Here is a 57,671-nt window from a genome sequence, read left to right as displayed (position 1 = left end):
TTCTGAATTATGTAAGTTAAAGTACATATGACGATCTTTGAAACTAAGAAGGTATTCATTCACAAGTTCAGTAAACCGTTGGGGCGTAATAATTCCACTTGTTTCAAGATCCTCTATTTTCTTCTTGAAATAATCAGGATGATCCCAACCTATTTTCTCATCATAACCCGCATAATCCTGATGCATAATAGAAACAACTTCAGCAAATATATTTGAGTACTTCAATTGACGTCCCCCTTCGAATCTCTATATTACTAACCCCCAATCAGTTGATATGGTTGGAGGTTGTTTTGAATATGTGTTGTAGGTATTCCTTATCCGACTTAATATAACTTAATATCTTTTCGGCACATTCTGCTGGAGGAAAGTATTCGCGAGATGTTTGAAATGTCCTGCCAGTCCGTTCAATGAGCTGCCGATTGGTGAGTTCTCCTTCCTGTGTAGATCTCTCCCCCTCATAGAAAGAAATCAATACAGCAAAAAGACACTGATATTCTATCCATCAGTGTCTCTTTCGTTTATAGCAGTTTAATTAGTTCTTCTAACTCATCAACCAGTACTTTTGCTAATTCAAAATTAGTATCTTTTAAAGCCAATTCTATTTTCATTTCAATTGATTTTTTCTTTTGTTCCATTTCTAGATAGTCTTTATTAAAATGACTCGTATAAATCATCTGTCTAAATTCTTGCATACTCATTTTACTAATCGTCTTATCTTCAATGATTAGAACGTAGTCCATCCCGTTTACAACAGAATAGAAATCATGAGAAATCATAAGGATCGCACCTTTGTAGTCTTGGATGGCTTTCTCTAGTGCGATTTGTGTATAGGTGTCTAAAAGACTTGTCGGTTCATCAAGAAGCAGTACGTTTGCTTTACTGGCAGAAACCTTGGCTAACTGAAGCATGTTTTTCTCTCCACCAGATAAAGACCCTATCTTTTGATCAAGGATTTCTCCTTCAAAGCCATAGTTTGCAATATACGATCTAATCTCATCATAAGTGCTAAACCCAGCATCGATGAACTCATCTAGTATGGTATTCGAATCCGTTAGCATCTCGCCTTGAACCTGAGATAAATAAGCTGCGGTAACATCCGCATTTATTTCAATTGAATCATGACGATTCTTAAAGATTTCTCGAAGTAACGTCGTTTTCCCGGTACCGTTTGGACCGATAATGGCTACTTTATCTGTAGATTTAATCTCAAAGCTAACATTGTCTAACAGCAGCTCATCAAAGGCAACACGATAATTACTGACATTTATAACCGTAGTGTCTTCCATCTCATAATCCGTATCAAAACGAATATTCGGCTGCTTAATATCAACAAAGGGTGCTTTAATTCTACGAGCTTCCAATCTCTCTTGGAACCGGACCCTCGCTTTTAACGCTCTCCCTCTAGATGCTTCTGAATTAATAGTGGCGATCGCTCTAAGATTATCAATGATGTTATCGTATCTATTAATTTCTTCTTGTTCAGCAACTGCGATTTCTTGCAGTTCTATTTTTGTTTGAAGTAATGAGAAATTGTACTCAATATATCGACCATCAAACTCCTGGATCTCCATGTCTTCAAGGTGAATGATTTTATTGAAACAATGATTTAATAGATATCGGTTGTGTGTTACAACAAGCAACATGCCCTTATGGGAATTAATCAAATTTTTAAGCGCATTTAGGTTTTCAAAATCTAAAAATACATCGGGTTCGTCCATTATCATTAAATCTGGACTACTCAGCATTTCCTTCATCACTTGAATTAGTTTGAATTCCCCACCGCTTATGTCAGACACCTTAAGGTCTTTTAGCTTCATCAGGTTTGCTAGATTTAAATTCTTATTAATATTGCTTTCAAAATTATCCCCGTCCATTGAATCAAATGCGTCTAAGGCCGCTTGATACTTTTCAAGTAACGGTTCAATATCTAGTGATGTTTCCATTTCCGTACATATAGAAGCTATTTCATTTTGTATTTTAATAAATTCTTCTCCTATATATTCAAAAACGGTGGTTTCTTTCGATTGGTCTACTTGTGAGAACTGACTTACATACCCAATGCTGCATGTGGGATCTATCTCTAGCTTGCCCTCGAACAAATGTCGTTCCGGATCCATCAGTATATCGATCAGCGTACTTTTTCCACTGCCGCTGGTTCCTATAAATGCACAATGTTGTGCCTCTTCAAGCGTAAATGAGATGTTTTTATACAGTTCTTTCTGGGGGAATGAGAAGGATAAGTTATCAACTTTTATCATCATGTACCTTTCTTTACAACGAAAATGGTGTCTATTATTAATTGTTTTGCCAAACACAGACTTTTAGAGTAACACTGTTTACTACCAAGTACAATTCATTTTTAACGCTTACCGATGCTATGAAACGCTCTGTCATTATCATGAGTCATACTACTTATGATGGCTTCAAGTATTTTTATACCTGTAGAATCTACCATCGCTCCTTGAGAAGGCTCTTTTTTAGTAATCCATTTCTTTAGTTGAGACAAATAATAATCAATAAGAGAATTCGAGAAAAATGAATAATTGGATAGCAATACAACTCCTGTACGATGTTCCTTACTGAAAGCTAGATAGCTATTAAAACCAGCGGTAGCCCCGTTATGCCACAGGATTCGCTGATCTAGTATTTTATCCTCAGCCCAGCCAAAATAAAGGTTTGAATTTCCAATCGATATAGGGAGATGACTCTTTTGTAGTGTAGAGGCTACCGGATTGTTCTCATTTAGATTGGCTTGAACAAATAAACAGAGATCGCTAACCGATGACTTAATCCCCCCAGCTCCCTCATGTATAGAGAGATCATCCCAATGAGGGACTCTTTTCCCACTTGAAGCATGTCCATTCAAAAACCTGCCATTTTGTTCTGAATCAAGAATAACGGCTGTCTTATTCATCTTTAATGGACTTGTTATGTATTTTTTTAACAGTTCGTCATACGTATGACCTGACACCTTACATAGAATGTTTCCAAGTATAGCCGCACCGATATTGGAATATCCAAAAGAACCGATGTGATCAGTGAAGTCTGCAGTAGATAAAAAAGCAGTTAAATCTTCCTCGGTATACGTTGAATAAGGATTTGATCTGTTTTTAGATAAAATGTGGTTTGTTGCTAACACAGGTAATCCTGAGGTATGAGTAGCAAGGTTTTTCAAAGTAATCTTATTTAAATAATCGTTATTGGCATTTGGCACGTACTTACCAACGATGTCATCCGAGGAAAGAAATTTTTCCCGTTCCAATTCTAATAAGAGTATCGATGTAAAAACTTTAGTAATGGAGGCGATTTCAAACAACCTATGTTCAGGGGGGATCGTATTTTTCTTTTTATTATTACAAAACGAGTAGTATTCAACATCTTCCTCCCTAATCATTCCGATAACAAGTTGTAAATGTTTCTTATCTTTCGTGTAATCTGAAACTAAACTATGTATATTCTTCATTGTAAAAGTACTCCTTTTCGATTTATGAGGCTTTCATTACTCGAATGTCGAAACCTGTGTTATTAAGACGGTTTTGAGCAGATACATGATGTATTCGTTCCCCTGTCCTATCCTTCCTGTCTGCTAGCTTAGTTTAACGAACGTAATCGATTAGAAACGTGCCACCGGTAATGGGAGATACAATAAAAAAAAGCCGCTAGGATAGCGACTTAAGATTTTTCCCTTTATTTTAATTTCCTTTTGAATTCATTTGGATAACCATTATTTCATCCTTATTTGCAGTCGTCTGAGTGTCTGTATTCACATTCATAGCGGCAACCTCTTCTATACCCGCAGGAATGAGTACAGGAGTAATCGTAGACAGACCAGCTTCTGAGATGTAATCCATATCGAATTCAAGCAGTAATTGTCCTTCTTTTATTGGATCACCCGTCTGAACATGAGTTGTAAACCCCGATCCTTTAAGTGAAACCGTATCAATCCCTACATGAATCAAGAGCTGTACACCACTCTCATGCTCTAATATTAGTGCATGTTTACTTTTATTCATCAGATGTGCAACAACGCCGTCAAAAGGAGCATATACTTTACCTTCCGCAGGCTCAATGGCATATCCCTCTCCCATATGTTTCTCAGCAAAAGCTGGATCTGGGACAGATTCAAGCGGTATCGTCTTCCCAGTAATAGGGGATGGGATTCTTAGAGTGTGTCCATCTTCTTTTTTCTGAGCATTTTTTTCTGATCTAATCGGTGCATTTGATGTATTTGATACATTTGATGCAGTAACACTACTAGCCTTTGTTGCTTTATGAACCTGTTCTTTGCTTTGCACACCTTCCGAGATTGCCTCGATCTTCTCATCTTTGTAACCGAACAGATAGGTTAGTATGAAAGCAATAGCCATCGCAACAACGTTACATAAAATGTACATAAACAGCTGATTGTTTAAATAAAGCAAAGTTCCGGGAATTACGGTGATCGCCATTCCTGTTCCTGCTAAACCGAATAGGGATGCCATAAAACCGCCTACGGCTCCGCCAATCAGTGCCATAACAAATGGCTTCATATATCGTAAATTCACACCAAAAATGGCGGGTTCCGATATGCCTAGAAAAGAGGAGAACGATGAAGGAAGTGCGAGTGCTTTTAGCTTCGCATTCTTTGTTTTTAATCCGACTGCAAGACATGCCGCGCCTTGAGCAGCCATAGAACAAGTAACAATCGCGTTAAATGGATTCGAACCGGTCTTCTCCAGTAGCTGGATTTCTAAAAAATTGAATATATGATGCACACCGGTTACTACGATGATCTGATTGAAGAAACCGATAATGAGTCCTGATATTCCTAAAGGAAGATCTAATAAGAACATGGTTCCGTGCAAGACCCAATCTTCGACCGTATGGAACACAGGTCCAATCGCGAACAATCCAAGCGTGATGATGACAAGCAGTGTAATAAACGGGGTTACAATGAGATCAATGGATTCGGGTACCCGTTTTCGTAAGAATTTCTCGAATTTAGCTCCAAGAAAACCTACAAAAAATGCAGGAAGAACAGATCCTTGATATCCCACGATCGGAATGAATCCAAACATGTAAAGCGCCTCTTCAGATCCATTAGCAACATTGTAGGCATTCGGAAGAGCCGGATTTACTAGCATCAGACCAAGTACGATCCCAAGTACCGGACTTCCGCCAAATACACGGAACGCAGACCAGGCTACAAGGGCGGGTAAAAAGGCAAATGCGGTATCTGTCAGTATCTCAGTAAAAAGCAAGAAATTTGGAGAGATATCAGCAGCCGTTATTCCAAACAGCGCCAGAACTTGCTCTTGAGTAAGCAGCCCGCGTAAACCCATGAATAAACCGGTTGCAACGAGTACAGGAATAATCGGGACGAAAACATCGCCAAATGTTCTTATGGCTCTTTGAAATACGTTTCCTTCTTTCTTCCCTTGCTTCTTCACTTCTTGTTTCGTCGTACCTTTAATTCCAAGCTGTTCAACCTCATCGAAGATCCGATTAACGGTACCGGTTCCAAAAATGATTTGAAATTGTCCTGCGTTAAAGAATGCTCCTTTTACCTTATCGATATTTTCCACACGTGCTTGATCGATAAGCTCCTTATCGTGGACCATTATACGCAGACGGGTAGCACAATGGGCAAATGAAGCAATATTCTCTTTGCCGCCAGTGGCCTCAATCACCTGTTTCGCTATTTCACGATTCTCAGACATGTAACACCGCTCCTTTTTTACTGGATGACTATAAACCTTTCACTTCAGCTCCTTGCTGTTAACCAATATGATCGCTATCAAATGAACCTTGCATAGAACATATCACCAAATCAACAGATCAACAGATCCAAGATGTAATCTCTTAACGTTAAATCCTCCAAAGCGATGCTTCCAGTGAAACGACTCCTCCGCTTGAGAAAAAGCGAATTTCCGTACTGTCCTCGCTAGGAAAAATTCGACTTGTGAAAACTTCCTCTCCATCGTTAACAAAGACTTCAACAGAGGAGGTATCTACAAACAGTTGGAATTTGATCTTGTCTGCTTCTAATCGGCAGCGCCGTACATTTCCGTAGGCTGACTCGATAGGCTCACCGGACATAGAGCGATCCAGTATCACTTTCTTGTGCAGATGATCATAACACAAGACTGTTTTTTCATTTTTTCCCGCTCGGAACTCAACGCCAAACTGCTGTGCATTCTCATTCGTAAATTCACAGATGAGTTCATAAGTAGTGCCAGTAAAATTCGGGAATGTTTTGGTTTCATCTCTAAGTAAGTCCTTAATCTCTGACTGTTCTTTGCGCAGCTGTTCTAATTCGCGGACCGGACACTGAATGATTTTGTCTTCTTTAAGGGTCAATTCCCTTGGCAGAGTTAAGCAATTTGCCCAGCCCTGATTGTCTGTTGGGTAATTTGATTCGGGAATTCCCATCCATCCAACTAAAATCCGGCGGCCATCTGGCGCTTTGGTTGTCTGCTGTGCGTAAAAGTCAAATCCTCGGTCCAGTTCTTGAAAGGGACCATGGTCGAATAGTCTAGTTGACACATCAAGTTTCTCTCCAATGAGGTAACCTGATTGATAAATATTGTTGAAAGCATCTTCCTTAGGACTAAGACCTTGAGGTGAAAATAAGAATATGCCCTGATCGTCCATTTCAAAATAATCCGGACACTCCCACATATACCCGAAATGATCTAATTTAGTAACCATCTCTCCTTCAAATGTCCATTCGATTAAATCAGGAGAACGATAGATTACTGCGCATCCCGTCATGTTTGTTCGCTGTGCACCGATTACACAATAATATGAACCCTCACTCCCCCATACCTTGGGGTCTCTGAAATGCTCGGTGTACCCATCTGGTACCGAATTAATGACAGGACTACTTCTTTTGATAATATTCCCCTCTGTATCCATTACAGCTAAATTTTGATACGGATGTCTTACCCAATTCTCATCACGAGAGTTCCCAGTGTACATAAGATAAAGCTTGTCATCTTTTACAATACCGCTGCCGGAATAAGCACCATGGGAATCGTAGGGTCCTCCAGGTTCTATTCCTATACCAACATTCTCCCAGTGGGCCAAATCCCTCGATTTTGTATGATACCAATATTTCATCCCATGATAGGTTCCGAGAGGAAACCATTGATAGAATAAGTGATACTCTCCCTGATAGAAGGTAAAACCATTGGGATCATTAAGAAGACCCGTAGGCGGCTGAATATGAAATAACTGCCTCCATGGTGAATTCTTAACAAGAGCAGTAAGGCTCTTTAGTTCTCCGGGATAAGCTTGTTCAAGCTTTCTGTACTTTTCTTCTCTTGTTATTTCCATCTTATAAATCTCCACCTAATGATTTGAATAAGTTCTAGTGGAACCGGTTCCAAAACAGATTATAAAAAAGGGAGTGGAACCGGTTCCGAAAGATTTAAAAAATAAGTTTCATAATTCGTTCTTGAGAAAGAAAAAATCATGAAACCGCTTTTTTAGAATTATAAAGCAGAAAATTATTGTTTGTCAACGCTCTCTCGATCAAGTAATACAAAATCCATCATCGTAACATCCTCAATTTCTTCCTCTCGCACCAGTCTTACAATATTGTGGGCAGCGCGCTTTCCTGCCTCTTTATATTGAAATTGTACTGTAGTTAAGGCCGGATGAACAATCTCAGTGACATCATAACCTCCAAATCCTGTGACGGATAAATCCCGAGGGATATCGATCTGTCTTACACTCGCAGCTTTCATAACACCAAGGGCAATGTTATCCGTAGCACAAACAATAATAGAAGGATCATATTCCTCTAAAATATGAGCCGCGGTCACCATAGCTTCCGTCATTTTAAATCCTGTTTCATAATACTGCACATAACAAGAACTATCTTCCAAGCTTTTTTTAAATCCTTCTTTTCTCCGGACGCCAACGGAAATATCTTTTTCGGTCACCCCTAAATATGCAATTCGGCGGTGTCCTTTTTCAAGAATATGACGTCCGATCATATAACCTGCCTTATAATCATCATGTATCAAGCTGTGCAGATCAGGATGCTGCTGGCCAACAAGCAGTACGGGAACCCCGCACTCTTTTATCGCTGTCAGATGTTCATCCTTCACCTCGGCTGCAAGCAAAATGATTCCGGAAACCTTCTGCCTTGCAAAATTATAGATTGCCTCGATTTCTCTCTCAAAATCCTGACTCGTATTGGAGATTAACATATGATAGTTAACGTTTCGCAATTCTTCATCGATGCCTATTAACGTTTGTGAGGAGGCAAAGGAGTCCAATCTTGGCACTACCGTTCCAATAATATTTGTTTTTCTGGCCTTCAAGCTTTGTGCAAAGGTATTCGGAACATAATGATGCTCCTTAATAACATGTTCGATTTTTCTGCGCGTATTTTCGCTCACTGACCCCCCGTTCAAATAACGTGATACTGTACTCTTCGCTACGCCAGCAATCGAGGCTATATCTGAAATGGTTTTGTTCATTCATTATCCCTTCTTTTACCTATGAATCTGCTATGAATACATAGAAATGATGATAACAGTATACTTGCTTTTTCTAAGGTATGCGATCCCTTGCTATCTCCACAGCTGAAAATAAGTAACCGTTCAGTTAGCTTCCAAAGAAGCATACCCTACATTTACTTTAAAACCTAAAATATAGTAATATACCGATATCATGTTAGTTAAGGGGTGAACACTATACTAAAAAGTAAATCCCTGATCCTTTTTATATTTGGTTGTTTTGTCCTAATCATGGGAGGTTGCAGCTTTATGTCTGATTCACACGAAGATACTCAAGCTGTTACCAAAGCTATGGAAGCAGGAAAAACATACTTTAAAGAAAAATATGATCTCAACGTAGAATTTACACATCACAAGTTTAATCCCCCTGATCTCGGGACGGACGTAGGGCTTTATGGACATTTGACAGACGATACGAATACAGAAGTGTTTATCCTTATGAACTATGAGACTCTTGAAGTCCTCACTGCGGGAGTTCCTAAAGAATTAATTGAAAAGCAGGAAAGTTGAGGAGCCTGTTTCTGGGCTCTTTTTCTTATATTCCTCCAAAAAAATCGAGAAATTAGTCACCCTATTTTCTGTAATTGAATGTGACTCAATTGATAGGTTGAATGCTACCTTGTTTCATTTGTTTATGTAGTACACCTGTCATTAAAAACCACTGGGTCCCCCAAAGGGAACGGACTTTTCGTTGTTATGCGGATAGACTGTTCTATTTTTCCCTTCTTTTTTAGCTGCATAGAGCAAGGAATCCACTTCCCTGAAAAACTGTGATTTGTCCATACCATGAACGTACCCAGAGAGCCCGATGCTGACCGTGACCCGGCGATTTTCCATTTCGAGGTGATTGAGCAGGCAGATCGATTCCCGAGCACGTTCACAGATCTCGAAGGCTTGCTCTAACGTTTTTTCAGGAAAGATAATGGCGAATTCTTCTCCCCCATAGCGAGCGATAATCTCATCCGAAGTTAGCGACTGCTGCAGAATGCCGGCTACTCTCTTCAAGATGATATCTCCGACCGCATGCCCGTATGTATCATTGATAGATTTAAAATTATCAATATCGATCACCGCCATTTGGAGAGGCACTCTGTTCGTGTCGCAATGTTCTATCAAATGATCCAGATATTCTTGAAAGGTCCTGTGGTTATATAGATCTGTCAATGCGTCAGTTTTAGATAACCGTTCCATAATGGTGTTATTAATTAGTAAGTCACGTTCCGAGCGCGAAGTCCTAACCAGTCTTTCCAGCAAGTCATTACCTCTGTGAAGTAATTGGATCAGGATTAAATATTCCCCAGTCAGTATATAAAACAGGGCGAACCGTTCAAATATTGTCATATGAGTCCAAATTAATGGAAACAAGATATATAAAATTGCGAGCTCAGCGATAACCATCAAAAAAGCGAATGTTAAGTATTTTTTAGTAAAGTGAAAGGCTGCGACTAACATGGGAATCATCATGACATATTGTATGCCAATCACTCTCATATTGCCGTAAATCAGAACTGCACCAATCAGGGTACCCGTTAAGATGGTAAGTATGGGGAAAGATTTCCTATAGTACCTCTCCATTAGTTCATTCACTGTGACAAGAGTGACTTGCACGCTGGTAGGAATCAACATTTTATAAATTAAGTAATGCTGCACGCTTTCTGGTTCAAGTTTCATTTTAATAATAAGGGCAACAATCTCAGCTACTAAGGAAATCAAGACCACAATCCAATAGCCGTTTAGAATCTTTCTCTGCCATTTTCCTACATCATCAAACAGTCCTTGTTCATTTATCAACGAGTTCCCATCCAATCATCTGTGTTCTCAACATCAAATATACCATTCTTTCCTAGGTATGGTGGTTACTTTAATAGAGTTTCTTATATAACTCATATTAAAATCCTTTTTTTAAGTGCGAGTTAGAAGATGAGAATGTTGTTATAAAAGTTTGTTACTTAAATGGGGTTACTTACTTGTTGTACGTTATATACCTCTCTGTAAAGCACATCTTTCACCTGTTCAAACTGGGATGCTGTTAATTTCTCTGGATAGCTCATAATGCGCAAAGGTAATCCGGGTATTTCTTCCCGCAGAGGCGGTTGAACATATTTATACTCACCTAAGCGAAATCCAAGACGTTCATAGAATCGAACTCTTCTTCTTTGTAAGTCACTCTTAGGGTCCTCGACTTCCAAGACGATTGGAAAAGTAGACTGCCGCATAAATCGGTTCATTAATTGTTTCCCTATTCCTCCTCCCCGAATCGATGGAGAAACAGCAATATTTTCTACGTATCTAAAATCTGCAAACTCCCATCCTGCAAGAAATGCAATAACTTCGCCTTGCTTATTCTCTTCTGTAAGAAGTTGATAACGTGGATCGGACAGTAATTTTCTTTGATTTTTATAATCGCGATACTCACTCTCAGGAAAAGATGCTTTCATTAGGTCAAATACTTGATCGAATTTCTCTTGTTGTGTCAAAACATTTCACTCCAGCTACATGGTGTATTATGATATATCAAACTTGCATAAATCACACTACACCCTGGTATAATACGAAGGTCAAGATTTATGAGCGAGAAATGTAGAGAGGTAGAAGTAAATTGAAAGAGTATTATAAGATCAACGAAATATCAAAGTTATACGGAATAGGTGCCGATTCTTTACGATATTATGAAAAGATAGGTGTGTTGGTCCCTCGCCGTGACACGAACGGATATAGACTTTATGGACTTAAAGACATATACAAGTTAAACATGATTCGGGATCTCCGCCAATTGGATTTTACTATGCAGCAAATAAAAGATTATTTAGACCATCAAAGTATCGAAAACACTCTCAATATACTACATAAAGAAAAAGATCTAGTTAGTGAACAGTTACGTAGCCTTCAGACAAAACAAAGGATGATTCAGGAAAGAATACATGTACTAACTACAGCGATGCAAATGACAACTGGTGAATTCACGATCAAGTCATTTCCCGAACGACATTGTTTACATCTGAATACCCGTATTACGCGGGATGAAGAAATGGATTTTGCTATTAAAAAGCTGCACAAAAAGCATGAAAGCAAAATTCGTGATTTCGGTAATCAACTCTTTGGAGCATCTGTATCGATTGAAGACCTATATAAGGGTGAGAAAGATGTATTTAACGCTGTCTTTTTTATTCTTGAGTCTGATGAACCAGAATATGATTTTGTTCTTCCTGCCGGCGAATACCTCTCGCTGTACTACCGAGGAGATTATCGTCAGAGCTCAGATCGAATACTCGATGTTCTAAATTTTGCAAAAGAAAAAGGGTACCTGATATCAGGTGACCCTTTTGAAATATATGAAATTGATAATAGAGATACAATGAATAGAGAAGAATTTTTAACAGAAATTCAGGTAAGAATTTTGATGTAAAAGTCTCGATCTCAGGTGTGATTTAGGACAATGTCTTAAGCGCTTCAGCAGTGAAAGGAACTAAATCATCTAGTCGTCCTTCTCGAATTTTAGTCGCCCACTCAGGATCTACTAACAAGGCTCTACCGATTGCAACAAGATCAAATTCATCATTTTCCAATTTCTGAATTAAACCTTCGATGCCTACGTTACTAGCACCTTTACCTTCTTTGAATAGTGAAATAAAATCACCATCTAAGCCAATCGAGCCAACAGTAATCGTTGGTTTTCCCGTAATTTGTTTAACCCAACCTGCAAGGTTCAAATCGGATCCTTCGAATTCAGGCTCCCAGAATCGGCGAGTAGAGCAATGGAAAATATCCACCCCTGCTTCAACTAGCGGTGTGAGGAATTGTTTTAACTCGTCAGGCGTCTTAGCTAGTTTAGCGGTGAAGTCCGATTCCTTCCACTGCGAAATACGCAGTATAATCGTAAAATCAGGGCCTACTGCATCACGGCAAGCTTTCACAACTTCTTCAGCAAAACGCGTGCGCGAAACCAGGCTGCCGCCATAGCGATCAGTGCGTTCATTCGTTTTCTCCCAGAAGAACTGGTCAACCAAATAGCCATGTGCCCCATGGATTTCGATGCCGTCAAACCCTATGCGTTTTGCATTAGAAGCTGCCTCAGCAAAAGCATTCACGATCTCAACCACTTCAGATTCAGTATAATCGTTAACGTTTTTTCTAGCGCCCATGTGCCAGATTTGAGGAATGATTTTTCCGCCTGCTTCATGCACTTCCGAAACTACGTTTGCCCAGCCCTCTAATGCTTCCTCACCATAAATGAAAGGAATATTTTCTTGATAAGATGAATCCGCATGATCCACAATCGTACCTTCTGTCACAATTAGACCAACGTTATTCTCTGCTCTTCGGCGGTAATATGCAGCTACTTCTGGCCCAGGGATCCCATTAGGAGATAGATTTCGCGTCATTGGTGCCATCACGATCCGATTAGCTAGTGTAAGATTTCCTAAAGTATATGGACGGAATAAAGGTTCTACAGATTCAGAATAAGACATTTCATTGACCTCCGATTGAATATAGTTACTAGTAATGCTATGTAAAAAGATGAGATAGATGAATGCAACCACTTATCTTTCTATTTATATACATGCACATGCATATAATTTAAAGGATTAGCTATGGTTTGTCAAGGAAGGGCAAAACAACTTTCACTATAAAATGGTTATAAACCTGTCATGAAAAGAAAACAAAAAAGAGCCGACTTCCGGGTTGGAAATCGGCCTCTTGAACTTTAAAGTGTGACGATGATTGGACCATTTTTAGTAAGGATAATCGTATGTTCAATTTGAGCTACATAGCTTCTTTCTGTAGCAAAGGTCCATCCATCATCTTTTTGATATACTTCTTCTTCTAAGGTTGAGATAAATGGTTCAAATGCGATAACCATCCCTTCTTTTAATAGCTCATCATCCGTCGTATCGTTGTAATTATATATATGGTCAGGTGCTTCATGGATCGCACGCCCTACCCCATGTCCTGTAAGGTTTTTGACGACCGTTAAATCATGCTGTTTTGCGGTTAGAAATACTGCTTTTCCAATTCCGCTCTTTTTGGAGCCAGGTTTTGCTTTTTTCAGACCTGCTTCAAATGCTTTTTTGGCAACCTCACATATTTTAGTCAGCACTTCATCCCCTTCGCCAACTACAAATGAGATGCCTGTATCTGCGAAATAACCGTTCTTTGAGCCGGATACATCTACATTTACGATATCCCCTTCACGAATAACCCGATCTCCCGGAATTCCATGTGCCACCTCTTTATTGACACTAATGCAAGTATAGCCAGGGAAATCATATTCACTTTTTGGAGCTGAAACTGCGCCTTCTTTCTCAAAAAGCTCTCCGGCTATATCGTCAAGTTCTTTTGTTGTAACGCCGGGAACTGTTCTTTTTACCAATTCATCTCGAATGGAAGCCACAATTCTGCCAATTTCTTTTAAACCTTGAAAGTCTTCTTCTGTTTTTGCAATCATTTCGTGTACTCACTTTCCTTTATCATCGATTAAACCTATATTAAGGATTAGATTATCATATCCAAAGGAGCGAATCTTAGCAACTTTTTATCTATTACCAATTGGATTCTAGTATAATCATGTACAGGCGGCCAACTATTCCCACTGGCTGACGTTCAGCAGAGTAAATACATAATGAATAATAAATCAAATCAGAGGAGGAATTTCGGACCATGAAACATGTGCAGGACACAACAACACTTTATAATGGAGTTAAAATGCCTTGGCTGGGTTTGGGTGTATTTAAGGTTAAGGATGGAGAAGAAGTTGTTGAAGCCGTCAAAACGGCCATTCAGGCAGGTTATCGCAGTATCGACACAGCGAAAGCATATAACAACGAAACAGGTGTAGCTCAAGGTATTCGTGAATCCGGAATTGCCCGCGAGGATCTGTTCATTACTACCAAAGTGTGGAATGGGGACCAAGGTTACGAATCCACGCTGGCAGCTTTTGAAGCAAGCATGGAACGACTGGACCTCGAATATCTAGATCTTTATCTGATTCACTGGCCTGTCAAAGGCAAGTACAAGGATACATGGAGAGCACTGGAAAAACTCCATAAGGAAGGACGCATTCGCGCCATTGGGGTGAGTAACTTCCAAATCCACCATCTAGAAAACCTGATGACAGACAGCACGATTAAACCTGCGGTTAATCAGGTAGAACTACATCCTTTCCTAACCCAAACGGAGCTTCGGGAATATTGCAGCAAACATCAGATCCAGATTGAAGCCTGGTCACCACTGGGTCAGGGACATTTGCTTGAGCACCCGCTTCTTCAGGACATCGCTGCTAAGTATAGCAAATCGCCAGCACAGGTTATTCTGCGTTGGGATCTGCAAAATGGTATAGTGACCATACCTAAATCCGTTACACCACAGCGTATTCGCGAAAATGCGGACCTTTTTGATTTTGAGCTTACCGCGGAAGATATCGAGCGTATTAATCAACTCAACGAGAATAAGCGTTTTGGTTCTGATCCGGACAACTTTAACTTTTAGTCAATCATACCCAAATAATAATCAAGCTAAAATACATCATAAAAATCCCGGTCCGGATGCACACGCATCTGATCGGGATTTTGCATGTTCATTATGCGTATAATACCAGCAGCGATTGCCCCAAGTGGTATCCATAAGCAGCATGAGCATTTTCTTCATTTTCCTGAGTTTTCCCCGTTACCGCTCAATTCCAATTCAACCGGACTACTTATGTCCCCCTTCTGCTCCGAAACCTGTAATTTGATTATCTCATCTCGGTTAGAGATGGCAGGTAAACTCACTTCATAAGCCTTCAATTGGATACAATACCTTCTCCACGATCAAATGAAATATCATATGGATATATTCCTCGTTAAAAATAACCTTTCTAGCTATAAATAGATTGGTCTGTCTAAAATGATAGCAATACCTACTGAAAAGTGAATTCTCGCTCATCATACCAATACGTTATGGTATAGGATTGAGTTTCTTTACCATGTAAGATTAATATTTTGTTGTTGTTAGTTTTACTGGTCAGAGTCATAAAGTAAGCATCCCTTCCCGTATACTCTCTATATGTACTTCAATTTCATAAAGAAACAGTAGAATAGTTTCATCTACGGCAGATTCGATAACAACAAATTAAGCTTCATGACCATTTACTCACGTAATCACTGACTTCAGCTCTAAATAACTTCCAATTTACTCCTTACTATTTCTTTTCAAACAGACGTAGCAGAAAGGATGGGATTTCTTGATTGAATTCAGGGGTGTACAAAAGCATTATGGCCATTTTCATGTTCTCAAAGATATTCATCTTCACATTGAAGAAGGAGAGGTTGTTGTCATTATCGGCCCTTCCGGCTCTGGCAAAAGCACATTGCTCCGCTGCATCAATCGTTTGGAGACAATTACCGAAGGTGAACTTGTCGTCAGTGGTATCCCTTTACATCAGAAAAAGGTGGACATCAACCTCTTCCGCCGTGACATCGGCATGGTATTTCAACACTTCAATCTCTATCCTCACAAAAAAGTCATCGATAACATAACCCTTGCACCCATGAAGGTGCGTAAACAGTCCAAAGAGCAGGCAGTCTCCACGGCGATGAAATATTTGAGCCGGGTAGGCATTGCCGATAAGGCAGACAGTTACCCCTCCCAGTTGTCCGGCGGACAACAGCAACGTGTAGCCATAGCAAGAGGTCTTGCTATGGAGCCGAAAATCATGCTTTTTGATGAACCCACCTCTGCACTGGATCCTGAAATGATTGGGGAAGTTCTGGATGTTATGCGTTCTCTTGCCCACAATGGGATGACGATGGTTGTTGTAACCCATGAGATGGGATTTGCTCGCGAGGTCGCAGACCGAGTTATCTTTATGGATGAAGGCCGAATTGTAGAAGAAGCCTCAGCTAATGAATTTTTCGACAACCCAAGAGAAGAACGGGCTAGGCAATTCTTAAGTCGTCTGATTCACCACTGAGAATAATCCATTCTGAAAGGGGTTTTTACCAAATGAAAAATGTATTGAAGTGGCCGTCATTTATGTTTGTTTTAATCCTATCCCTTGTATTGTCCGGTTGCAGCACGAGCGGTGGCTCTGATGGAAGTACCGAAGCCAAAGGCACAATTGAACAAATAAAAGAGAGAGGCAAGCTTATAGCCGGCGTTAAATACGATACCAAATTATTCGGTTTGAAAGACCCCGCAAGCGGCGAAGTCGAAGGATTCGATATTGATATTGCCAAAGCACTCGCCAAACAAATTCTTGGAGACGAAACGAAGGTGGAATTGAAGGAAGTAACGTCCAAAACGCGAATTCCCATGCTGCAAAATGGCGACATTGATCTCATCATTGCTACGATGACGATTACGGATGAACGCAAGGAACAAGTGGATTTTAGCGATGTTTATTTTGAAGCAGGCCAGTCTTTGCTTGTAAAAAATGACAGCACGATTACGGGCCTTGAGAGTCTCAGCGGTGTGAAGGTACTTGCTGTCAAAGGTTCAACTTCTGCGCAAAACATTCGCGAAAAAGCCCCGAGTGCTGAAGTGCTCGAATACGACAATTATCAGGATGCCTTCACTGCTCTCAAAGCAGGTAAAGGCGAAGCTCTAACGACAGATAACATCATCCTGATCGGTATGCAGCAGACGGATAACAACTACAAGCTGGTTGGCGGCAATTTTACGAGTGAACCTTACGGCATAGCAATTCGTAAAGGCGATACTGCCTTTGTCAAAGAAGTGAACAGCCTGCTTAAAAACATGAAGGACAGCGGCGAGTATGATACATTGCATGAGAAATGGCTGGGCACAAAGCCCGAGTAACCCCGATTAATGATGGTTAAAACGGTGACTTCTCCTGCATGATGCATGCATGGACAGGACGTTAGTCACCGTTTCTACCTCTCTAGAACGGAGGCTTCGCTAACATGGGCAAATTGGACTTCAGTGTATTAATTAAACACTCGGATCGATTCCTGGAAGGGTTTCTGAATACCATTCAGGTAAGCATCATGGCCTTGATTGGCAGCTTTATTCTTGGCGCCATCATAGCCATCTTTCGGATATCCCCCGTTAAACCGCTCAACTGGATCGGAACGGCTTTTGTGGAGTTTATCCGTAACATCCCTTTGCTGCTCGTCGTGTTTTTCTTCTATCTTGGGTTACCGACCCTCGGCATTTCACTGGATGGATTTATCTCGGGTACACTTGGTCTGACCATCTATACGGCTGCTTTTATTGCCGAAGCAATCCGGGCGGGTATTCAGACGATCCCTCGGGGACAGTTAGAGGCCGCGAGATCTTCTGGTCTGTCCTATGTACAGGCTATGAACCAGATCGTTTTGCCGCAAGCGATCAAGATTGTATTGCCCTCCATTGGCAACCAATTTATTAATCTGGTCAAAAACTCCTCCATCCTAGCGGTCGTAGCTGGCATGGATCTGATGTATTTTGCCGATCTGATCAACTCAGATACGTTCCTGCCGCTGAGCGTTTACACCATTGTTGCCCTTTTCTACCTGGTGCTCACCTTGCCCCTCAGCTTCCTAGTTCACTATATGGAACGACGATTTGGTCAAAGTGATGCTGATGCCAGCCGTGCCAAAGTCAATCCGAAAAAGAACAATAAAGCGGGTCAGGTCACCATGTGAAACAGACCATCAGCCTTAACCTATTCCCGCTTACAGAAGGAGGCCGAAGATTATGGACTTTAGCGGGGCATACGCATGGCCGAACCTCCGTTTCTTGCTGCAAGGATTCCTGATCACCCTGCAAGTGGCAGGCCTATCCATTGTGTTCAGCTTTGTACTCGGTACCGTGCTCGGCACCGTTCGATATACCCGTATTCCGGTCCTGTCACAAATTGTGGCAGTGCTCGTGGATATCATCCGGAATCTGCCGCTGCTGCTGATCATTTTCTTTATTCATATTGTGCTGCCCCAGCTTGGGATTAAAATGCCCATTTTCTGGTCCACGGTTGTTGGACTGAGTCTCTTTGAAGGCGCCATGATCGCTGAGATTGTCCGCAGCGGACTTAAATCTGTCGAACGTGGTCAGGTGGAAGCTGCTCGTTCTTCTGGACTGAGTTATATGCAGACACTCATCGGTATCATCATGCCCCAGGCTCTACGGCGCATGTCGCCTCCAATGGTGAGCCAGTTTATTTCCTTGTTAAAGGATACTTCACTCGCGATTATCATCTCCCTGCCCGAGCTGATGCACAATGTGCAGATTCTCGGGGGTCAGAGCTTTGACTATGTCATTCCTGCCCTGCTGCTCGCAGCCGTACTATACTTCGTCATTAACTACACGCTGTCCATCGTGGCACGGCGGCTTGAAGCACGAATGACTTAATACAGCCCAAAGAAGACTCCAGCTCCACTTCTACAGTGGCTTTGGAGTCTTCTTTGGATTTTATTTTGATTAACTATAGTGTCCCAATCGTTACAGCTATTTTATGAAAAACGATGGATTGAAAAAGGAGAAATATCTTGTTCCGTCTTACCTGATATAATCAATTCACTTAAAATTTGTCCAACAACACTGCTAAATTTAAAGCCATGACCAGAGAAGCCGGATGCAATCGCAATATTTGAATAGTTGGGATGTAAATCGATAATGAAATCTTCATCAGGTGTCACTGTATACATGCAGGTTTTACCATACTTTAATTGTTGTGTAGAAGGCATGTAGTGTTTTAAAAATTGTTTTAAATCTGTCGCGTCTTTCTCTAACTCATCAAATTCTGGGATGGCTTCATCTGGATTCATTGTTTCTCCTCCATCATGGCGGCCTACTTTTAATCCGGCTCCATCAATGTTTGGAAAACCATAATACATTCCTTCAGATGTCTCAAATGAGAAAGCCGGATATTTTTGATTATTATATATATCTTCCTTGTCATCAAACCATGCAAATGTTTTTCTAACTGGATTTAGAGGGAGATCTAGGCCCAGCATGGAAAGAAGATTTCCTGACCAAGCACCAGCTGAAACCACTAATGCATCAGCACTAAAAGTATGATCATCCGTTTTAATGGTAACTCTTTCATCATGTATTAATATTTCTTTCACTTTACTATTCGTTATGATGTCAGCTCCGTTTTGCTCTGCAAGTTCTCGATATGCTTCAATGCATTCCTCGCATTTCAGCACTCCTGATGTTGGTTCAAAGCATCCAATATAATTGTCAGGTAAAGTAAAACCTGGCCAGCGTTCATTTACTTCAATTGAATCTAGAATCTCCAGTTTCAATGAATAAGTTTTAGAACTCGAGATGATATTTTGAATAAAATCCGATTTTTCGTAACCTGCGTTTAGAACACCGGTCGGGAGAAATAGTTGTTTTCCTGTCACTTCTTCTAAGTCATTCCACAATTCCTGTGCCTTAAGTGCAAGCGGAACGTATTTAACACCTTCGCCATACGCATGCCGAATGATTCTTGTATCTCCGTGATGACTTCCTCTATTATGAGGGGGGTTAAAGGAATCGACTAATAACGTCCTTTTTCCACTCTGTGCTAAAAAATAACCTGCAGCCATTCCCATCGAACCTGCTCCAATTACGATTACGTCATAATGCATTGTAGGTTAAACCCTCCTTGAAGTAGATATCTTCTTATGTACTAAGTATTGCTACAGCGTCTCCTATATTGCTAATGATCCTGACACAAATGTATATATTGTCATTTCCTTAGGAAGAGGCTTGTCTCATCATTACAATGATTATAAATCTAGCCAATAGATGTATAGTATTTCGATTTTATCACATATTTGCTAATCAAAAAGTGAAAGAAAACTGTAAATCGTCTTGTTTCTAATTGCTTGCTTTATCTAATCCCGCTCGGGACGTTAAAAAAAATCGCTAAAATAGCGACTTCAATGGGACTTCTTATAAAATTGTTTAATTTTTAACTACCTCTTCTAAAGCTTTTACTATATTGCATACCCCATGATCATCCCAGATTAGGATATGACATTTATCTTTCTTCAACTTTTGCAGTGCACCCAGGCGGTGATTCCCATCTCTTATACTTATGTATCCATTTCTGTTCTCCGCGATTAATGGAGGCATATCCCAGCCTTCTTCTAACCGTTTACATATCTGATTGATATTATGGTTCCACCAATTCTCATCTTCAACATACTCCATATCTAATTCAGGTCCAACAATTCTCTTGAGAAATCTTGTTTCCATTTCTACGGGTCCAAGCCAGTATCTTGTTTTCAATTTCAGTCCCTCTGATAATCCTACGTTGCCACCTTCCCCATTCAAAAAAAGATGAACCCATGTTTCTAGATCATTCTTTGAAGCATACTCCATTGCTGAATTCATCGTATATATTGTCATAAATTATCACTCTCTCTTTTCTCCAATTTATGATGCTTCAGGGTCGTTCATCTTTTGATATCTATTACTAGTTTTGTTACAAAAAGACTTTAAACATCATGATCAATACAGATGCAATCATAGAATCTTCATTTGGTATACCCCCGCCTCACCGAGAAAATCTTTTCTAGTCAATCCTTCTTCTCCAAGCAATATCCGATAATTCGTGATCGTACCATCATGTGAAATAATGAATATTTTTTTATAGTTTTTCCGGGTCCACTCTACTAACTGCTCAGCATATCCTTCGAAAACATCTTGTTCAATCCTATTCACTCCTTCTTTCCAGCAATCCAGATTGAAATCAAGAACTTTAGTATCTCCATAGAGATTTATAATCTCTGTTTTAGATAGAATCCGATCACATTTCAAATCAGGAAGTTCAGGGTTCTGAGGAAACATTCTCGGACCAACAAGTGGAGATATAATGAAGTCCATACCCTTCGTTAAAATAGTTGCGGTCTCCATTGTACGTTTAGTAGGACTTACAAGAATCAAATCTTCAGGTTCAATTTTAATTTCATTTCGCAGCTGAGCTACTTGGAATCTGCCATACTCTGTAAGACTAGGATGCAGAGTATTCAAACGATCTGGATAATCGTTGAGATGTTCTCCATGACCATGCCGGATAAATATATATTCCATTTACTGTACCCCCCTAAATCTAAAATCCGATTAGCAATATTCTATTGTCTAGTAAGCTATCTTGGCCGTTAGGTCAACGAAAAATCAGAACGCAGTGTTTAGCGCATTTCGTTGAATTTAAAGTATCTGTCCTCTCTTGTAGTACCTCTCTATAAAAAGGATTATAATATATGGAATTGTAATTAGAGTTACCATCTGTGTACCCTTTATCAAACTAACACCTACAAAATAATAACTTATAAGCAATAGAGCACTAAAATATATACACACATCTAGAAATGGTTTCATACCTTTCAGCCTCCTTGTCTTTATCTAATCTGCGAAATAATTGTTTCGACAACCACAATCCCTCAATAGATAGTGTATCAATAACCCCTGGGATTATTTCACAATATTTAGCAAGTAAATACCTTTTTTATTGGCTTGTCCTTCCTTTTGAGTACTAAATACATGTTACACTTTCTGAAGTTTAAGAAACATTAAGGAAGTCTTTAACGTTTAATAGAACGGAACGTATTTCTGAAGACAGAGGTGATTGAATTAATACACATAAAAATCGCGTCCACTTGATCGATGGACTACGAGGGTTCAGTCTCGCTGGCATCGTGCTAGCGAATATGCTAATTTTTCAATATGGTCAATTCGGAGGCAGCGAACCGCAGTTGTTCGGAATCAAGGGGATGGACCTTGCTTTCTACTCATTCCTCTCCATCACGGTAGTGGGTAGCTTCATGCCAATTTTCGCGTTTATGTTCGGTTTCGGAATGATTAAACTGTCGGAAAGCTTGAAAGCAAAAGATCTCCGTCCGAAATGTCATCTGAGCCGCCGTTTTATACTGCTGATCGTATTAGGAATATTGCACTCCGTTTTTCTGTGGGAGGGGGACATCCTAACGTTTTACGGCGCTACTGGTTTCTTTCTTCTACTGTTTTTAAACCGGAAACCGAAGACTCTATTGGTCTGGGCGGTACTACTATTTACAGGAGCGGGTCTTCTTGGTTTACCTGCTTCAAATCCAGTGGATCAACTGGTTTCTATGACACCGCATATGCAAAACTACATCTATCAAAGTCAGGATATATACAGCAGCGGTAGTTATGTGGAGATCAAGAATTTTCGTAACAATGCTGATCCGTTTGGAGAGATGGAGGCAATGGTCCTTATTTTTGCGCTGATATTGGCTCCGCTTATGACTGTGCCCATGTTCCTGCTCGGCATGTGGGCTGCCAGACTTAAGACTTTTGATATTCCACAAACGATGAGACGTACCTATTTTCGACGTGCCATGTTTCTGATTCCGATCGGTTTGACACTCAAATCGTATAGCGTACTTACTCCGCAGCTCGGCGTAAAAGGGTGGCCTGGCATGGGAATTGGGGAAACGCTCGGAGGTTCGCTGCTTGCACTTGGTTATATCTATGCTTTTGCTCTGCTGTATACGAGAAGCCACCGCCCTGCCCTCATTGACAGGTTCGAAGCAGTCGGTCGTCTCTCATTGACAAATTACCTGATGCAAAGTGTGATTTGTACGACGATCTATTATGGATATGGTTTTGGACTGTTTGGTCGTGCTGGCGTGTTCGTCGGTGCTGTCATCGCAGTTGCCGTCTATGCTTTTCAATTATGGATTAGTCCCATCTATCTGAAGAAGTTTCGTAGTGGTCCGGTCGAACATGCGCTTCGAATTTGGGTATACCTCTCTTGGAGAGGACAGCCGAGAAAGAAAAAGATGGTGCACCAGAACTCTGGGGAAAGTACGCCTAGCGTCAACTAAAAGTGAAACTGATCCATTTTACCAACTAACTTAAAATTTATATATTTAGTTAGGAGGACTATTATATGAACAAACTCAAACGGAAAGCGGCTCTTGTCATACTTACGACAGTCTTCGTCATTGGTTGTTCTAATACATCTACGGATGCATTAGAACAATCAAGAATACAAGAACTCCGGAAGGACTACCCCCTATCTACGGGAACTGTCCCTTATATAAATATGAGAGATATCCCTTTTAAAGAAATTTTAGACATTGCAGATTCAGTGATCGTTGCAGAAGTGATCAGCCAAGTTGTAGATGTCAGTGTAGAATTACCTGCAGAGCCAGGTACTCCCGAAGGTAAATTAGCTGAGAAAGATAAGAGTAGAGGATTTGAGCCTTATAAGCCGACTTTCATATCGTATGAAGTAACCGTTGATGAAGTAATTATTGGTGATGAAGTGAAAGATACAGTAAATATGATGTATAATTCAGAGTTATCGGAGATGGAGCCACGTTTAAGGCCGGGAATGAAGATTATTGCAGCCGTTAAGAAAATGGCTGGACCACAGCAAGAAGAAGGAAGTTATTCTTTTACTCGCTATGGTACCTACTATATCGTAGATGATCGTTATGTTCTTTCTGCTTTTGATAGTGATTCGGAAGAAATTAGTAACTTCACAAATATAACGAATGGGAGAACAATTGATCACTTAAAGAGTAAAATTAAAGAACTTTGGAACTAGACACCTTAGAGTATTTTACAACAATTAGATTTTTAAAAATAATAGTTCAAGTTAAATCTTCATTTAAAACGGGTTTTCTCCTTTTATAAAAGGAATAAAAATAATATAGACAGAGCCAATAAGAAAAAGCCAAAATGCTATAGATTTTATGCGATGCCTGAAAAAGGTGTTATGCCTTTTAACGAACAGACCGCGGATCAGGGTGTATAGAAAAAACAATAAGTATGAGACTCCGAACCAATTTACCCATACGTTTCCCGTGTAACGAATACCATAACCTTCAAGTGTGGGTCTCAATACTGTATCTGTTACGATGAACCCAATGATTAAAAATCCTACTACTTCGAAAGTTGTTAAAATATATGATTTCCAAATAGACAATCTGTTTCCCTCCTTCTGTTATTTATCCGTATCTAGAATAAAATATGTATAATCTCTCCAAACTCCTCATTGTAACAGAATTTTCAGGTTAACTGAACCTCTAGTGTAATGTCACATTATAAGCCACTCTCAATTATGTCACTAATTTTATAGAGAGTCCAAACTATTTTGCTCCCTTATCCATACAATATTCCGAATCTACTAGATTTCACTAGAGGAGGAGTATGAATGTTGCTGTGGTTAGGGCTTTTTATCACTAGCCTTATTATGTTCTCGATCATTCTCTATCGCTATTTGGATAAACGAGCTGATTCCAGGTTCCACCCCCATGCTAAAAACGAGCTTATCATCAAATTTATGGATGGAATATCGCAGGAGGATATGAATGCACTTCACAAGAAAACAAAATGCACAATTATGGAATCATACGATGATTTAGGCTTTTACCGGATAACTTCAAAGCGAAAAATGCGCAAAATGCTTAAACAATATTCGAAAAGTAAGTTGATTAAATTTGCTGAACCCAATCATAGGTATGAAGCATTCTTCACTCCAAACGACCCGTTCTTCCCGGGTTACCAGTATGGGCCGCAAAGAGTTGAAGCTCCTGCTGCTTGGAACATTACACAAAGTTCGGTGAATATCAGAATCGCCATTGTAGATACAGGTATTCAGTCGGATCACCCTGAACTTGCAGGAAAGTTGCTACCTGGGTACGACTATGTGGACTGGGATCCTAATACAAGTGATGGTAACGGACACGGAACACATGTGGCGGGAATTGCAGCTGCTGCTACAAATAACGGGATTGGTATTGCGGGTATGGCTCCCTTTGCTTCTATTATTCCGATCCGTTCCTTAGATAATAACGGAAATGGATTATTGTCGAGTGTGGCTAATGGTATCGTCTTTGCTGCTAATAACGGAGCACATGTGGTTAACCTGAGTCTGGGTTCTTTAGCGAATGATTCATTTCTTCAAGCGGCTGTGTTAAATCCACCTTTTCCAACTACGGTACATGGGTTGATGTTGCTGCTCCGGGAGAACAAATTCTATCTACCTACACGGGAACCAGCTACGCTTATTTAAGCGGAACATCGATGGCCGCTCCACACGTCTCAGGATTAGCAGCGCTCCTTGCATCTCAAGGTAGAACCAATACGAATGTAAGAGATTGTATTGTTTTTACCTGCGATCCGATACCAGGGACGGGAACCTATTGGACACAGGGGCGAATCAATGCACTTCGAGCTGTGCAGCAGCCTGTACTTTAGAACTTAGATAAATACTAAGAATCGTCCAAAGAAATCAGACGATATACAAATACAGCAGCGGCACTGGTTACTAAACGGTTGCCGCTGCTGTATTATGGAATTGTATGCTCTAATTCGTGCTTAATCCTCACGATTAAACAAAATAATAGCAGCTTTTCAGATCATAATGTTGAACGTGCCTCATCAAATTCAGAGACTACATTTTTATACGTAAAAATTCCATAGGAGAGTTTCTTACAAAATGTTTCTCGATAAATGTAAGAACGTCATCATTACCGGGGATACGAACTCTTTCGATCGCTTCAGTAAATGTCAACCATTCGTATTCACTATGTGAATTGTTTAAAGTCACTTCTTGCCCATCATTCACATATCCCACAAATACCGGCGCAACATAAATGTAGTTTTCATTGGCAGAGTAGAATTGATCATATTTATTTGAAGTAAAAAGGGAAACTTTTGTTATACCTGTCTCTTCACGAATCTCTCTTAGTGCAGCCTCCCAAGCTTTTTCCCCTTCTTCAATACCGCCGCCAATATAGCACCATACACCCCTTAATACTGGAGTAGCTCGCTTTAATAACAGCACTTTGTAACCATAAGGTGTGCTTTTAAGTAACACTACTGCAATGCCTTTACATCTCAAAGGAACTTCATGTTGTACTCTGTTCATAATTCCCCCCCCAGCCATGAGTCGTTTTAACAGTTTGTCTATTTCCCTATTCTCGTTTAATTGGTATGTAGGCCTAATCGATCACGACTACAAGACAAACTCAGCATATACTTCACCCGAAGGATGGGTACTCCCTGTCTCAACAAAGCCTAGTGATGAATATAAATTTTTGGATACTACGTTTTCAGGTTTATAGGTAAGTTCAACGACCCTGGCTTTCCCATAAGGAGACGATTTTGAAAGGTCTATCACTTTTACCATGGCCTCTTTTCCATACCCTTTGCCTTGGTATCGTTTATCAATCATAAACTTAAAAACGCCATAGCTGCTGTATTTAAAATTTCTATCACCATCGTCATAATACATCATTATAAAACCAACCATTATCTCGTTTTTATAAATCGCATATGTAATAATAACCTGTCCTTCTTTTGAGGCAATATAAGCTTCTGCGAGTGCATGTTGATTCGATGAGATGAAGCGTTTCTGTTCCTCTGTAACTTGCAGCTCAATACATTCAATATAGTTATCCCACGTTATTTCTCTAAATTCCACTAATTGAACCCTCCCTGAAAATACCTAATATATATAAGAGTTCCTTATACATTGGGAGTATCCTCTTCGTGAGCTTAATAATTTTCATTCTGTAATGCAAATCCCACACATTCGAATTCCTAGATTTAGGAAAGTCAGATATAATAAAATGTTTCATTCTTGTATATTCACCTGACGCTCACATATCTTTTATGCTTACAGTCATTTTTACTCTTGAATCCTGATACCTTCATTGTAATGAATTCATCAGCTCATAATAATATTTAGAATCAGTAGTCTTATTAAGGTTATACCTGGCGTCTAATGTTTGTGGAGAAAACACATCCAATGCTTTTAAAATGTGTGCAAAAAATTCCAACGGAGCAATTCCAGATGCTGTGATCAGTTTTCCATCAGTTACAGCAGATGCCATTTTGTAATACTTTTCTCCTCTATAAGTAGGACAGATCATTTTAAGGTATTCTAGATCGTTGCTTGTATGCCCATATGAATTTAGTAGTCCCGCCTGGGCAAGTCCCATTGTAGCACCACATATCGCAGCAACCCATATACCTTCCCTTAAACATCTCTCAGCGATTTTTAGGATGGGGTGGTGAATAGTTTCTGTCCATGTATCTCCACCGGGTAAAATCAATAGATCTGATCTTTCAATGCTGCACACATCCAATTTGATGTTAGGCAGTATTGTAAGTCCGCCCATTGTAGTTACTGGAGTCTTATCAATTCCCACGGTAACTATTTTTGATGAGGTTAGCCCCTTTTTATAATACCTTCCCGAGTTTAGTTCGGCAGTTAAGTAGCCTATTTCCCAGTCTGCCATTGTGTCAAACACATAAAGATATACTGTATTATTCATTTGTAAATTCTCCTTATATTACAATTCATCAAGTGATACCAACCACCGGTAATCAATGATTATCATTATTATAAAAAGACTTCACTGACATCCGCTGTCAGTGAAGCCTTTAAAGAAGTTGATAATATTCCATTAATTCTGACACAACTTCAACAAGTTTCTCCTTCAAACTCTGTGGTTCGACTACTTGAATGGATTTCCCGTAGGATAAGAGAAAATTAGGAACATAGGTATGAAGTGTTTTTTCCTCAAGTATAAAGATTGCTTGATTGGAGGTACGCTCTTTTAGATGATGGCCTAAAAACCAATGCAGGCATAAGTCATCCAATGCCTCTGACCTACCTTCAATCATTAAGGTGATTAAGTCGTTCTTGTCGACTAAATCAGGTAATAGATTTCCTAAAAAAAATTCGCGAGCCAAAAATGCTTCGGAACGCTTAAATATGTTTTGAGTACGCTTGATTTGTAAAATTCGATCTACCCGAAAGCTGCGCATCTCATTTCTCAGGTGGCAAAATGCAACAATATACCATTTATTGTTCCAGTAGACCATTCCATAGGGATCTATAACCCTAGTCTTGGGTTGATCATCACGGCGTGTGCGATATTCAATTTCTACGGAGAACTCGTTTGCTACTGCTTGCTCCAATTCCGCCAATACTGGCTGAATAGAAGGGTCTCCCTTACGGTTTATAACTTCAAATCCGGCTAAATGACGGTTGAGCACACTTTCCTGTTCTTGATTCGAATACATTTTCAATTTGGATGTCGCATTACCTAATGCCTCACTCAAAGGGTATCCGGCTTCTTTTGCAAAAACAGTAGCATGAAGAAGTGCTTTTTTTTCTTCCATATCAAATAGCAGAGGTGCTCTGATAAAATTATTCAGCAAGCTATATCCACCGTTATGACCCGTGTCGGATATTATAGGCACTCCACTGGCACATAATGCATCAATATACCGATAAACTGTCCTAATATTTATTTCTAACTTTTCGGATATTTGTTTTGCGGTCATTTTAACGCCCGAATTCAGCATCCATAGTATTGCCAGCATATTATCGTTTTTTGGCATCACATATACCTCATCTTTTACCTCATCTTTATTAGGATCACTTCTAAGCACTTAGCTTTTTAAGTCACCTGTATCCCTTTATTATCAATATTTCAGTCTTTCAATCCTCACATAGCATTCAATGTGTGTTGACTCCTGCAACTTAAACAATAAGTAGCAATTTTAACATTGCTGCTTTAACTCTCAACTCAACTTTCTGCTTTACCACGAATTGTTATGCAGTTGACCGAGTATGATTTAAGCTTCCCGATAGCTCAGAGAAAAAGCAACCAGTTTATTAATCGGTTGCTTACTTTTTACAAATAAACTTCCGCTTTTTTATTAGCTCAATAACCTAGTAGCTTAAAATAATAGGTACCTATATCCGTGTTTACAATCAAATCAATATTTCTAAATTTATTATATGTAGGATTTTCATTTTTATAGAAAGGACAAAATGTCACCTGAAGCTCCGGTATCATTATCACAAACTTAATTCTCCACTCTATACTTGATCCTCCCCCTAAATCTTCCAGGGGTCTTCGTGCAATCTTCCGTAGGCTGCGCCAATGCTACCGCCTTCTAACAGGCAGGCTTTAATTTTTTTCTGTAAGGATGTATATTGCGGAAGTTCGTGTATTGGAATATCAGTCCTTCCATAAACCCATCTAATAGAGCTGTCGTTCGTATCATCTACACGTATCAAGTCGAATGCCTTCTGAAAGCCGACTATATTTGAATTTTTAGACAGCAACTTAGCAAGGACAGGAGAAAGCAGCCAAGAATCACACACCATATCGGACTGAGCATACTCAGGAAAATATTTTGCGAAAAATTCCCTAGCATCCTCATATGACTTCCGCAAACTATCGAGCCTCATATCTGCATCTGCGGGGATATGTATATTTATTATCTTCTTTTCGTCCTGCTCGATCATTTCATATTCAAGAGCACCGATACGGAATTCGCGAAGTGAAATCTGTCTTGGAAACCACCATCCCCACGTGAATGCATATGTCCCATATATCTCGTAATGTTCCTCAATGAATCTGGTACAGAACTTTATCGTGTCCACAAAAATGGTCTCGCTGATTCCTCTTTTTTCGTATTCCCTATGTGTCTCTACTGCACGCAGAAGCATAAAAGTGAGCATTTTGCTCCCATCTGGATCATTTCCCAGAACCCCCTCTATTTCTTTAACTCCCTTTTCCCAGTCAGATGGATCATACAAGGCAGCAAAAAAGGGCTTTACTGTTTTCTCTTCGAATTCGCCTGCAAAGTCAAGCACTTTTCTTTTCATTTGATCCGGTAAGCAAATACGCTCACACACTTCTTCCAAAGTCATATTTGTATTCTCCTCCATCAGACAAAAGAAACAGCTAATTAATTTAGGACCGTATCCAACTGAATCGCGGTTACAAAGTCTCCTCTTAAAGATGTCTCTTTTCTTGATAAAAATAAATTTCGTATAATTTTCTCCTGAAAGGTATATTTCTTCTAATCTCATTTCTTACCTTTAACTCTATTTTATTCTAATAAAAAGTGCAATGATTTAGTCTCCAATGCGGGTAACATTGGATTAATGATTTTCAATTAACTCATGGTTTCTTTATCCCATTATCGTATTCTTCAGCGGTTCATTTCTTGGAAGCACTGAAGTAACGAATTATTCCTTAAAAGAAAGGTATACTCTATCATAACTTTTCGTATAACTGCCCAGTAGCTTAAAGAAAAAGCAACCGGTCTATTGATCAGTTGCTTACTTTTTCTAATTAAACTATCGTTTTTCCATTAGCAGTGTAAAGACACTACACAATTTCCTGGTAAAGATTTTCTTAATCTTTTAACAAGTCCGCTATCCAAGTTTCTGAGCCAGGGATTATATCTGTCCTACCATAAACAAGCCAATGCAATGTTTTGATCAGCCAACATAAACCACCTATTTGTAATTGCCAGATTAGATAATCCATTTGATAAGCAGTTACGTTAAGATAAGCATATAATATTTCCTCTCTTGTAAGACTCCCCAAAGAGTGAGCCTCGTTGACCATGTTCCACCCGTTTCATTCAAAGCTGTTCTAAGTCGTCCAGGAGGAGTTGTCCAACCTTCCAAAATAGATGCTTGAAGTGCAGCCGGAAGAATTCATTAATCTTCTGGCCAGAGCCTACTGCTGAATCTGTCTGTTCCTCTTTTTTGGACAATAAAAACAGTCAATCATATAGACTAACTGCTTGGATCGTGAATATTAGATTATAAAAAAATCTCGAATTTACTTATCCTTGTTCTGCCGTTCATAATCTATTAAGGATCCAATCACTATGCCTAATAACATTCCAAAACCTGCTCCGAGTGATATACTGATACCTACGTTAAGGTCTAAGAAACTATTTACGATCAAGCTTACACAAGCCCCACTACTAAATCCAATTATAAGAAATATGGTTAAATATTTATTTTTATCGTTGTTCATCGTTTCCTCCTCAAATCCATATTGCTTTTTTTGATTTCAGAACCATATTTTTCCGTGAAACCGTCAAATGCATAATGAACAACTAGAATGTTTCCTCGTTTATACTCTGTTACTTTAGTTAATGTAGTAATGGTGTACTCTGCATTTTTAACGGCATTCTCAACTTGGCTCGAAGATTTAAAAAAATAGTAAAGAATAATAACAGAATGTTTAGAAAATTCACCTTTCTCATGCGATCATCACCAAATAAATTCGCTATCCCTTCGATAGTTTACATACCCTCCAAGGTGTTCGTGTAAGGAGCAGTTAATTGATAGTGTTGTATCCTTACTTCATCATTTTCCGACAAGCGCTTTCATTATAGTTGCGCCAATCACTAACATTACATTGTCCGTATTCATTCCAACCTACAGCTAGATATAACGCTTTTAGTGATTAATAAGTTGAATTAATCTGCCAAAAGTAGCTAAGAGAAAAAGCACCAGTCTATTGATCGTTGTTTACTTTAAAGGGAGCAGTTGCCAACTGGCGAGCTGCTGCCTGCTATGTTCAGCTATCGTTTCTCCGTTAACTTCAATTTAAAATCTTGTTTTATCAGATAGTTTGTCTACAGTACCCTCTCCGAAGACTTATTACGAACTATGATGTAAGGTCAGTGATTCATATAATGTGCATATAGTTGCTCGAATGTTGTAAAACGTTCGACTTCTCTGCCCACCTTCCCATACTCGTCTAAATATTCATCCATCACTTCAAGGAACTTCTCTTTCATAACTGGTAAATTATTTGCATCAAAGTACTGCATAATATCAAATTTCTTGGTTCCTTTCTCCTGAGCCATTTCATCAAGATACCCTTGTGCTCCATAGATCGAAAGAAAGACGTAGGAAGCATCATTCGTTATAACACTGTTTAAAATTTTATTGCGGTAGTTGCACCATAATTCTTCATATGTTCCCCTCAGATTATCAAAGGTCGGAGCAGGTTTAACCATGAAGTTATCACACATCGTGCTATGTAACCTCTTAACGCTATTCAACATATTAAAAGATGCTATTCGGATATCTTCAATGGTACGAGCCTCGATGATTGACATGTATAAGGAATCGAGATCATCAGGAACATAGCGCAACGAGCGTATCTCTTCCAAATATCGTTTGATTCCTCGTTTGATGCACGTGTTATTCATACTTACCAAAGCATTGACTAGATTGTACAGAACTTCGGCAGATGCATGTCGCACTGAACCGATATCTTCACCTAGCATCGTATCGCTGTATGCTTGTTTAGCCAAACCGATCCATTTATTTGCTCGATAAAGACATGCTTCTCCTATTGGATTCGCAAGTGCATCAAGTGCTTTTTGCCTGAAGGCGTTCAATTTATCCAAATCCTCAGGCTTTGCATAGTAGAGTATTTTGAGATCGGTTAAACTTGATACGTTAGGACTCTCCAAGGTGGATTGCTCTTGTATTCTCGAATCCCATAGCGTGCAATAGATGTCATATCCAACGTCATCTAAGATAAAGCAATCAGATATTTCCCATCCCTTTTCTGTATTATTAATGATAATCAAATCAAGATCGCTTTTTTCGTGAAAGTCCCCGGTGTTAAATGAACCCGTAAGCCCAATAATTGCGATATCGTCTAGAAAATCTCTTTTTACCCGTTCAATCACCATGTTAATGAGAAGTTCATTTTTGCCCAGCAGCTTTTTCTTTATAATTTCGTCCATTCGTTGCACCACCTTCGTATGATCCGGCCGTCCTTCATCATAACAACCTTAACTTGAGTCTATCGATTTAAAGGTGCGGTTACTATGTATAAGTTGATTTAATCCATCTTTGAACAAATAAACAAAAACCGCTAAACCGTTGATACAACCAGTTTAGCGGATTTTATTAATTCTTTTTATAAACAATTTTCTTTATGCTTTCGCAGGACAAGAAATACCGTTCCGCCAACTCCTCTATGCTGACTCCATTGTGGAATAAGGAGTTAATCTCCGCGTTTCGAGCAGAGACCTTGCTCTTGCTTTGTGTTTTCTCGCCCCATTTTAGATGTGCCTCTTTGCGTTTCGGGATATAAACCAATTCACCTTGAACATATTGTTGAATGATACGTAGCAATTCTTCTGGAAAAACAGACTCGGCTTTTGAATATTTCATGCGCCTCACTCCTTATTTAATAAATCAATAAGGTGCAAAGCCAGTTAACAGAATATTACGATTCGTCGTTGGCAAAATGATTGTTCCTAAACTCTATGCAAAGCTTTGCCATATCCTTAACTGGCTTTGCATAGAGACATGCATGTAAGAACCCCACCCCGATTGTTTTCAATAGCCTCACCTCCATAGAAAACAGATAGCTGCTACCAGCTATTATATCAAGCTTGTTGTTCAATTGTTTAAACATGTCTTTTTAAGCTGCTGTTTTTTACTAATGTTTTCTCCGTCAGAGAAGCGTTTCAGTACATTTTTTGAAACGTCCGTAATTATCTTAAACGACTAATTCCTTTAATCCAGGTTCAAAATTTGTTAAATCAGAAAAGCTTTGACCTGTTTCGTTTATCTCCAAGAATCGGTTCATAACAGTGTCTTTATCTCCTTCTGTTATCCATAGTGAAGATAAGTATTTTGCAAGACCGTAAGAGTTCAGTTTATGTCCGTTATCTAACACAAGTCCAAACATCCTTAGAGAATCTTCATGTTTTTCTATTCTATTAAATGAGCATCCCAAATTATTTAGAGCGATGAGTAATGATCGCTTTGAAGTCCGGGGATAGTTTAGTTGACTCCAACTTCCCAACAATGGTGGTGCTGATTCAACATTTTCTATCGAGCAAATTTCATCCAAATGTGTTGGAAGTAATTGATATATACAAGAAATAATTGAATTTATCCCCTCTTCATCTTTATGTAAATAATTCCGTTCCAAGAGTAACGAAAAATATGCAATTTTTGAGAAAAGAAGATTCTGCCAAGTGTCGTCCTCATGAATTAACCTCAACATATTTTCAAGAGCAATATCGAGTACTTGTATATTTTTTAATGTTACTGAGGATGCAGCAGCGGTCCGATGACTTTCAAAACGCACAGCCCGATTTTCACGCGATCTATTCGAATGTGTACAGGCGTATAGATACCATTCAGTCCAATCCTTGAAATGGTCTGTCAGGGACAAAGTTAATGCTTGTGTAGCGTCTGATACTAACCAGTGGAGTTTTTCCGGATATAATGCTGTCTTCCCCCAGTTAACAAACTTTAAGTGATTCTGATACAAATCATTCGTGTTCCTTAGTAAAGCATAGTTATCGGAAAGATTCCAATATACCCAGCCTTCTTCATCTAATGATAGCTTCTTCGATTTCTTGAAATCATGAAGGAGGTCAATTATTTCGATACTATCGTTAGCGTTAACTAGTTGATTGAATTTTTCATAAATATCCATTTTTCCACCAACCTTTTCGAAGGGATATATGGATTATACATACTTCTTCAAACTTATAACAGACTGGTAATCACTCCCTTATTTGGTATAATTAAATCATGATAAAAGGTAACGCGGATCAGGATCGCAGGTCTGTCGAATTCATAGCAATCTTCTCACGTTTCGGTTGCCACTTATTTGGCGGTCTTTCTCCAAATCAACACTTATAATTTCAAACAAGGGATTTAACGATTCCTTAAAGCCTCAATCATCTGCTAGAATAACAATTTCATCACTATTACCATAATAATCATATCTAGAAGCATTCCTTAACTTCTTTAAATTCGTCATGAACAGCTTTTCAGCTATCCTTATTGACTGCATAGTCACTGCGAACCCACAATATATGCTCTCTTCTGTCCAGTGACTATGCCTTGGTTATTTACAACATGGCACTCTTTAAATGCCTCAGATCTTGTTTTATAAAAAGATTGTACCACACTGAAAAAATGTAAATTAACCATATTCGACGTGAGTAGTCGCCTTTATTACTCCGATGCAGGATAAACATCTTTTCGATTATATTCGTATTGAATATTTCATCGATGCCACTATATCGTATTTCTTCAAACATTGTATCTGACACTGGAGTCCTAAGCCAATCACGAAGAGGTACGGGAAATCCTAATTTCGGGCGATGCACAATAGCTTCGGGAACAATTCCTTCCATAGCTTTACGCAAAGCAAGCTTTGTTGTTTTTTTGCCAATCCGATTGGATACAGGTATTTTTTTCGCCGTTTCGAAGACCTCTTTATCTAAAAAAGGTACTCTTAATTCTAATGAATGTGCCATGGACAACTTATCTGCTTTTGATAAAATGTCTCCAGGTAACCAAAAATTCATATCAATATACTGCATTCTCGTCGTAGGATCTAGGTGAACTGTCTTATCATAAAAAGGTTTAACAATATCCGCGGGATGTAAAAAGCTATTTTGAGCGTGTACCGATTCATGAAGCAAATTCATATTTCCGCTTTTGTTAAAAATATTAGCATTACCGAAAAAACGCTCTTCTATAGGTGTTAAACCACGAAGTAAATAATTTTTTCCATAAAACGGGTATGGGTACAAGGATAATGATTTTCGTAACGAATCCTTAATAAAGTTGGGCATCCAGGTTAAGGGTCTTAATGCATCTGGTTCTCTATAAATTCTGTATCCTCCGAATAATTCATCAGCGCCTTCCCCTGATAGGACAACGGTAACATGTTCTCTAGCAAGCTGATTTAGATGATAGAGGGCAACGGCGGAAGGATCCGCAACAGGCTCATCTAGATGCCACACCGTTTTGGGGACACTTTCAAAAAAGTCTTTTTGCGATAATATGTGAAAATAATGATCTGTCCCTAGGCTGGCAGCGGTTTGATTTGCAATGGTCGTTTCATTGTTCGGTCCTTCAAATCCAATCGAAAAGGTTTTTGTCGACTCTTCTGCACTCATCATTGCAGCTATAGCTGTGGAATCAATTCCACTGGACAAAAAACATCCTCTACTCACATCGCTTTGTAAATGAAGATTTACAGACTCTTTCAATTTCCACTGAATTTCTTCTGCATAGTCTGTTAAAGATCGTTCTACTGGTTGAAAATTAGGTTCCCAATATTTCTCGATCTTCATGTCACCATTCGAACTAACCATTAATCGTTCTGCAGGTCCTAATTTATGAATATCTTCAAACATCGTATCGGGTTGAGGGACATACTGAAAAGTTAAGTAACTGAACAAACTTTGATACTGAAGCTTTCTAGGAACCCCTTGAACCGCAAGTATGCTTTTGATTTCCGAAGCAAACAGAAAATTATTCTCGTCTTTGAAATAATAAAAAGGCTTGATCCCGAAATGATCTCTTGCAGCAAAAAGGGTTTGCTCCTTAAGGTCCCAAATCGCAAAACTAAACATTCCACGTAAATGATGAACACATTCCTTACCATATTCCTCAAATAAATGCACAATGACCTCTGTATCTGACTGCGTGTAAAAATGATGTCCCTTTAGCTTAAGTTGATCTCGCAGTGTTTTATAGTTGTAGATCTCACCATTAAAAACAATCCAAAGGGTACGATCTTCATTCGCCATTGGTTGGTTGCCGTCTCATAAATCTATAACCGACAACCTGCGGAAACCTAGACCCATTCGAGAATCGAGCCAAACACCCTCATGATTAGGACCTCGATGGTTCATTGCCCCAGTCATTTGTTTTAAGGTTTCTTCTTGTGGTTGCTGTCCGTTATACTTTAATATTCCTGCAATTCCGCACATACTATTCTAGTCCTTCCTATAATAAAGATATTGGATATAGAGTCCCCACAATTGCTTGAATCAATCATCATTTTTCTAAAGAAATCACTTACTCAACTTTCGCGTGAAGAAGACACCGCTCGCTGAAACGTGTATTTTAACAATTCATGATTAGGAACATATATTAGTACATATGGAGATAAGGAGGCGTAGAAATTGCCCATTGATAAGGACCTACGAGATATAGAAATTGCCAAGCTAGCTTTTATAGGGGGTTCCATTGCTACATTAGGTGATGGAATCGCTGCGCTAGCTGCCGGTTTAGCGTTAGAAGCTTTACAACAGGATTATAAAACCAAAAACAATAGTCGTACCGCTTCTATTAAATCAACTAAGAAACAACTTGATCATTTTATTAACGAGTTAGTTAAGATCAGGAATAATGTTGGTTGACAATTACTGTATCCCCAGCTCTTCAGCCGTTTTTTTTATTGCGCAGTATGCGTTAAAAGTGAAATAAAACCTCCACTTATTTTGTTCAACTCATCTGCCCATTATCATTATCCTTCGAGCAATATTTCTCTTTGACCTGGATATTCTGATCTGCCGTATGAAATAAAAATCTACTTTTTCTTTACTGGTATCCAAATCTCCCCTGTATGATGTCCTGCCGGTCCATAGTACATTTCAAAACTAGGTGCTTCAATCTGTTCATACTCCGAAGTTGGAAACCACTCGAAATATATTCGATCCCATAGTTTTTGTAAGTCACATTGCGGCTCTGAGAAAATAGCCCAAGTTGAAGCAGGAACCGTAAGTTTTGTGAATTTATCGGGGATTTCAAGCTCCTTTGGTAGGTTGTAACATACCATGTACTTAAAAGATTCTCCATTATCATCATATAAGGCAGCATGCAGCATCGTGTCTGGAAAACGTCCCAATAATTCGTTCATCAGATCAACACTGCCATCCTCATCACATTGTTTACGGAACCTAGGAACTTCAGAAAAAGCTATTTTCCTGTCGGAATTAATGAGGCCATAAACTCCAAACATCTCAAAAGACCCTCTTTGTTCAATTCGGTAATTCATTTCGACATCTCCTTTTATTGAAATAGAGAAGGACATTCGAGGATAGGCTTTTAGAGAAACACCTTGATCGCGCGCAGATATCGGCATGATTCCATGAAGGTTTTTAAATGCCCGTGCAAACGCTTCTGGCGAATCATATCCATATTTCATAGCTACATCAATAACCTTTGCACCCGTGGTCTGAAGTTCAAATGCTGCCAATGTCAACCGTCGACGTCGAATATACCCAGATAACGAGACTCCTGTAATAAACGGAAACATTCTTTGAAAATGATAAGTAGAGCAACAGGCTTTCTGTGCTAATTCATCATAGGAGATATTGTCCGTTAGATTCATTTCGATATACTCCATGGCGTTATTCATCCTGTCCAACCAATCCATCGTTTCCCCTCCCTTCAATATAAATTTATCGTAGATGAAAAATGATTACCTAGCATTTACTGCACGAAAAAGTCAGCATCTCGAAGATAATGTATCTCCATCTTTTAGGTAGTAACAATACCCAGCTGCCTGTTACAGCATCGTGCAACTTCCTGCAAATTTTATAAATTCACGCAGAAATCTTCAATAATTTCAACTCTTCAATTTTTACGGAGAAGGGTACTGCATCCTCTTTAGGTAAAAGGTTTCCATCACCGTCAAATATACTTCCTATAACACGAAGTTTAACAAATTGCAAAACTTTTCGGTTTAGGAATCAAATAGATCTTTCCATTTTAAAGCGTACGGGTAGCTCAATAACCTACCGATTTCTGCAATACAGAAACACTTTCCATGTAGAACGCTTTATTTTTATCAATCCCTCTATTTTTACACCAGACAACAGCATTAAATGCATCGTAAAAAGTATAAAAAGGCAGTATCGTTTCCAAATCGATCATAGGACGAATTGATGTATACCCTTCTGTATAAGAAGTTTTACTTTGAGGATTCACTTCCCAGACATAACGATTGATTTTAGTAAAATCTATTTCTGAGGATCCGCCCCGAGCACTCTCAAAATCAATAATTCCAGCAACGTCATTATTATGTATTAATATATTGCCTGGTCTAAAATCCATATGTACAACACAGGGACCATCAGGTTGCGGTAAAATGGGAAAGGCGCTTTCAAAATGATCTATACATTTTTCATAAAGCTGCCTTTCAAGCACATCCTTAGCAGGTTCTTTATACTTTTCAAAGTTATTTTTAATATAGAGTCTCCAATTGTTCTGATTGGAAAATTGAAAACCTTCGGTTCCTTGAGCACCATATCCAGGCATCTTAGTTTCATGCAGCATTGCATGTAATACTCCCATTTGGAATGCTAATTCATCGTTTATGGATCCTGTACACGGTATACCTTTTATTTCTGATAAAAGTAAGGCACCTGAGATTAAGTCGTCCCCACTCCAGATATCTAACACTTTTGGAACCGGTATTACCTCTCTCAACATTTCTAGCATTCGATATTCGCGATATAGTTTATCCCTGTTATAGGGGACCTTCGCATATACCGTTTCTCCATTAGTAAGATTCAGCTTGTATACTTGTGAACTAAAAGACTCAGGGACATGATCTATACTTATAACATTAAGGTTAAATCTATCTATAATCGTATGTACTAAGTTCAAATCGCACCTCGTATTTTATGAATGAAATGGCAACCTATGCATTTCTGCATATTATTGAGAAAGTCCTGCCTATTAACTTAAAAGAAAAAGCAACCGGTCTTTTGATCGGCTGCTTATTTGTTTTAAATCAAGGAGAGACTTTACGAAAAATCAAAGGAAAACGAACTAGGTTTACTTACCACCCTATGAACGATTGAGAACAACCGAGTGGCAATATCACCTTTAACATTTAGTCTGTACCCACCTCGAACCCTATCCACAAAGCCGAGTTCAATGCAATCTATAATTACTTTGTCAAAATTCATGTCTGCTGGTAGACGTGAGCGAAGTATCGACTCCTCTACTGGAGTGAAGTCAGGCTGTAAATATTCATTATTAAGCAATAAATCATATAGCATGGTTATAATATCCGGAGGTAAGATATTCATTGGAAACTCAACTAATTCATTCATTGCTTCAGTAGCTTCGTTTAAAAAAAGCGAGGTAGCGATGCAAACGAATCTATCTTTTGCCCATAGGCCTAATCCAGATGGACCTAGTTGGATTTGAGTTGTTGATGGATCTGATGCTGGCGTTTGTGCGTTTTGAGATGTTGCAGCAATCACCTCGCCCAGAAAATTGATTTTCTGTTCTTGTGTCATCGTCCGAAGTTCCGTTCGAATTTGAGGCAGCATGGCTTGTAAATTGCTAGTTCTTCCAAGCAAAAAGTCGGTTGTGCAATCAAAGACAGTCGCCAACTCCGTTATAAGAGAAATGTCGGGTAAGGAGTCGCCTTTTTCCCATTTAGACACTGCTTGTGCAGAAACATTTAGTAATAGCCCTAATTGTTCTTGTGTCATACTTTTGCTGTGACGAAGCTGACTGATTCTTCCTCCAATATGACTAGCATTCGCTTCTACGATTGATAACACCTCCATGAATTTATACTTTAATTATAATTACACTGCTATTTAATGGTATGGAGGTATAGTTTACAACTAAACCATTAGTTGATTTTCTAGATCCTTAGTAGAAAAGAATAATGACTTAACTATTGAGCAAAGAGCAAAGCTCCCTGCGTGTTGAATTATTTTTTGATTTTACAAATGAAGAAAGCGTATTCAGGATAAGCTTCAAACAAATTCTTTTGTTCTAACTGAAAATTTGTTGATGTTAGATATTCTTCTAACCTTTCCAACAACGAGTATTTTAAGTTAGCCATAAACATAAGAAATCCACCGGTATTCAGTAAATCAAAACACGAATCTAAGCATCTTTCAAAATCTCCAGATTCATGGATTGCAGAGCCGATTAAGGTTACAATATCAAACTTTTCATTCGTTATTTCCTTATCGAAAATACTTTTACATAACACTTTAGATGGATTAGGATGACCTTCTCGTTGCTGTCTGTAAGCGAAAATGTCGCAAATATCTTTGTTAATATCAATGCTTGTTAAGTTCCCTTTGCCTTTTAGCCAATATCCCAGGTAATCGTCCCAATCCCCTGTTCCAATTCCAACATTACATACCTTAATTCCATCCGTGACTGGAAACTCTCTTCTTACGTAATCTCTAGTGATCAATTCAGTATGTATACATTCAGGTGAGGAATTCCATTCACCTGCTTCAGGACTTTTAAGTTCCAGATAATAGTTAAATAATCTGTCATCCATATTCATTGAGGAACGTCTCCCTTTGTATTCGATATCTATATCTATTTTCTCTCGTAACATTCCATTATGAAATCTCGTATTTAATCAAGAAAACTGCCTGTTAGCTTAACTCTAGGAAACGGTTAGCAATCCGCTGTGTTTAATAAGGAGGCAACCGACGTTTGTCGGCTGCCTCCTATTTATTAATCCATATTTTTTGGTATCTCGCTCTCGCTCAAAGCTATTAATCGTTCCTCAAACTCAAAGGGTTCTTCGCATGAGTAAATTTGATGAAAGAAGCCTTTATACGGGATATCGTCTTCCAAACATTTTATAAGATAGGATAGTTCCTCGTCACATGTCGGTTCCTCACCGGTGTGATGCATTACTTCAAATGCATCAACAATACTTTCCAAGATGTTTACCTGAATAAATAAGGGCAACTTATCCAACATCGAATCTTCGATTTTTGTCTCAGATCTGTACCCTGCGAGGACTGTTTCAAAATAATCATCCATAAACTTTTTGCGTTTACCAGCGTCTGGTTCAAATTGTATCCAGCCTACCCCGCTGATCCAGAGTCCTGCCAGATCAAACATATACCAGCAGTAACATGAATTATCAAAATCATATACGGTTATTTGTCCGGTATTAAAATCAATTGAATAATTCCCATCATTATAGTCAAAATGGTTCATACCGAAAGTCACTTGGTTCCTTTCCAATCCTTGTAAGGTATTAAGGAGCTCGACCAGTTTCTCCTTAAGCAAAGGGAAGGATTCAGGTATCAGTTTATCGATATACAAGACATTGTATTTATCGAAAAAGCTATAACGGCGATGGATAGGAATATATCCTTTCGATATTTGGTGCAATTTCCCCAGGACTTTACCGGAATTATAGTAATATTCAGTAATTGGAGCTCCATCCCGGTACTGATAATTATTTTCGACTAGCATCTTCCCTTTCGCCTTAGGAAACAGGGATATAAAATAGCTATGATGATTATGAATGATTTCTTCCAGCAATTTTCCCTTCTTAGAGCTGACAACATCCGAGACACTTCCTCCGTGCTCGAATAAATACCTGATATACTCATGTTCTCCCAGAAAATCTTCCCGGCTCCTGTCAGGTAAGAATGCAATCCTGAGTATTTTGGAGTCGTTCCCCTCTTTTTCACAGGAGTAAACAACATTCCGCCCACCTTCATGTGCCGGAATAAGCTGCATATTATAACCTTCTAATTCGAACAACTCTGACGCTAATGGAAGTAAATATTCTTCACTGATTTTAATAACCTTATTATGATTTATACGATCTCCTCCAGCCAACATTTTTGCAACGATGAAATTGCCACAGAGGAAATCCAAAAAATGAGATAAATCCTCTGTGGACCTAAATAATAACCACCTTGTTTAACATTGATTGATCGCTCCTTTCAGCTATTCTGCTATAAATTCTACCTTAAAATTCCAGATTATTTCCAGGTAAAATATTTTTATAATCAATTACTTTTAAAATAGAATCAATTTCATAATACCTTTAGTTGCTTTAATCAGGGGTATATATAGATCAATCGATTGCAGCAGCAACACCATCGTTATTATTTGATTCGGTTACATAGGCTGCACAATGTTTAAGTTCGACGATTGCATTTTCCATGGCGATGGGAAATCCGGACATATGAAATAGGCCTAAATCGTTAAAGTCATCCCCAAATACCATTACATTTTCTGATTTTACACCGATATCATTTAACACCCATTGTACCCCTTGTTCCTTGGAAGCTGACTTATGCATAATTTGAACTAGTACCCCTTCATCGGTTGCGATTACGTTCACATGGCCACCGAATTGTTCGCTTATATCCTTCCATGCATTGCAACCTAGGACCAATATTTTGGTAGGTGAAAGCGAACTTATATATTCTTTATCCACAACTTGGGGTTTGGGATCATTCATACGGATACCCAATGGAGCACACTCGGAGTCAGGTACTGGACTACATGTATACCATGAATCGTTAACTTCATATGAGATAAAGGACTTAGGTGCGCGTAACTCGATGAACTGGCTTATCTGTTGGCTTATCTCTATAGGGATACTAATATGCTGCTCATTCTGCTTCGATTTACATGTAACTAAAGCACCATTGTAATAAACCATATAGTCTACAAAAGGGAATTCTTTTAAAAATTGATCAGCTGCTCTAGGCGGCCGTGCCGTAGCAATAATAATATGAATTCCAGAATCAAAACATCTTTTGACAGCCTGATAATTCCTTGGAGATATTGATTTATCATTACTCAGTAAGGTCCCATCCAAGTCTAGTACAAGTACTTGAATATTAGTCATATGTATCCTCCCAGCTAATAAGCTAAATTGGTAAGATCCTATTCCTTATTAAGAGAGCCGTCAACAAAAACATATAGATTCAACGTTGTTAAATGAAATGATCAGACTTTTCTCAGTTACGAGAACTACCTTATTTGAGCAGCAGTTTTCCTCATCTAACCCTTATCTGACTCCAAAGTGATTTCAACCTTTTCATCTTTTTAGAAAATTTTTCTTGCGCTATAACTTCAAGCCTGCTACTATGAAGAAGCATTATTTTTGGAAAGCAAATATTCAACTCCTATTTAGGATCTTTCCAAGCAGATAATCTTTGACCACTTTCTTTACTGGAAGTCAAGGCCATACGGACAGCCGGGTCAAATGCCGATTGGCAACTTTGTTGCCTTATTGATTGAGTTAAAAGCTCGAATTTTATAAGTTGGTTACTTTACAACCAGTGCATTTTGCACACAACTTGTGAAACGGTCAATAAGAGTGGTAAAAGTAATTATTTGCTATATAGACTCTGATCCTAACATTGTATAGTTGAATATTAAGATCCTTTCCATGAGACGATTTATTTTATGATTGGCTGATGAACACGCAAGAGGTTTGTCCAGTCATGTTTATTGGGACTTTTCTTATTATTTGACTATATATTGAAGCAAGTGTGATGCGCATGATGCGTGTTTCGCTTGCTTTTTTTGTTGCCGTTTTTACATAAAAATCTAATTTAGAATAGGGGATTGAAAAATGGGAAAAGCACTAATCATTGGCGCCGGCGGCGTAGCTTCAGTAGCAATTCATAAATGCGTTCAAAACAGCGAGGTATTCGAAGAAATTTGTATTGCAAGCCGTACGAAGTCCAAATGTGATGAGCTGAAAGCAAAATTGGATGGTGGCAACACGAAAATTACCACTGCACAGGTGGATGCCAACAACGTAGACGAGTTAATCGCTCTAATTAACGAAGTGAAACCGGATATTGTCATGAACCTGGCATTGCCTTACCAAGATTTAACGATCATGGATGCTTGTTTGGCCACTAAAACTCATTATATGGATACAGCAAACTATGAGCCGGAAGATACGGCAAAATTCGAATACAAATGGCAATGGGATTATCGCGAACGTTTTGAAAAAGCAGGAATTACAGCACTTTTGGGAAGCGGATTTGACCCAGGCGTAACGGGCGTGTTTTCCGCCTATGCACTGAAACACTATTTTGACGAAATCGAATATATCGATATCCTGGATTGCAACGGCGGAGATCATGGTTATCCTTTTGCAACCAACTTCAATCCGGAAATTAACATCCGTGAAGTGTCCGCTAATGGACGTTACTGGGAGAATGGGCAATGGATCGAAACGAAACCAATGGAAATCAAACGCGAATATAACTTTGCTGAAGTTGGCCAAAAAGATATGTACCTTCTCTATCATGAAGAGCTTGAATCCCTTGCGCAAAATATACCTGGACTGAAACGCATTCGTTTCTTCATGACTTTCGGTCAAAGCTATCTCATGCACTTAAAAGCACTTGAAAACGTAGGAATGACTTCCATTGAACCAATCGAATTCGAAGGAAAACAAATCATTCCGCTTCAATTCCTGAAGGCTGTGCTTCCGGACCCTGCTTCTCTCGGTCCCCGCACGGTAGGTAAAACAAACATCGGCTGTATCTTTAAAGGGAAAAAAGACGGCCAAGACAAGACTTACTATGTTTACAATGTGTGCGACCATCAAGAGTGCTATAAAGAAGTGGGCTCCCAAGCTGTCTCCTATACAACAGGCGTACCTGCTATGATCGGCGCGGCAATGGTCATGACTGGCAAATGGAATAAACCAGGTGTATTCAATATTGAGGAGTTCGATCCAGATCCATTCATGGAAGAATTGAACAAATGGGGCCTTCCATGGGTTGAAGACTTTAATCCGGTACTTGTTGATGCATTGCCTGAGGAAGCTAAAGAGTCGGAGCGCGTTCGCTAATATGAGGTTCGAGGAATTACCGACACCCTGTTTCGTAGTTGATGAAGCACTCATTGAAAAAAACCTGAAGATTCTAAGCGGCGTTATGGAGCGTACAGGAGCTAAGATTGTGCTGGCGCAAAAAGCTTTTTCCATGACCGCTATGTATCCCCTCATCGGAAAATACTTAAGCGGGACAACGGCGAGCGGTTTATTCGAAGCACGGCTGGGTCATGAAGAGATGGGCAAAGAAACTCATGTCTTTGCCCCTGCCTATCGTGAAGATGAAATTGATGAGATTGTGTCTATTTGTGATCATATCATCTTTAATTCCTTCTCCCAGCTGGAAAAGTATAAGGAAAAAGCCATTGCGGCCGGCAAAAAGATTGGGATCCGTATCAACCCCGAATGTTCAACACAGTTAGGACATGAAATCTATGATCCTTGCTCACCGGGGTCTAGATTCGGAGTCAAACGGGAGGATTTCCTCCCCGAACTGCTTGAAGGGGTTACGGGACTGCACTTCCACACCCTTTGCCAACAGAACTCGGACGACTTGGAGACCACGCTGAATGCAGTCGAAGAAAAGTTCGGGCCTTGGTTGACGCAAATGGAATGGATCAATTTCGGCGGCGGTCATCATATCACAAGAGATGACTATGATATTCCAAGACTGGAAGCCTGTATTTCGCGGATGCAGAATAAATACGGCTTGGAAGTCTACCTTGAACCTGGAGAAGCTATTGCACTAAATGCAGGCTATATGGTTACCTCGGTACTGGATATCCATAAGAACGGGATTGAGATTGCGATCGTGGACACGTCAGCAACTTGTCATATGCCGGATGTTCTGGAAATGCCATACCGTCCGCCGCTTATCGGTTCCGGCGAAGCTGGGGAGAAGTCATACACCTATCGGCTTGGCGGTCCTACCTGCCTTACGGGCGATGTCATTGGGGACTATTCATTCGATCAACCGCTGAAGAGCGGTGACCGATTGGTCTTCGAGGATATGGCGATCTACTCTATGGTAAAAACGAACACCTTTAACGGAATGCCATTACCTGCGATCGCTGTGCAGGACAAAGATGGGGATTGCCGGATCGTGCGCGAGTTCGGTTATCAGGATTTTAAATTCAGACTAGCTTAATAAATAATAAGAAACGAATAAGAAGCCGTAGCCCTGTAATTAGGGTCACGGCTTCTTACTCATTTTTGTCGTCTCTTATGGTAATACGTTCAGTCATTTCAGAGCAATATGCGTTTACCAGCAGGTTTTATCGTCTCTCTCAATAACAATCCCAATATAGATACCAATCATGATCCATTAATTTCTGGCCATGCTTCCCTAGGATTACGTAAAAAATCACCACCGAACCAATGAAGATCTGTGCTTTCAGGCCTTAATCCGCCTATCTTTGCAACACAGGTACGTTTCCAATCGATTTTATTTCATCAAAAATGTCCATTTTTAGAATCCTTTCCTGTAAAGATTATTTGTTATGTCATCTAGCGTTTCATATTTACGAGTCCCATCATCCTATAGGAACTTCTCTATTAGCGGATGTTATTTCCTCTTTAAAACGCTTCCTAAATATCACCCTTCAACTAAAGCATAATACTTAAGTACTGCTCCATTAATCTTAACCAATAAAATATCTCCTCGTTCTTTACTTGAATATATTTTTGTCCCTACTGATAGAACATTTGATGTTCCATTAAAAAAATCTTCTGCAATGGAAGTTTGTTTTTTTATTTCTCCAATCTCTTCATCGGGGGTTAGTACCAATTCATCAACCCAATCAATACCGGTTATATATATCAGGTCTCCAAACATAAAAATATTCGCATCTAAATCAAGACTTAATACCTCATTAGCATCAGGGTTACCAATTACTTTAACCGTTTTATTATCTTCTTGTGCATTCGTACATCCAGTAAGAAGTACTAATAAAAATATGAATAGTAAGGGAACTTTTCTCATCTCAATCCTCATTCTATTTTGGCTAAGAGTATAATTAAATTTTGTAGGCATGGCAATGTTTGGAAGAAAAATGGATAATGAGTTAGGCGAGAAAAGTAGTGGTATCTATGGTAAACCACAGTCAAGTATCACCTTTACCTTTCGATTCTTCATATAGTTTGTAAAGGTTAAATAGAAAAGACACTCACTTGGAGTGCCTTTATATGTATTCTCGTTTTATCAGATTAACGACGGATGATAATTTTGCAGTTGCTTAGTATCCTATGAATTTTCCTGATAAATAACTCAAGCTTCTAATGCAAGATGCATCTTGGCTTCAGCCTCATCCCATGGAACCGAGTATCCTGCCCCTTTAGCACAAAAGATGGAGGAAGAAGTATATAGTGAATCTGCCTCTTTGCGGTAACCTATCTGCTCAATGACTTCCTCTGTATTATGGCATCGATCGTAGCCGCCAAACACGCAGCGAATACTTCCTCGTCCATGTGTAAAAGATGCAAATTCTGTACTGTAGTTCATGAAAGTCGACACGGGCACCCTGCCTGTAACCACTGCTTGCGTTTCGTTCGTTTGCGGCGGATCAAAAACACCTGAAGCCCGCTGAATATCAGACAGCACCCTGCCCAGTTCATCCATAGCAACCTTGATTTTGAAATCGTAATAGGGCTCAAGCAGCACATTATCAGCTTTCTCAAGCCCCTGCCGCAGCGCTCGAAAGACAGCTTCACGAAAATCGCCGCCATGGGTATGTTCTTTATGTGCACGGCCCCTCAGCAGTGTAATGTTCACATCGGTTATCGGCATACCAGTCAGCAGACCGTGATGCTCCCTTTCATATAGATGATCCCGAATCAAATTCTGATAGCTGACATTCAAGTCATCGACATGACATTTGCTATCGAACTTGATGCCGCCACCCCTTTCTCCTGGTTCAATCAGCAGATGGACTTCTGCATAGTGCCTGAGTGGTTCGAAGTGACCATATCCTTTTACAGCTGATTGAATCGTTTCCTTATACAAGATTTCGGGTTGGCCAAAAGAGATAGCAAAACCAAACCGCTCCCTCACGATCTGTTCCAGCACTTCTAGCTGAATCAATCCCATAACGCGGATAGAGATCTCTTGGAATTTCTCATCCCAAACGACGTTCAGAGACGGTTCCTCTGCCTCCAGCATACGGAAAGCCGCTAGAACCTTCTGTACGTGTATCGAATTGTCGAATAATACCTTCGATTGTAACGTTGGCTCCGAGTCGTAAGCTAACTTGTCTGATAACAATCCTAGTCCTTGCCCAGCCCCTGCCGCGGACAGTCCAGCAACCGCAAACAAATCGCCTGCTGCCACTTTTTCTACAGGTTGGGACCTAAGACCATTCATCAAGAAGATCCGCGTAATTTTCTCATCATATGGAACCCCGTTGCTCTCGTAAGAAAGCTCTTCTCTCACTTTCAACTGCCCGCCAAGCGCCTTAATGAATGTGAGTCGCATACCGCTTTCATCGTGCCGAATTTTATAAACCCGTCCCTGAAATGAGGCATTCTCATCATAAGATGATGTTGTCAGCATATGCAGCTGTTCTAGAAATTCAATGACACCTATATCTTGTAGTGCAGAACCATAAGCATACGGAAAGAGCAGACCTGTTGCTATCATCTTCTGCAAGGCCTCCATCCAGAAGTTCGGATCCTCGCTTCCCTCAAGAAACGCTTCCAGCAAATCTTCATCTCGCTCTGCCATCGCCTCCCGCAGCGATTCACCGATCATGCCGCCAGCTAAGTTTTGAGTTACGCAGCATACTTCCTCCGTCAATTGCTGACGGATATCTTCCACAGTTCTGTCTACGTCTGCGCCGATCCGATCCGTTTTGTTAATAAAGAAAAATGTTGGAATCCGATGTTTTCGCAGCAGCTGCCAAACCGTCTCCGTATGACCTTGAACTCCTTCAACCGCACTTACAATCAGGATTGCATAATCAATGACCTGAATTGCCCGCTCCATTTCTGGAGAAAAATCGACGTGTCCAGGCGTATCTATCAAATAATAGGTATCTCCTTTATATTCCATAACTGCCTGATCTGCGAATACCGTAATGCCCCTAGTTCTCTCGATGTCGTGGTTGTCTAGAAAAGCATCTTGATGATCCACCCGCCCACGCGACCGGATACTGTTCGTATGATACAGCAGCTGTTCCGCAAAAGTTGTCTTACCTGCATCCACATGGGCGAACAGGCCCATTGTTAGTCGCTTCATAGAATCCCACTTTCCTCGTTTCTTGTTGATACTGCTCATTTTATTAAAACATAAGTACTCCTATAATTCCTCATACGATTAACCAACCTTATAGATTAGACTATGTTTTCTTCCCAAAATGTACGGAACATCCAATTTTCACCAGATTAGCTATCCTGAAAATTCGTTTCCTGATCCAGTTCGTGAATTTTAGCGACTAATTTTTCTGAATTGGAACGAAACACTTGGTTCGAATCCATCCAGTCCGATTTCAAAAAATAGGAAGCATGAAACTTCCATCCTTGATGGGCTGGATTAAAATCCATTTGAATTTCACGCCCCGGTCTACCTACGTATATCCTAGAACCCGGCTTACGCCATTTGCCAATTTGTGTGATTCTGTCCCGAATCTGTCCTGTAATATATGTAAACCTATTATTAAATGGAATGTCTCTCAAATGAAACTTTGGACACCCGACAGCAAATACTTGAAGCTGCTGAAATCCGTATTTTTGCTCCAATACAAGTCCTGTCCGATAAGCGATCACGCCTCCAGCGCTATGCCCGATAAGGATTACGCGATCCGAAGTTTCCGCATGCTCTCTGATGATTTGTGATACATTTGTTACTCGCTTAGACTGGTCATGGGATAGGTCATAGCTAACCTTAGTAAGCTGCTTTGCCAAAAGCCGGATAAAAGAGAACCTCGTTATACCGTTTGCAGTCCCATAGGGAAAGATCGTCATCATTTTTACATCTTGATATCTCTTTGCAATCTCACTTGCCGCTGCTTCAAAATTATTACGATAAGTCAGTACACCGGCAAAAAAGCAAACTACCATACGGCAATTTTCTGTACATGTACTATTGGAGGATAGGAACGTTTCGATCATGACTTTACTCCCAACATAAAACGATTTTATATTTTTAAGGTGCAATTACTTCAAATTATAAAACAAAAAAAGCCCGAATGATCAGGCTTCGTTATATATGGAATGGAATGGAATGTTATGTTAGTCGCATCGTTGTAATACATGTATTACTATCTTTAAAAGTACCGATCTCAGATTCTGCTGTTTTGCCCTCATACTCTATCTTCACTTGATATGTTCGATCTCTTGGCAGCCATAAATCAATAAAACCATTCTCAAAAGAAGTAATCGTGTCATCCATTACGATAGTACCTTCTTCATCTTGAATAAGTACGTCGAAATTTTTATTCACTAATTCCCCTTGGCACCCCGTTAGACTGTGGATAGCACATTCATGTGTGTTTTCAATAAACGGTGCAATGGACACAAAAAACTCGTCCTCTGGAAGGTCAAAAGATGTCTTTTTGCCATGATCCGTCACAATCAGTTCCTCTGGTGTAATAGATGCACTTACATCCTCAAAGGAACCAACACTATACGCATGAACTTTTTCTTTAATATCCTGCGTTCCAGCTTCATTTAATTCACTATTATAACTTTGGTTATTACAAGCTACTGTTACCAGAATTAATAAAATAAACGAAACAATGAGCAAACCTTTTTTCATAATATCCTCCCGTTATCTTATCCTATTAGAAAGTAAAGTCATAGCATTTCGATGATATCACATTTCAGCTTAAGTAGTCGCTACTAATAGAGTTCACATCATAAAGCTCTTGTCATACTTCATGAATGTTGTCCTTATAATATGTAATGAGGATTTCTTCTTTAGTCGGTCTTAGAGAAGGCCAATTGAACAAACTTGGCCCTTTCTCTTCTGAGGTTCTTTCGAGTTTGAAATAAATCTAAAGGAGTTGGATGAATATTTGTTATTTTCAATATATCACAAATTAAGAAAGAGAGATTACCATGACGATAGTTCTGTCCGCTTCCAGTTATCTTTGGCAACACAAACATATACATGGTCATCATCCCACGCCATCTGTCCCTGGCTACAGGCGCTATTAGACGATGCAGGAGTATACTTATCGCGAATACGCAGTTTGTCCCCATTTATATCGAGCTTAGTATCCGGATCATTCGTACCAATCCCAATGTTACCATTAGTGCGTTGTATGCTGAGCGGGGAATCAACTACTTTACCATGATCGTCATAACGGATAAACTGCAGGTTGGATCCCGTATTATCGCCCGATTCTTGTGAACTATCTGCCCGCACGACCCATCTTGGTGTCGTTTCATTCTCCTTACCGGATACACTTAACTCAATATCTCTGTTCGCCCCCTTCTCCCCAGCTACACGCAACACCCCACTCATCACATTAAAGTTGGATGAATGAGTACGAATCTCGCTTATATCCGTATCGAATGGAATTTCCATTCGAGTGAACAGTTGGTTGGCATATTGGCCAGTCGGTGACATTGTAGTCTCAAACGAGATATGTTTATGATCGTGTTGCTCTGGATTGTTTGCTTTGTCATGGGAAATAATTGCTGTCTTGTTCTTGCCAGCTTCGTCAACCCAGACAATTGCAGGCTTAGCTCTTTCTGCCGTCCATTGCAGCCGGATTAGGTCTGATTGATGTCCTTCCTGCTCAATCCATTTCTTATCCGTGGATAAATTCAGCCGATCATTGTGCGGAATCATGATGTCGTTGCCATTTTGCACGGCTTGTCCAAGCGTTGTCTCTCCTCCCTGTCTCTGCTCCGCACATCCTGCACCAAGCAAACAAACGCCCCCTAAAATAACGGTTACTGCCAATTTCTTTAATTTCATTTCGTATGTTCCTCCCATGATCGATATGAATTGACTTCATTTCGTATTTGTGTAAAAAAGGCCTTGTCTGATCGTAGTATATACACCTCGCTGCGTACACCCATTTCATCAAATTTCCCGGAAAAATGATTCTTTTCGTCTATAAAATCCCCGCTATCAATTGTCGATGCCCATTACTATAGGACTCTCTTTAATGTGAATTGCTCCAATAAAATTTAGAGTAATCATCAAAAAAAGTAATAGGACTAATGTCAGAATTTCGTAAACAGCAGGAGACATTTTGACCCACGATAAACCTGTTCCTACTTTCTAAAAGCATTTTGGATGTGCTCAGTCTGTTATCTTTAAATAAGGCGCTTACATTATTTCATCCATTTATTCAACTCGCTCAATCAGGATTCTAGCGAACAACAACACAAAAAGCCTCATATTATGTGATTCATAAGTCAATTAACATTGAAATCAAATTCTTTTAATTCTTTCTTTTTACTACTTTTTAGATTGGAAGAAAACAATCCGCATGATTAAAACACTTCGCATATCTCACACAAAGCATCGTTCGTTTCCTATTCCAGAAGGACCTTGGCTGATGAAACAGGGATGGAATGATTTGTTGTGCGCCCATTGGCCGGTACATACTGAAGATTTGCTCCCCCTCATTCCCCGTGGTCTGGAATTAGTACTTTGGGAAGGTAGACCATGGGTTAGTTTAATCCCATTTCTCTTGTCTCCTTTACGGTAATCAAGAATTATTCATTGGTTAACGTGACCTATTCAAAACGACTTGAAGTATTATTCTGGGCCCTAAAAAAGTGCTATAAACTATTAATTACACAACATAACACTCTGTTTATACTTTTCACCAATACAAAAACCCCTTCAAGGTTAACACCCAAATCATTAAACAGGGGAGCATTACTTGAAGGGTTTTTGATTTGTTTCACATTATGAGGATACAGTATTAATTGAAGTAAACTTAAGTTAATCCAATGTCTATTTCATAAGACTCTTCCAGTTTATTTCTACATAACGTAAAGTTATGTTAACTCATCTCACCTTTTCTGACTTGATTGTAAACGACACGATTAATAACAAAGCAGAGAAGCCAATTAAGTATGACAGCTCAAGAACGGCACCGTTTAAACCTTTTCCATACAACACCTTTTCCCCTGCTTCTAAAAACCAAGTTGTCGGCACAAAATCGCCGATCCGCTGCATAAAGTCTGGCATGATTTCTCTTGGCCAAAAACATCCACCAAGCATCAGCATCGGGATATTGACTAATGCCGTTAGCGAGCTCACCATCAGTGCGCTTTTTGCAAATCTGCTGATTGCAACGCCAATGGCTACGCAAGCAAGAGCAAACGCAAGACAAACTGTCATGACTTCCAGTTGTTGAGCCAGTGTTGATCCATAGGATATATCGACTATTTTCGGTAACAAACTGATTAATACGACAACCTGAATCGTTGCAACTAGGAAGCTTGCTATCATATGTTGTGAAAAATAACGAGAACGTGTCAGCGGTGTTGCGGTGATCCGATCATAGACTCCATTTAGCTTATCCTCCAGAATTAAGCTTGTGGAGAAAGTAATCAAGAATAACATACCAAATGCGATATAACCTAGGGACATTACCGCCGTGTTTACGTCTTTTTCAGATTTTTCAGAAGTTCCAGTAGAAAAGCTCTTATATTCTGCAGCGAATGCATTCTTCTTATAAGCTTCCATCCCCTTATAGAATGCATCTTCATTCCCGTTTGCAGCTGCCGCAATTTGTTTTGCTGAAGATATATAACTCGATACGTATACTTGAACGGGTCTCGCCACATTAGAAGCCTCAAGGGCATAGCTCAGAGCAGATACATCTTTTCCTTCAAGCATCTCTGCAGTGAATTCCGCTGGAAAAGTAAAAGCACTGTCTAGTTTTTTGTTTACTATCAAGCCCTTTACATCATCACCAGGGGTCAGTAATGTTACATTGTATTTCTCCTGCATATCCGATATTAGATCCACTATGAATGGGGATGAATCCTGGTCCAGTATGCCTACATTATATTTTGCATCTTTGGTGACCGTCGAAATCAAAAACATATTTAGCAGGATGGGAAGCACAAGCATAAATAAGATGTTTATTGGCTTTCGAAATATCCGTTTTATGCTGTTGAATAAGATCGTCATGCTCTCTTCCTCCTTGAAACCACAATACTGATTACCGTAAATAACAATGTGATAGCCAACATCTGTCCAATATTTACAAAAGCAGAACCTAGCTCGTCGTTATATACAACGTTAAATATCGCTGATTTTGCATAATAGCTTGGGGAAATTGCTGCGATAGCTCCAAAATCAATAATAATAAACCCGCCAATAAGAAAAGTGGATACAAGAGTTACAATATTGGCAAGGGTGTCGGCTTTTACGGAATCCTTTAAGACAATGGTCAATAGGCCACCAAGTGTCGTGGTTAATAAAGAGAACACAAACACGATCAATACGATGACACCTAAGTTATTCCCCCAATCCACGTCATATACATATTTGGTAAACAGAATAATTACCATGCCCTGTAAGAAAGTAACTATGGAAAGACCGATCGTTTTACCTAGATACTGTTCGAAAGGTTTAATCGGTGCAAGCTTGAGCCGATCACCCAATGTACCCAAATAGTCCTCTCCCATTCCTGCAGCGCCATATTCCTGACCACGCATTAGAAACATCAGCAGCATTGCAATAGCATAATATCCCATGGCTGTGGCCGATTTGGAATCGGTTAGAGGTTCTTCCTTCAAGCTGGTATCCGAACTCACTTGATCAATTTGCGAATTACCTGACATGGTGGCGACTACCCCTGCGGTATTGAGCCCATTAACCAGACTATCCACGACATTCCGTACAACTGTTGTATCAACGCCGGAAGATTTGGCAAGATATACTTCAACTGTTTTGCTTGAACCATCTGCTTCCCCTTGGTTCGAGAATCCTTCAGGAATATAGATAAACGCATCTGCCTCTTCCTTATTTAGAAACTCTCGTCCCTCATCAAGAGAAAATACGGGATCGAACTCTGCCAGTGAGCTAATATCTTCCGCACCGGTCATAGAGCTAATGAACATTTCTCCAAGTTGACCAGAATCTTGGTTGCTATAAACGATCCTTACTTTTTCCAAAGAGGTAACATTAAATTGGTCTTTAAACGCAGTACCTAATATTAAAATAATTAACAAAAAACTGAGTAATCTAATGAAAATCGATTTAGGGTCAATCATGATCCGTTTTGCCGAATAAAAAATTTGAGTGAGTATATTCATCGTTTTATCACCGTCCCGGGTTAGTCTCTCAGTTTTTTACCAGTCAACTGCAAGAATACCGTCTCCAGATTCGGTTTTTCCAGTGTCATGGACTTAATTTTAAATTCTTTCCGGATCAGATTTTCCATTATCCCCGTAAGAAACCGTTCATCTTTTTCCAAGCGAATGTCGAGTACTCCATTTATGTTGTTGCAAGCGGTGACACCTTCCAATTCTTTAATCACTGAAATGGCTGCGTCCGTATTCGATGCAAGCTCTAGACTTAAGCGAGTTCCCGTTGAAATGGAATCAATCAGCTCATCTATACTTCCGAGTGCGATCACTTTTCCAAAATCCATAATGGCGACTCGTTCGCAGATTGCCTCGATCTCTTCCATGTAGTGTGTAGTATAGATGATGGTCATCCCTTTTTGATTCATAATTTTAATTGATTCCAAAATATTATTGCGTGATTGGGGATCTACTCCAACCGTAGGTTCATCCATAAAAAGAATACGCGGCTTATGTACAATCGCACAAGCGATGTTCAGACGTCTTTTCATACCACCTGAAAAAGTCTTAGCAATCCCTTTTCTCCTGTCCCATAATCCAGTAAACTCAAGTGCTTCCTGTACGGATGTATGCAGCTCTTTGCCACGAAGACCATACAACTTCCCCCAATACGTTACATTGTCAATGGCACTTAAGGTTTCGAAAAAAGCCAAGTCCTGCGGTACATATCCGACCGACCGTTTAATTTCTTTTGCATGCTTGGAAAAATCCTTACCAAACATTTTCACTGTTCCATTGTTTATTTTTAACAAGCCCAGCAATGTGTTCATCGTTGTTGATTTGCCTGCACCGTTGGGTCCCAGCAGTCCAAATATCTCACCTTCATGGATACTGAGATCCACCCCGTCTACAGCTGTGTAATCTTTGTACCTTTTGACCAAACCCGTTACTTCTATGATCATCTTCATTCCTCCTCAACATTTCATTATGTGATTGATGATATCAGTAGCGATAAACAACATGCGCGAGTGCCTCATTAATCATCGATGGGACACTCGCGCACTTACGATTTCCATATGAATTTCTTAAATCTATCATAAGAGAATTAAGAAGTTAGATATCGTCTTATATTATGTGGCTATTCTTAAGATCCTTCTGATTAATGTTCATGCTGTAGCATTATAACACAAGAATGTACAGTAAATAGAACTCAAAGTAGAACTCAATGTGAATTCACATAAAAAACCTTATCCCCGCACTGTAATACGAAGAAAAGGTTAGTTATAAATAAATATTAAGGTGTAAGATAATATATCTTTACATCCGTAATATTTTAAAATATCTGCTATTTTATACTTATAGAGAGGTGTATATGGTGGATATGTTCGAAGTATTTCAGTGTGTTTATTTTTATCTATTGTGAAATATTCATATGATGTTTTTTTCATGTGATAGTATAAAAAGATCCCCAAACCTATTAAATCCGTTCGATATCTAACCTAGAAAAGGAAAACCCCAGTAGATCAACACTTACGCTTTTGTAGAAGCAGATAAAATCAGGACCACCAGTAAAATGAACTACACCCCAATGTCAGACATCAACTAACATTGGGGTGTAGTTCATAGCGGGAGGTTATTTGTTTCGCGCGTTTCACACACTCATCTGGCTAAATCCATAATAAAAAACCCCTTTGCTTTCGCAAAGAGGTTTATACATGAAGCGGGTGATGGGAATCAAACCCCCACGGTTTCCCTCACGATTTTGAGTCGCGCGCGTCTGCCAATTCCGCCA

51 protein-coding genes and 2 pseudogenes (1 of these 53 running past the window's edge) are annotated in these 57,671 nt (G+C 39.5%); 15 read left to right on the top strand and 38 right to left on the bottom strand.

Annotation, left to right across the window (positions count from 1 at the left end; all coding sequences use genetic code 11):
• From GQY27_RS16840 to GQY27_RS16815, 6 genes are all read right to left on the bottom strand, one after another.
• Positions 1-225, bottom strand: the beginning of a protein-coding gene (locus GQY27_RS16840; protein WP_160036420.1) for a S41 family peptidase. Its footprint begins 930 nt before the window's first position; only the first 225 of its 1,155 coding nucleotides appear in the window; the start codon lies at positions 223-225; its stop codon lies off the left edge, out of view.
• A gap of 293 nt (positions 226-518) precedes the next feature.
• Entirely contained in the window at positions 519-2,258 is a 1,740-nt protein-coding gene (locus GQY27_RS16835) for an ABC-F family ATP-binding cassette domain-containing protein (RefSeq protein WP_160036441.1), read from the bottom strand.
• A gap of 101 nt (positions 2,259-2,359) precedes the next feature.
• On the bottom strand, positions 2,360-3,463 hold the full coding sequence (locus GQY27_RS16830) for a serine hydrolase domain-containing protein (protein ID WP_160036419.1): 1,104 nt from the start codon (positions 3,461-3,463) through the stop codon (positions 2,360-2,362).
• A 229-nt stretch (positions 3,464-3,692) separates the two neighbouring features.
• Complete coding sequence (locus tag GQY27_RS16825) at positions 3,693-5,699, bottom strand: sucrose-specific PTS transporter subunit IIBC (RefSeq protein WP_160036418.1); 2,007 nt, start codon at positions 5,697-5,699, stop codon at positions 3,693-3,695.
• Between the two features lie 148 nt (positions 5,700-5,847).
• A complete protein-coding gene (locus GQY27_RS16820; protein ID WP_160036417.1) occupies positions 5,848-7,317 on the bottom strand; it encodes a glycoside hydrolase family 32 protein in 1,470 nt (489 codons plus the stop codon).
• 173 nt (positions 7,318-7,490) lie between these two features.
• On the bottom strand, positions 7,491-8,471 hold the full coding sequence (locus tag GQY27_RS16815; protein ID WP_160036416.1) for a LacI family DNA-binding transcriptional regulator: 981 nt from the start codon (positions 8,469-8,471) through the stop codon (positions 7,491-7,493).
• Between the two features lie 288 nt (positions 8,472-8,759).
• Between GQY27_RS16815 and GQY27_RS16810 the strand changes: the two genes are divergently transcribed.
• A complete protein-coding gene (locus GQY27_RS16810; RefSeq protein WP_160036415.1) occupies positions 8,760-9,020 on the top strand; it encodes a hypothetical protein in 261 nt (86 codons plus the stop codon).
• A gap of 141 nt (positions 9,021-9,161) precedes the next feature.
• Here the strand turns inward: GQY27_RS16810 and GQY27_RS16805 are convergent, their stop codons facing one another.
• Together GQY27_RS16805 and GQY27_RS16800 are read right to left on the bottom strand one after the other, a co-directional pair.
• Positions 9,162-10,301, bottom strand: a complete 1,140-nt coding sequence (locus GQY27_RS16805; RefSeq protein ID WP_160036414.1) for a GGDEF domain-containing protein — start codon at positions 10,299-10,301, stop codon at positions 9,162-9,164.
• Between the two features lie 158 nt (positions 10,302-10,459).
• Entirely contained in the window at positions 10,460-10,987 is a 528-nt protein-coding gene (locus GQY27_RS16800; protein WP_236570637.1) for a GNAT family N-acetyltransferase, read from the bottom strand.
• Between the two features lie 122 nt (positions 10,988-11,109).
• Here GQY27_RS16800 and GQY27_RS16795 point away from each other — a divergent pair, with 122 nt between their 5' ends.
• Complete coding sequence (locus GQY27_RS16795) at positions 11,110-11,916, top strand: MerR family transcriptional regulator (RefSeq protein WP_160036413.1); 807 nt, start codon at positions 11,110-11,112, stop codon at positions 11,914-11,916.
• A gap of 22 nt (positions 11,917-11,938) precedes the next feature.
• Here the strand turns inward: GQY27_RS16795 and GQY27_RS16790 are convergent, their stop codons facing one another.
• Together GQY27_RS16790 and map are read right to left on the bottom strand one after the other, a co-directional pair.
• Positions 11,939-12,979 carry an NADH:flavin oxidoreductase gene (locus GQY27_RS16790; protein ID WP_160036412.1) on the bottom strand — a complete coding sequence of 347 codons (1,041 nt, stop codon included), beginning with the start codon at positions 12,977-12,979 and terminating at the stop codon, positions 11,939-11,941.
• A gap of 236 nt (positions 12,980-13,215) precedes the next feature.
• Positions 13,216-13,956, bottom strand: a complete 741-nt coding sequence (gene map, locus GQY27_RS16785; protein ID WP_160036411.1) for a type I methionyl aminopeptidase — start codon at positions 13,954-13,956, stop codon at positions 13,216-13,218.
• A 212-nt stretch (positions 13,957-14,168) separates the two neighbouring features.
• On the opposite strand from map, the gene GQY27_RS16780 reads away from it, so the two are divergent.
• The 5 genes from GQY27_RS16780 to GQY27_RS16760 all read left to right on the top strand — a co-directional run bounded on the left by GQY27_RS16780 (position 14,169) and on the right by GQY27_RS16760 (position 18,836).
• On the top strand, positions 14,169-14,996 hold the full coding sequence (locus GQY27_RS16780) for an aldo/keto reductase (RefSeq protein ID WP_160036410.1): 828 nt from the start codon (positions 14,169-14,171) through the stop codon (positions 14,994-14,996).
• A 733-nt stretch (positions 14,997-15,729) separates the two neighbouring features.
• On the top strand, positions 15,730-16,458 hold the full coding sequence (locus tag GQY27_RS16775; RefSeq protein ID WP_160036409.1) for an amino acid ABC transporter ATP-binding protein: 729 nt from the start codon (positions 15,730-15,732) through the stop codon (positions 16,456-16,458).
• A gap of 32 nt (positions 16,459-16,490) precedes the next feature.
• Positions 16,491-17,306, top strand: coding sequence for an ABC transporter substrate-binding protein (locus GQY27_RS16770; RefSeq protein WP_160036408.1), 816 nt, complete (start codon positions 16,491-16,493; stop codon positions 17,304-17,306).
• 104 nt (positions 17,307-17,410) lie between these two features.
• The gene (locus tag GQY27_RS16765; RefSeq protein WP_160036407.1) at positions 17,411-18,133 is read left to right on the top strand and encodes an amino acid ABC transporter permease; all 723 of its coding nucleotides are present in this window, start codon (positions 17,411-17,413) and stop codon (positions 18,131-18,133) included.
• A 52-nt stretch (positions 18,134-18,185) separates the two neighbouring features.
• Positions 18,186-18,836 (top strand): amino acid ABC transporter permease, encoded by a 651-nt coding sequence (locus GQY27_RS16760; protein WP_160036406.1) that lies wholly within the window; start codon positions 18,186-18,188, stop codon positions 18,834-18,836.
• Positions 18,837-18,937: 101 nt separating this feature from the next.
• On the opposite strand, the gene solA is transcribed toward GQY27_RS16760, so the two are convergent.
• The 3 genes from solA to GQY27_RS16745 form a co-directional block, all read right to left on the bottom strand.
• Positions 18,938-20,065 (bottom strand): N-methyl-L-tryptophan oxidase, encoded by a 1,128-nt coding sequence (solA, locus tag GQY27_RS16755; RefSeq protein ID WP_160036405.1) that lies wholly within the window; start codon positions 20,063-20,065, stop codon positions 18,938-18,940.
• 319 nt (positions 20,066-20,384) lie between these two features.
• Positions 20,385-20,831, bottom strand: coding sequence for a ParB N-terminal domain-containing protein (locus tag GQY27_RS16750; RefSeq protein ID WP_160036404.1), 447 nt, complete (start codon positions 20,829-20,831; stop codon positions 20,385-20,387).
• Positions 20,832-20,948: 117 nt separating this feature from the next.
• Positions 20,949-21,515 carry a phosphoglycerate mutase family protein gene (locus tag GQY27_RS16745; protein ID WP_160036403.1) on the bottom strand — a complete coding sequence of 189 codons (567 nt, stop codon included), beginning with the start codon at positions 21,513-21,515 and terminating at the stop codon, positions 20,949-20,951.
• A 566-nt stretch (positions 21,516-22,081) separates the two neighbouring features.
• Between GQY27_RS16745 and GQY27_RS16740 the strand changes: the two genes are divergently transcribed.
• From GQY27_RS16740 to GQY27_RS21795, 4 genes are all read left to right on the top strand, one after another.
• A complete protein-coding gene (locus GQY27_RS16740; protein WP_328803021.1) occupies positions 22,082-23,290 on the top strand; it encodes a DUF418 domain-containing protein in 1,209 nt (402 codons plus the stop codon).
• A 65-nt stretch (positions 23,291-23,355) separates the two neighbouring features.
• Positions 23,356-24,018 carry a hypothetical protein gene (locus GQY27_RS16735; RefSeq protein WP_160036402.1) on the top strand — a complete coding sequence of 221 codons (663 nt, stop codon included), beginning with the start codon at positions 23,356-23,358 and terminating at the stop codon, positions 24,016-24,018.
• Between the two features lie 609 nt (positions 24,019-24,627).
• Entirely contained in the window at positions 24,628-25,488 is an 861-nt protein-coding gene (locus GQY27_RS16730) for a S8 family serine peptidase (protein WP_236570636.1), read from the top strand.
• A complete protein-coding gene (locus GQY27_RS21795; protein ID WP_328803022.1) occupies positions 25,371-25,673 on the top strand; it encodes a S8 family serine peptidase in 303 nt (100 codons plus the stop codon). Before GQY27_RS16730 ends, GQY27_RS21795 begins: the two co-directional genes overlap by 118 nt.
• 196 nt (positions 25,674-25,869) lie before the next feature.
• On the opposite strand, the gene GQY27_RS16725 is transcribed toward GQY27_RS21795, so the two are convergent.
• The 10 genes and pseudogenes from GQY27_RS16725 to asnB all read right to left on the bottom strand — a co-directional run bounded on the left by GQY27_RS16725 (position 25,870) and on the right by asnB (position 37,031).
• The gene (locus GQY27_RS16725; protein WP_160036401.1) at positions 25,870-26,346 is read right to left on the bottom strand and encodes an NUDIX hydrolase; all 477 of its coding nucleotides are present in this window, start codon (positions 26,344-26,346) and stop codon (positions 25,870-25,872) included.
• Positions 26,347-26,433: 87 nt separating this feature from the next.
• Positions 26,434-26,901: a GNAT family N-acetyltransferase gene (locus GQY27_RS16720; RefSeq protein WP_160036400.1), complete on the bottom strand. Its 468-nt coding sequence runs from the start codon at positions 26,899-26,901 to the stop codon at positions 26,434-26,436.
• A gap of 229 nt (positions 26,902-27,130) precedes the next feature.
• Positions 27,131-27,757, bottom strand: a complete 627-nt coding sequence (locus GQY27_RS16715; RefSeq protein WP_160036399.1) for a type 1 glutamine amidotransferase family protein — start codon at positions 27,755-27,757, stop codon at positions 27,131-27,133.
• 109 nt (positions 27,758-27,866) lie between these two features.
• Positions 27,867-28,832 carry a helix-turn-helix transcriptional regulator gene (locus tag GQY27_RS16710; protein ID WP_160036438.1) on the bottom strand — a complete coding sequence of 322 codons (966 nt, stop codon included), beginning with the start codon at positions 28,830-28,832 and terminating at the stop codon, positions 27,867-27,869.
• 502 nt (positions 28,833-29,334) lie between these two features.
• The gene (locus GQY27_RS16705; protein WP_160036398.1) at positions 29,335-30,156 is read right to left on the bottom strand and encodes an acyltransferase domain-containing protein; all 822 of its coding nucleotides are present in this window, start codon (positions 30,154-30,156) and stop codon (positions 29,335-29,337) included.
• Between the two features lie 925 nt (positions 30,157-31,081).
• Positions 31,082-31,282 (bottom strand): hypothetical protein, encoded by a 201-nt coding sequence (locus tag GQY27_RS16700; protein ID WP_160036397.1) that lies wholly within the window; start codon positions 31,280-31,282, stop codon positions 31,082-31,084.
• A gap of 652 nt (positions 31,283-31,934) precedes the next feature.
• Positions 31,935-33,017, bottom strand: coding sequence for a nucleotidyltransferase domain-containing protein (locus GQY27_RS16695; protein WP_160036396.1), 1,083 nt, complete (start codon positions 33,015-33,017; stop codon positions 31,935-31,937).
• Positions 33,018-33,183: 166 nt separating this feature from the next.
• Entirely contained in the window at positions 33,184-33,450 is a 267-nt protein-coding gene (locus GQY27_RS16690; protein ID WP_160036395.1) for a CD3324 family protein, read from the bottom strand.
• Positions 33,451-33,781: 331 nt separating this feature from the next.
• The gene (locus tag GQY27_RS16685; protein ID WP_160036394.1) at positions 33,782-34,732 is read right to left on the bottom strand and encodes a hypothetical protein; all 951 of its coding nucleotides are present in this window, start codon (positions 34,730-34,732) and stop codon (positions 33,782-33,784) included.
• A gap of 421 nt (positions 34,733-35,153) precedes the next feature.
• Positions 35,154-37,031 (bottom strand): annotated as a pseudogene (asnB, locus tag GQY27_RS16680) (asparagine synthase (glutamine-hydrolyzing)).
• A 195-nt stretch (positions 37,032-37,226) separates the two neighbouring features.
• On the opposite strand from asnB, the gene GQY27_RS16675 reads away from it, so the two are divergent.
• Positions 37,227-37,463 (top strand): translation initiation factor 2, encoded by a 237-nt coding sequence (locus tag GQY27_RS16675; protein ID WP_160036393.1) that lies wholly within the window; start codon positions 37,227-37,229, stop codon positions 37,461-37,463.
• Between the two features lie 170 nt (positions 37,464-37,633).
• Here GQY27_RS16675 and GQY27_RS16670 read toward each other — a convergent pair whose 3' ends face one another.
• From GQY27_RS16670 to GQY27_RS16640, 7 genes and pseudogenes are all read right to left on the bottom strand, one after another.
• Positions 37,634-38,482: an AraC family transcriptional regulator gene (locus GQY27_RS16670; protein ID WP_160036392.1), complete on the bottom strand. Its 849-nt coding sequence runs from the start codon at positions 38,480-38,482 to the stop codon at positions 37,634-37,636.
• 169 nt (positions 38,483-38,651) lie between these two features.
• A pseudogene (locus tag GQY27_RS16665) lies at positions 38,652-38,836 on the bottom strand (DUF2441 domain-containing protein); the annotation flags it as partial.
• The gene (locus tag GQY27_RS16660) at positions 38,836-39,717 is read right to left on the bottom strand and encodes a phosphotransferase family protein (RefSeq protein ID WP_160036391.1); all 882 of its coding nucleotides are present in this window, start codon (positions 39,715-39,717) and stop codon (positions 38,836-38,838) included. The gene GQY27_RS16660 and the pseudogene GQY27_RS16665, both read right to left, overlap by 1 nt.
• A gap of 140 nt (positions 39,718-39,857) precedes the next feature.
• On the bottom strand, positions 39,858-40,634 hold the full coding sequence (locus GQY27_RS16655) for a helix-turn-helix domain-containing protein (RefSeq protein WP_160036390.1): 777 nt from the start codon (positions 40,632-40,634) through the stop codon (positions 39,858-39,860).
• Between the two features lie 149 nt (positions 40,635-40,783).
• On the bottom strand, positions 40,784-41,377 hold the full coding sequence (locus tag GQY27_RS16650; RefSeq protein ID WP_160036389.1) for a class I SAM-dependent methyltransferase: 594 nt from the start codon (positions 41,375-41,377) through the stop codon (positions 40,784-40,786).
• Positions 41,378-41,553: 176 nt separating this feature from the next.
• Positions 41,554-42,684, bottom strand: coding sequence for a phosphotransferase enzyme family protein (locus tag GQY27_RS16645; RefSeq protein WP_160036437.1), 1,131 nt, complete (start codon positions 42,682-42,684; stop codon positions 41,554-41,556).
• Between the two features lie 238 nt (positions 42,685-42,922).
• The gene (locus tag GQY27_RS16640; RefSeq protein WP_160036388.1) at positions 42,923-43,705 is read right to left on the bottom strand and encodes a Cof-type HAD-IIB family hydrolase; all 783 of its coding nucleotides are present in this window, start codon (positions 43,703-43,705) and stop codon (positions 42,923-42,925) included.
• Between the two features lie 732 nt (positions 43,706-44,437).
• On the opposite strand from GQY27_RS16640, the gene GQY27_RS16635 reads away from it, so the two are divergent.
• Positions 44,438-45,676 carry a saccharopine dehydrogenase family protein gene (locus GQY27_RS16635; protein WP_160036387.1) on the top strand — a complete coding sequence of 413 codons (1,239 nt, stop codon included), beginning with the start codon at positions 44,438-44,440 and terminating at the stop codon, positions 45,674-45,676.
• Between the two features lies 1 nt (position 45,677).
• Positions 45,678-46,805, top strand: coding sequence for a carboxynorspermidine decarboxylase (nspC, locus tag GQY27_RS16630; protein WP_160036386.1), 1,128 nt, complete (start codon positions 45,678-45,680; stop codon positions 46,803-46,805).
• 447 nt (positions 46,806-47,252) lie between these two features.
• On the opposite strand, the gene GQY27_RS16625 is transcribed toward nspC, so the two are convergent.
• From GQY27_RS16625 to GQY27_RS16605, 5 genes are all read right to left on the bottom strand, one after another.
• Positions 47,253-47,639: a lipoprotein gene (locus GQY27_RS16625; protein WP_160036385.1), complete on the bottom strand. Its 387-nt coding sequence runs from the start codon at positions 47,637-47,639 to the stop codon at positions 47,253-47,255.
• Between the two features lie 285 nt (positions 47,640-47,924).
• Positions 47,925-49,889 (bottom strand): elongation factor G, encoded by a 1,965-nt coding sequence (locus tag GQY27_RS16620; protein ID WP_160036384.1) that lies wholly within the window; start codon positions 49,887-49,889, stop codon positions 47,925-47,927.
• Between the two features lie 146 nt (positions 49,890-50,035).
• A complete protein-coding gene (locus GQY27_RS16615) occupies positions 50,036-50,761 on the bottom strand; it encodes an alpha/beta hydrolase (protein ID WP_160036383.1) in 726 nt (241 codons plus the stop codon).
• A gap of 115 nt (positions 50,762-50,876) precedes the next feature.
• A complete protein-coding gene (locus GQY27_RS16610; protein WP_160036382.1) occupies positions 50,877-51,407 on the bottom strand; it encodes a CueP family metal-binding protein in 531 nt (176 codons plus the stop codon).
• 297 nt (positions 51,408-51,704) lie between these two features.
• Positions 51,705-52,577: a hypothetical protein gene (locus GQY27_RS16605; RefSeq protein ID WP_160036381.1), complete on the bottom strand. Its 873-nt coding sequence runs from the start codon at positions 52,575-52,577 to the stop codon at positions 51,705-51,707.
• A gap of 520 nt (positions 52,578-53,097) precedes the next feature.
• On the opposite strand from GQY27_RS16605, the gene GQY27_RS22090 reads away from it, so the two are divergent.
• Entirely contained in the window at positions 53,098-53,319 is a 222-nt protein-coding gene (locus GQY27_RS22090; RefSeq protein WP_160036380.1) for a DUF2071 domain-containing protein, read from the top strand.
• A gap of 305 nt (positions 53,320-53,624) precedes the next feature.
• Here GQY27_RS22090 and GQY27_RS16595 read toward each other — a convergent pair whose 3' ends face one another.
• Genes GQY27_RS16595 through GQY27_RS16585 form a run of 3 tightly spaced genes read right to left on the bottom strand, consistent with a single transcriptional unit; the run spans position 53,625 to position 56,841 of the window.
• Positions 53,625-54,758 (bottom strand): ABC transporter permease, encoded by a 1,134-nt coding sequence (locus tag GQY27_RS16595; protein WP_160036379.1) that lies wholly within the window; start codon positions 54,756-54,758, stop codon positions 53,625-53,627.
• On the bottom strand, positions 54,755-55,888 hold the full coding sequence (locus GQY27_RS16590) for an ABC transporter permease (protein WP_160036378.1): 1,134 nt from the start codon (positions 55,886-55,888) through the stop codon (positions 54,755-54,757). Before GQY27_RS16590 ends, GQY27_RS16595 begins: the two co-directional genes overlap by 4 nt.
• 20 nt (positions 55,889-55,908) lie before the next feature.
• Positions 55,909-56,841 carry an ABC transporter ATP-binding protein gene (locus GQY27_RS16585; protein WP_160036377.1) on the bottom strand — a complete coding sequence of 311 codons (933 nt, stop codon included), beginning with the start codon at positions 56,839-56,841 and terminating at the stop codon, positions 55,909-55,911.
• Between the last annotated feature and the right edge of the window lie 830 nt (positions 56,842-57,671).

Origin of the sequence: Paenibacillus sp. An7 (assembly GCF_009870785.1) — a bacterium.
In the GTDB taxonomy this organism is placed as follows: Bacteria; Bacillota; Bacilli; order Paenibacillales; family Paenibacillaceae; genus Paenibacillus.
Note: the sequence above shows the minus strand (reverse complement) of the source record. Positions and strands in the feature narration are given on the sequence as shown.

Coding starts and splice junctions, on each gene's coding strand:
- GQY27_RS16710 (WP_160036438.1), bottom strand. CDS start 28,832: ATGCCAAAAAACGATAATATGCTGGCAATACTATGGATGCTGAATTCG.
- GQY27_RS16730 (WP_236570636.1), top strand. CDS start 24,628: ATGTTGCTGTGGTTAGGGCTTTTTATCACTAGCCTTATTATGTTCTCG.
- GQY27_RS16690 (WP_160036395.1), bottom strand. CDS start 33,450: ATGAAATATTCAAAAGCCGAGTCTGTTTTTCCAGAAGAATTGCTACGT.
- GQY27_RS16830 (WP_160036419.1), bottom strand. CDS start 3,463: ATGAAGAATATACATAGTTTAGTTTCAGATTACACGAAAGATAAGAAA.
- map (WP_160036411.1), bottom strand. CDS start 13,956: ATGATTGCAAAAACAGAAGAAGACTTTCAAGGTTTAAAAGAAATTGGC.
- GQY27_RS16820 (WP_160036417.1), bottom strand. CDS start 7,317: ATGGAAATAACAAGAGAAGAAAAGTACAGAAAGCTTGAACAAGCTTAT.
- GQY27_RS16640 (WP_160036388.1), bottom strand. CDS start 43,705: ATGACTAATATTCAAGTACTTGTACTAGACTTGGATGGGACCTTACTG.
- GQY27_RS16715 (WP_160036399.1), bottom strand. CDS start 27,757: ATGAATAATACAGTATATCTTTATGTGTTTGACACAATGGCAGACTGG.
- GQY27_RS16790 (WP_160036412.1), bottom strand. CDS start 12,979: ATGTCTTATTCTGAATCTGTAGAACCTTTATTCCGTCCATATACTTTA.
- GQY27_RS16645 (WP_160036437.1), bottom strand. CDS start 42,684: ATGTTGGCTGGAGGAGATCGTATAAATCATAATAAGGTTATTAAAATC.
- GQY27_RS16685 (WP_160036394.1), bottom strand. CDS start 34,732: ATGGATATTTATGAAAAATTCAATCAACTAGTTAACGCTAACGATAGT.
- GQY27_RS16835 (WP_160036441.1), bottom strand. CDS start 2,258: ATGATAAAAGTTGATAACTTATCCTTCTCATTCCCCCAGAAAGAACTG.
- GQY27_RS16780 (WP_160036410.1), top strand. CDS start 14,169: ATGAAACATGTGCAGGACACAACAACACTTTATAATGGAGTTAAAATG.
- GQY27_RS16735 (WP_160036402.1), top strand. CDS start 23,356: ATGAACAAACTCAAACGGAAAGCGGCTCTTGTCATACTTACGACAGTC.
- GQY27_RS16625 (WP_160036385.1), bottom strand. CDS start 47,639: ATGAGAAAAGTTCCCTTACTATTCATATTTTTATTAGTACTTCTTACT.
- GQY27_RS16670 (WP_160036392.1), bottom strand. CDS start 38,482: ATGGATTGGTTGGACAGGATGAATAACGCCATGGAGTATATCGAAATG.
- GQY27_RS16650 (WP_160036389.1), bottom strand. CDS start 41,377: ATGAATATGGATGACAGATTATTTAACTATTATCTGGAACTTAAAAGT.
- GQY27_RS16635 (WP_160036387.1), top strand. CDS start 44,438: ATGGGAAAAGCACTAATCATTGGCGCCGGCGGCGTAGCTTCAGTAGCA.
- GQY27_RS16760 (WP_160036406.1), top strand. CDS start 18,186: ATGGACTTTAGCGGGGCATACGCATGGCCGAACCTCCGTTTCTTGCTG.
- nspC (WP_160036386.1), top strand. CDS start 45,678: ATGAGGTTCGAGGAATTACCGACACCCTGTTTCGTAGTTGATGAAGCA.
- GQY27_RS16590 (WP_160036378.1), bottom strand. CDS start 55,888: ATGAATATACTCACTCAAATTTTTTATTCGGCAAAACGGATCATGATT.
- GQY27_RS16585 (WP_160036377.1), bottom strand. CDS start 56,841: ATGATCATAGAAGTAACGGGTTTGGTCAAAAGGTACAAAGATTACACA.
- GQY27_RS16605 (WP_160036381.1), bottom strand. CDS start 52,577: ATGAAATTAAAGAAATTGGCAGTAACCGTTATTTTAGGGGGCGTTTGT.
- GQY27_RS16700 (WP_160036397.1), bottom strand. CDS start 31,282: ATGAACAACGATAAAAATAAATATTTAACCATATTTCTTATAATTGGA.
- GQY27_RS16745 (WP_160036403.1), bottom strand. CDS start 21,515: ATGGAATATATATTTATCCGGCATGGTCATGGAGAACATCTCAACGAT.
- GQY27_RS16770 (WP_160036408.1), top strand. CDS start 16,491: ATGAAAAATGTATTGAAGTGGCCGTCATTTATGTTTGTTTTAATCCTA.
- solA (WP_160036405.1), bottom strand. CDS start 20,065: ATGCATTATGACGTAATCGTAATTGGAGCAGGTTCGATGGGAATGGCT.
- GQY27_RS16825 (WP_160036418.1), bottom strand. CDS start 5,699: ATGTCTGAGAATCGTGAAATAGCGAAACAGGTGATTGAGGCCACTGGC.
- GQY27_RS16810 (WP_160036415.1), top strand. CDS start 8,760: ATGTCTGATTCACACGAAGATACTCAAGCTGTTACCAAAGCTATGGAA.
- GQY27_RS16615 (WP_160036383.1), bottom strand. CDS start 50,761: ATGATCGAAACGTTCCTATCCTCCAATAGTACATGTACAGAAAATTGC.
- GQY27_RS22090 (WP_160036380.1), top strand. CDS start 53,098: ATGATTAAAACACTTCGCATATCTCACACAAAGCATCGTTCGTTTCCT.
- GQY27_RS16610 (WP_160036382.1), bottom strand. CDS start 51,407: ATGAAAAAAGGTTTGCTCATTGTTTCGTTTATTTTATTAATTCTGGTA.
- GQY27_RS16765 (WP_160036407.1), top strand. CDS start 17,411: ATGGGCAAATTGGACTTCAGTGTATTAATTAAACACTCGGATCGATTC.
- GQY27_RS16655 (WP_160036390.1), bottom strand. CDS start 40,634: ATGGAGGTGTTATCAATCGTAGAAGCGAATGCTAGTCATATTGGAGGA.
- GQY27_RS16620 (WP_160036384.1), bottom strand. CDS start 49,889: ATGAAGCGACTAACAATGGGCCTGTTCGCCCATGTGGATGCAGGTAAG.
- GQY27_RS16595 (WP_160036379.1), bottom strand. CDS start 54,758: ATGACGATCTTATTCAACAGCATAAAACGGATATTTCGAAAGCCAATA.
- GQY27_RS16725 (WP_160036401.1), bottom strand. CDS start 26,346: ATGAACAGAGTACAACATGAAGTTCCTTTGAGATGTAAAGGCATTGCA.
- GQY27_RS16750 (WP_160036404.1), bottom strand. CDS start 20,831: ATGACAATATATACGATGAATTCAGCAATGGAGTATGCTTCAAAGAAT.
- GQY27_RS16695 (WP_160036396.1), bottom strand. CDS start 33,017: ATGGACGAAATTATAAAGAAAAAGCTGCTGGGCAAAAATGAACTTCTC.
- GQY27_RS16815 (WP_160036416.1), bottom strand. CDS start 8,471: ATGAACAAAACCATTTCAGATATAGCCTCGATTGCTGGCGTAGCGAAG.
- GQY27_RS16705 (WP_160036398.1), bottom strand. CDS start 30,156: ATGACTTTGGAAGAAGTGTGTGAGCGTATTTGCTTACCGGATCAAATG.